This is a genomic window from Pseudovibrio sp. Ad13 (assembly GCF_001623225.1).
Taxonomy (GTDB): Bacteria; Pseudomonadota; Alphaproteobacteria; order Rhizobiales; family Stappiaceae; genus Pseudovibrio.
The window spans coordinates 287,592-345,262 of sequence record NZ_LMCC01000034.1; the positions used below are offsets into that span (position 1 = coordinate 287,592).

At 50.5% G+C, this 57,671-nt stretch carries 47 protein-coding genes (1 of these 47 only partly in view); 25 read left to right on the top strand and 22 right to left on the bottom strand.

Features of this window, described 5'->3' with window-relative positions; translation table 11 throughout:
• The 4 genes from repC to PsAD13_RS26630 all read left to right on the top strand — a co-directional run.
• Nucleotides 1-905 carry the 3' portion of a plasmid replication protein RepC gene (repC, locus tag PsAD13_RS26615; protein ID WP_063320013.1) on the top strand. 463 nt of this gene lie to the left of the window's left edge, so the window shows 905 of its 1,368 coding nt (coding positions 464-1,368); the start codon falls outside the window, past its left edge; the stop codon is at nt 903-905.
• Between the two features lie 50 nt (nt 906-955).
• Nucleotides 956-1,483 carry a GNAT family N-acetyltransferase gene (locus tag PsAD13_RS26620; RefSeq protein ID WP_063320014.1) on the top strand — a complete coding sequence of 176 codons (528 nt, stop codon included), beginning with the start codon at nt 956-958 and terminating at the stop codon, nt 1,481-1,483.
• Nucleotides 1,484-1,645: 162 nt separating this feature from the next.
• Complete coding sequence (locus PsAD13_RS26625) at nt 1,646-2,725, top strand: trifunctional transcriptional activator/DNA repair protein Ada/methylated-DNA--[protein]-cysteine S-methyltransferase (protein WP_063320015.1); 1,080 nt, start codon at nt 1,646-1,648, stop codon at nt 2,723-2,725.
• Complete coding sequence (locus PsAD13_RS26630; RefSeq protein ID WP_063320016.1) at nt 2,712-3,476, top strand: isocitrate lyase/phosphoenolpyruvate mutase family protein; 765 nt, start codon at nt 2,712-2,714, stop codon at nt 3,474-3,476. Before PsAD13_RS26625 ends, PsAD13_RS26630 begins: the two co-directional genes overlap by 14 nt.
• Nucleotides 3,477-3,525: 49 nt before the next feature.
• On the opposite strand, the gene PsAD13_RS26635 is transcribed toward PsAD13_RS26630, so the two are convergent.
• The 7 genes from PsAD13_RS26635 to PsAD13_RS26665 form a co-directional block, all read right to left on the bottom strand.
• On the bottom strand, nt 3,526-3,906 hold the full coding sequence (locus PsAD13_RS26635; protein WP_063320017.1) for a hypothetical protein: 381 nt from the start codon (nt 3,904-3,906) through the stop codon (nt 3,526-3,528).
• A gap of 258 nt (nt 3,907-4,164) precedes the next feature.
• Nucleotides 4,165-4,503, bottom strand: a complete 339-nt coding sequence (locus PsAD13_RS26640; protein ID WP_057462935.1) for a hypothetical protein — start codon at nt 4,501-4,503, stop codon at nt 4,165-4,167.
• A 308-nt stretch (nt 4,504-4,811) separates the two neighbouring features.
• A complete protein-coding gene (locus PsAD13_RS26645) occupies nt 4,812-5,825 on the bottom strand; it encodes a glutathione S-transferase family protein (protein WP_063320018.1) in 1,014 nt (337 codons plus the stop codon).
• Between the two features lie 61 nt (nt 5,826-5,886).
• Nucleotides 5,887-6,801, bottom strand: a complete 915-nt coding sequence (locus PsAD13_RS26650) for an alpha/beta hydrolase (protein WP_063320019.1) — start codon at nt 6,799-6,801, stop codon at nt 5,887-5,889.
• A 130-nt stretch (nt 6,802-6,931) separates the two neighbouring features.
• Nucleotides 6,932-11,680 (bottom strand): Ig-like domain-containing protein, encoded by a 4,749-nt coding sequence (locus PsAD13_RS26655; RefSeq protein WP_063320020.1) that lies wholly within the window; start codon nt 11,678-11,680, stop codon nt 6,932-6,934.
• Nucleotides 11,681-11,716: 36 nt separating this feature from the next.
• Nucleotides 11,717-12,562, bottom strand: a complete 846-nt coding sequence (locus PsAD13_RS26660; protein ID WP_063320021.1) for a hypothetical protein — start codon at nt 12,560-12,562, stop codon at nt 11,717-11,719.
• Nucleotides 12,563-12,924: 362 nt separating this feature from the next.
• Nucleotides 12,925-14,181, bottom strand: a complete 1,257-nt coding sequence (locus tag PsAD13_RS26665; RefSeq protein ID WP_063299840.1) for an Hsp70 family protein — start codon at nt 14,179-14,181, stop codon at nt 12,925-12,927.
• Between the two features lie 322 nt (nt 14,182-14,503).
• Between PsAD13_RS26665 and gmd the strand changes: the two genes are divergently transcribed.
• The 3 genes from gmd to PsAD13_RS26680 all read left to right on the top strand — a co-directional run bounded on the left by gmd (nt 14,504) and on the right by PsAD13_RS26680 (nt 17,017).
• Nucleotides 14,504-15,565 (top strand): GDP-mannose 4,6-dehydratase, encoded by a 1,062-nt coding sequence (gmd, locus tag PsAD13_RS26670; protein WP_208986974.1) that lies wholly within the window; start codon nt 14,504-14,506, stop codon nt 15,563-15,565.
• The gene (locus tag PsAD13_RS26675; RefSeq protein WP_063320022.1) at nt 15,558-16,526 is read left to right on the top strand and encodes a GDP-L-fucose synthase; all 969 of its coding nucleotides are present in this window, start codon (nt 15,558-15,560) and stop codon (nt 16,524-16,526) included. Before gmd ends, PsAD13_RS26675 begins: the two co-directional genes overlap by 8 nt.
• A 146-nt stretch (nt 16,527-16,672) precedes the next feature.
• Nucleotides 16,673-17,017, top strand: a complete 345-nt coding sequence (locus PsAD13_RS26680) for a RidA family protein (protein WP_063302983.1) — start codon at nt 16,673-16,675, stop codon at nt 17,015-17,017.
• Between the two features lie 670 nt (nt 17,018-17,687).
• On the opposite strand, the gene PsAD13_RS26685 is transcribed toward PsAD13_RS26680, so the two are convergent.
• Complete coding sequence (locus PsAD13_RS26685) at nt 17,688-19,211, bottom strand: CoA-transferase (protein WP_063320023.1); 1,524 nt, start codon at nt 19,209-19,211, stop codon at nt 17,688-17,690.
• 210 nt (nt 19,212-19,421) lie between these two features.
• Here PsAD13_RS26685 and PsAD13_RS26690 point away from each other — a divergent pair, with 210 nt between their 5' ends.
• From PsAD13_RS26690 to PsAD13_RS26725, 8 genes are all read left to right on the top strand, one after another.
• Nucleotides 19,422-20,102, top strand: a complete 681-nt coding sequence (locus PsAD13_RS26690) for a YrbL family protein (protein WP_063320085.1) — start codon at nt 19,422-19,424, stop codon at nt 20,100-20,102.
• Nucleotides 20,103-20,335: 233 nt separating this feature from the next.
• Nucleotides 20,336-21,625 (top strand): MFS transporter, encoded by a 1,290-nt coding sequence (locus PsAD13_RS26695; RefSeq protein ID WP_063320024.1) that lies wholly within the window; start codon nt 20,336-20,338, stop codon nt 21,623-21,625.
• 114 nt (nt 21,626-21,739) lie between these two features.
• A complete protein-coding gene (locus tag PsAD13_RS26700; RefSeq protein WP_063320025.1) occupies nt 21,740-22,897 on the top strand; it encodes an iron-containing alcohol dehydrogenase in 1,158 nt (385 codons plus the stop codon).
• Nucleotides 22,898-22,924: 27 nt separating this feature from the next.
• Nucleotides 22,925-23,383 carry a thioesterase family protein gene (locus tag PsAD13_RS26705; RefSeq protein ID WP_063287660.1) on the top strand — a complete coding sequence of 153 codons (459 nt, stop codon included), beginning with the start codon at nt 22,925-22,927 and terminating at the stop codon, nt 23,381-23,383.
• Between the two features lie 228 nt (nt 23,384-23,611).
• Entirely contained in the window at nt 23,612-26,008 is a 2,397-nt protein-coding gene (locus PsAD13_RS26710) for a HAMP domain-containing methyl-accepting chemotaxis protein (RefSeq protein ID WP_208980592.1), read from the top strand.
• Between the two features lie 366 nt (nt 26,009-26,374).
• A complete protein-coding gene (locus PsAD13_RS26715) occupies nt 26,375-26,899 on the top strand; it encodes a PAS domain-containing protein (RefSeq protein ID WP_063320026.1) in 525 nt (174 codons plus the stop codon).
• Nucleotides 26,877-28,202, top strand: coding sequence for a methyl-accepting chemotaxis protein (locus PsAD13_RS26720; RefSeq protein WP_208986960.1), 1,326 nt, complete (start codon nt 26,877-26,879; stop codon nt 28,200-28,202). The genes PsAD13_RS26715 and PsAD13_RS26720 overlap by 23 nt, the downstream gene beginning before the upstream one ends.
• Before the next feature lie 107 nt (nt 28,203-28,309).
• Complete coding sequence (locus PsAD13_RS26725) at nt 28,310-29,329, top strand: hypothetical protein (protein ID WP_063320027.1); 1,020 nt, start codon at nt 28,310-28,312, stop codon at nt 29,327-29,329.
• Nucleotides 29,330-29,363: 34 nt separating this feature from the next.
• Here PsAD13_RS26725 and PsAD13_RS26730 read toward each other — a convergent pair whose 3' ends face one another.
• Nucleotides 29,364-30,983 (bottom strand): alkaline phosphatase family protein, encoded by a 1,620-nt coding sequence (locus PsAD13_RS26730; RefSeq protein ID WP_063320028.1) that lies wholly within the window; start codon nt 30,981-30,983, stop codon nt 29,364-29,366.
• A gap of 180 nt (nt 30,984-31,163) precedes the next feature.
• Here PsAD13_RS26730 and PsAD13_RS26735 point away from each other — a divergent pair, with 180 nt between their 5' ends.
• Together PsAD13_RS26735 and PsAD13_RS28230 are read left to right on the top strand one after the other, a co-directional pair.
• Nucleotides 31,164-31,775, top strand: a complete 612-nt coding sequence (locus PsAD13_RS26735) for an alpha/beta fold hydrolase (RefSeq protein WP_208986961.1) — start codon at nt 31,164-31,166, stop codon at nt 31,773-31,775.
• A gap of 39 nt (nt 31,776-31,814) precedes the next feature.
• Entirely contained in the window at nt 31,815-32,063 is a 249-nt protein-coding gene (locus PsAD13_RS28230; RefSeq protein WP_208986962.1) for a hypothetical protein, read from the top strand.
• A gap of 279 nt (nt 32,064-32,342) precedes the next feature.
• Here the strand turns inward: PsAD13_RS28230 and PsAD13_RS26740 are convergent, their stop codons facing one another.
• The 8 genes from PsAD13_RS26740 to PsAD13_RS26770 form a co-directional block, all read right to left on the bottom strand.
• Nucleotides 32,343-32,948 (bottom strand): glycosyltransferase family 29 protein, encoded by a 606-nt coding sequence (locus PsAD13_RS26740; RefSeq protein ID WP_063320029.1) that lies wholly within the window; start codon nt 32,946-32,948, stop codon nt 32,343-32,345.
• A 37-nt stretch (nt 32,949-32,985) separates the two neighbouring features.
• On the bottom strand, nt 32,986-33,684 hold the full coding sequence (locus PsAD13_RS27505; RefSeq protein WP_084404843.1) for a hypothetical protein: 699 nt from the start codon (nt 33,682-33,684) through the stop codon (nt 32,986-32,988).
• A 58-nt stretch (nt 33,685-33,742) separates the two neighbouring features.
• On the bottom strand, nt 33,743-34,711 hold the full coding sequence (locus tag PsAD13_RS26745) for a polysaccharide pyruvyl transferase family protein (protein ID WP_063320030.1): 969 nt from the start codon (nt 34,709-34,711) through the stop codon (nt 33,743-33,745).
• Complete coding sequence (locus PsAD13_RS26750) at nt 34,711-35,793, bottom strand: ELM1/GtrOC1 family putative glycosyltransferase (protein ID WP_063320031.1); 1,083 nt, start codon at nt 35,791-35,793, stop codon at nt 34,711-34,713. Before PsAD13_RS26750 ends, PsAD13_RS26745 begins: the two co-directional genes overlap by 1 nt.
• Nucleotides 35,768-36,694 (bottom strand): glycosyltransferase family 2 protein, encoded by a 927-nt coding sequence (locus PsAD13_RS26755; RefSeq protein WP_063320032.1) that lies wholly within the window; start codon nt 36,692-36,694, stop codon nt 35,768-35,770. Before PsAD13_RS26755 ends, PsAD13_RS26750 begins: the two co-directional genes overlap by 26 nt.
• A gap of 29 nt (nt 36,695-36,723) precedes the next feature.
• Nucleotides 36,724-37,518 (bottom strand): glycosyltransferase family 2 protein, encoded by a 795-nt coding sequence (locus tag PsAD13_RS26760; protein WP_063320033.1) that lies wholly within the window; start codon nt 37,516-37,518, stop codon nt 36,724-36,726.
• A gap of 329 nt (nt 37,519-37,847) precedes the next feature.
• Nucleotides 37,848-38,309, bottom strand: coding sequence for an SRPBCC domain-containing protein (locus PsAD13_RS26765; RefSeq protein ID WP_208986963.1), 462 nt, complete (start codon nt 38,307-38,309; stop codon nt 37,848-37,850).
• Nucleotides 38,293-38,643: a metalloregulator ArsR/SmtB family transcription factor gene (locus PsAD13_RS26770; protein ID WP_063320034.1), complete on the bottom strand. Its 351-nt coding sequence runs from the start codon at nt 38,641-38,643 to the stop codon at nt 38,293-38,295. The genes PsAD13_RS26765 and PsAD13_RS26770 overlap by 17 nt, the downstream gene beginning before the upstream one ends.
• Before the next feature lie 416 nt (nt 38,644-39,059).
• On the opposite strand from PsAD13_RS26770, the gene PsAD13_RS26775 reads away from it, so the two are divergent.
• Together PsAD13_RS26775 and PsAD13_RS26780 are read left to right on the top strand one after the other, a co-directional pair.
• The gene (locus PsAD13_RS26775) at nt 39,060-39,950 is read left to right on the top strand and encodes a DMT family transporter (protein WP_063320035.1); all 891 of its coding nucleotides are present in this window, start codon (nt 39,060-39,062) and stop codon (nt 39,948-39,950) included.
• Nucleotides 39,951-40,032: 82 nt separating this feature from the next.
• Nucleotides 40,033-40,767 carry an MBL fold metallo-hydrolase gene (locus PsAD13_RS26780; protein ID WP_063320036.1) on the top strand — a complete coding sequence of 245 codons (735 nt, stop codon included), beginning with the start codon at nt 40,033-40,035 and terminating at the stop codon, nt 40,765-40,767.
• Here the strand turns inward: PsAD13_RS26780 and PsAD13_RS26785 are convergent.
• The 5 genes from PsAD13_RS26785 to PsAD13_RS26805 form a co-directional block, all read right to left on the bottom strand.
• Nucleotides 40,764-42,452 carry an EAL domain-containing protein gene (locus PsAD13_RS26785; RefSeq protein ID WP_063320037.1) on the bottom strand — a complete coding sequence of 563 codons (1,689 nt, stop codon included), beginning with the start codon at nt 42,450-42,452 and terminating at the stop codon, nt 40,764-40,766. The genes PsAD13_RS26780 and PsAD13_RS26785 overlap by 4 nt on opposite strands.
• 435 nt (nt 42,453-42,887) lie before the next feature.
• Nucleotides 42,888-43,958: a Gfo/Idh/MocA family oxidoreductase gene (locus PsAD13_RS26790; protein WP_063320038.1), complete on the bottom strand. Its 1,071-nt coding sequence runs from the start codon at nt 43,956-43,958 to the stop codon at nt 42,888-42,890.
• Nucleotides 43,958-44,740, bottom strand: a complete 783-nt coding sequence (locus tag PsAD13_RS26795) for a ThuA domain-containing protein (protein ID WP_057461049.1) — start codon at nt 44,738-44,740, stop codon at nt 43,958-43,960. The genes PsAD13_RS26790 and PsAD13_RS26795 overlap by 1 nt, the downstream gene beginning before the upstream one ends.
• Nucleotides 44,741-45,066: 326 nt before the next feature.
• The gene (locus PsAD13_RS26800; protein ID WP_084404844.1) at nt 45,067-47,574 is read right to left on the bottom strand and encodes a glycoside hydrolase family 95 protein; all 2,508 of its coding nucleotides are present in this window, start codon (nt 47,572-47,574) and stop codon (nt 45,067-45,069) included.
• 11 nt (nt 47,575-47,585) lie between these two features.
• Nucleotides 47,586-48,614 (bottom strand): LacI family DNA-binding transcriptional regulator, encoded by a 1,029-nt coding sequence (locus PsAD13_RS26805; RefSeq protein ID WP_057461051.1) that lies wholly within the window; start codon nt 48,612-48,614, stop codon nt 47,586-47,588.
• A gap of 393 nt (nt 48,615-49,007) precedes the next feature.
• Here PsAD13_RS26805 and PsAD13_RS26810 point away from each other — a divergent pair, with 393 nt between their 5' ends.
• From PsAD13_RS26810 to PsAD13_RS26835, 6 genes are all read left to right on the top strand, one after another.
• Nucleotides 49,008-50,963, top strand: a complete 1,956-nt coding sequence (locus tag PsAD13_RS26810; RefSeq protein WP_063320039.1) for an ABC transporter substrate-binding protein — start codon at nt 49,008-49,010, stop codon at nt 50,961-50,963.
• Between the two features lie 72 nt (nt 50,964-51,035).
• Nucleotides 51,036-52,040 carry an ABC transporter permease gene (locus tag PsAD13_RS26815; protein WP_063293506.1) on the top strand — a complete coding sequence of 335 codons (1,005 nt, stop codon included), beginning with the start codon at nt 51,036-51,038 and terminating at the stop codon, nt 52,038-52,040.
• On the top strand, nt 52,040-53,164 hold the full coding sequence (locus PsAD13_RS26820) for an ABC transporter permease (protein WP_063303029.1): 1,125 nt from the start codon (nt 52,040-52,042) through the stop codon (nt 53,162-53,164). Before PsAD13_RS26815 ends, PsAD13_RS26820 begins: the two co-directional genes overlap by 1 nt.
• Nucleotides 53,165-53,175: 11 nt before the next feature.
• On the top strand, nt 53,176-55,278 hold the full coding sequence (locus PsAD13_RS26825) for an ABC transporter ATP-binding protein (protein ID WP_063303030.1): 2,103 nt from the start codon (nt 53,176-53,178) through the stop codon (nt 55,276-55,278).
• Between the two features lie 5 nt (nt 55,279-55,283).
• The gene (locus PsAD13_RS26830; protein ID WP_063320040.1) at nt 55,284-56,345 is read left to right on the top strand and encodes a LacI family DNA-binding transcriptional regulator; all 1,062 of its coding nucleotides are present in this window, start codon (nt 55,284-55,286) and stop codon (nt 56,343-56,345) included.
• Nucleotides 56,346-56,388: 43 nt separating this feature from the next.
• Nucleotides 56,389-57,618, top strand: a complete 1,230-nt coding sequence (locus tag PsAD13_RS26835; protein ID WP_063320089.1) for an HAD family hydrolase — start codon at nt 56,389-56,391, stop codon at nt 57,616-57,618.
• Nucleotides 57,619-57,671 lie beyond the last annotated feature (53 nt).

The following is a 57,671-nucleotide window of genomic DNA, read 5'->3' on the forward strand; positions in this document are numbered from 1 at the left end:
TTGCAGCCCGTCTTGCCCAGGAAAAGGAAGCCAAGCGTACAATAAGCAGGCTTTCAAGAGCTATGGCAGACCTGTTCCGTCTTGCCAGCCTTGAGGAACTGGAAGTTTCAGAGATCGCATCCGCATTCAATGAGTTGATGGATCAGCCAATGGGTGTTGTTGACCGCGCTGAGGCACTGACCATGCTTCATGAGCTTTTAGTAGCTCGCTTTGATATGAACGAAACACCAGCGGAAAAGGGTGATGCTGGTGTTTCTGAACATGATGTTTTTTTTGATAGAAACTCAGAAATGTCATGCGCAGAAGACAAGGATGTCACCCCATATAATAAAACAACCTCTCAAGACTCTTGGAAAAAAAGTAAGCAACAGCGGAACGCGTCTAACGACGCATCCACAAATACAAGCAAATCAGGTTACACCCGATTTGAAATGGCTCCTGAAAAGGAACCAAAAAGCGAAACTCGTGCCACAAGCCAAAAGCTGAGCAAAGCTGAAAGTCTGAACTGGTCAGAACATGTTGATCCTCATGAAAGCGATCAGTTCTCCCCTCTCCTGTCTGAGGTTTCCCTTGGGTTGATCAGTTCAGCAACTGCAGAAACTCAAGCTGCAATTGGGCTCGATCTTTCCAGCTGGAGCAGTTTGATTGACGCCTCCGACGACATGCGTTTGCTGATTGGCCTCTCTCAAAAAGGCTGGTTTGATGCGAGAAAACGGGTTGGCGATTATACGGCTTCTGCGGTTTTGATCACCACGGTTGAGAAAGCCCTGCGCGATCCGGAAAGCATCGCGCGACCAGCTGGATATTTCCGCGCTTGTGTTGACCGGGCAATTGATGGAAAGCTGGCCTTGCACCGCACGTTGTTTGGTCTGGCCGCCTCCGGGTCCTCTGCTGCAGATAACTAGCGCTGGGTTGGGTGGTTTGCCCTTAGCAATTAGAATTGGATGTGAAACTCATGGCTCATGGATCAGCTACAACGCAAATGCCTCTGATCACGTTGTTTCAGGAGGACGACAAGCAGGAGCTGCGTGATTTTTTGGCGGCAGCCTGGACACAGGCCCATGAGGATGAGTTGGGCACTGAGCTAACCAAACAATTGGTTGCAAGGCTGGAAAGCGAAGATCTTGGCGGCGTTGTTCCTGGAGAATACGGGTATCTGTACCTTGCCAAGAGCGAGCAGAAGATCGTCGGGTCATTGGCCTGTGCCCTTCGCGGCGAAGTGGTCTTTATCTGGGCGTGTTATCTGGCCAGCGACTTTCAGCGCAAAGGGTTGGGCCGGGCACTGATGAAACAAGCTCTCTCCGAGTTCCCTGAGGATAAAGTCGCCGGAATCTATGTGCTTGAAGGGAACGAGGAAGCCAAGCAGTTTTACCAAAAGCTCGGCTTCATTGATTGCGGCGAGGCCGAGTTTGAGGTCATTGCCGACACCTACACCCCTGCCCGCGTTATGCAAGTTCGCATTGCAAACCTGAACTTGGGTTGATCGGGAGCCCGACTGGTACTGCATAATTTCTGCATTCGGCGCTTTGCTCTTTGCTGCTATTGATTAGCTTTGGTCAGGTGCTGAGGTAACATGAAAGCAGATGTCCTTAATAGCCGCCCGAAAACCGTGCGCATTTGGGGGCAACTGGATCTATAAGAAACTATGCTTTTTGAACTTCCAGATAACAAAGTGCTTTATCAGGCGCTGATTGATCGAAATCCGGACTTTGATGGTCGGGCCTATGTTGGCGTGCGCTCAACTGGAGTGTTTTGTCGCCTCACCTGCCCTGCCCGCAAGCCAAAGTTTGAGAATTGTTGTTTCTTCGAGACCATTTCCGAATGCTTTGAAGCTGGGTTCCGCCCTTGCAAACGCTGCCATCCGGTGGGCACGTCTGCCGAGAACGATGAAGTGGTGACCCGGTTGCTGTGTGAGTTTGAAGCCAAACCGCACCATAAATGGTCCGAGTCCGATATCGCGAAACTTGGGTTAGATCCTTCCACCGTTCGCCGCGCCTTCAAACGCCAGTTCGGGATTACGTTTCTGGAAATGGCCCGTCTTTCTCGTTTGCGTGATGGATTTGAGACGCTTTCCGACGGTGGCAAGGTGGTTGATGCGCAGTTGGCCTCGGGCTTCTCGTCTGCAGATGCTTTCCGGCAGGCCTTTGCCCGGTTGCTGGGATGTAAACCGGCAGAGCTGAAAGGCGATGGTCTGCTCAAGGCGGATTGGTTTGATACTCCGCTTGGTACAATGATTGGCGTGAGTGATGATCGCGCACTACATCTGCTGGAGTTTGCGGACCGCAAAGCACTGCCTGCAGAACTTGCCCGTTTGCGTAAGCAAGTTAAGGGTGATCTGGGTCTTGGCCGGACTGCACCAACCGACCAGATCGCCTCAGAACTGCGAGAGTTCTTTGAGGGCAAACGACTGGATTTTGACGTGCCGCTGGTTATGCACGGAACCGAGTTTACAAAGGATGTCTGGCGCGAATTGCGCCGTATTCCGATCGGCGCAACCAAAAGCTACAGCCAGCTGGCCAAACAGATTGGGAAACCCAGTTCTACCCGCGCTGTTGCCCGTGCAAATGGAGCAAACCAGATTGCCATTGTCATTCCATGCCATCGTGTTGTTGGGATGGATGGTGGCCTTACCGGATATGGTGGCGGGCTTTGGCGCAAGCAGAAATTGATTGATGTTGAATTGAAAATAGCAAGATCGAAAGGCCTTATTGATGTCTCAGGCTGATAAAGCAAAACAGTTCGCCGCTCTGCATAAAAAAGGTGAGCCTATCGTCCTCTACAACATATGGGATGCGGGCACTGCTCAGGCCGCCACAGAGGCAGGTGCCAAGGCCGTTGCAACGGGAAGTGCATCTGTCGCTGCGGCGCATGGATATGGTGATGGCGAAGAAATTCCGCTTTCCCTAGTCGAAATTATAGCAAGCCGCATTGCGGAAAGCGTGGATGTCCCCTTCTCTCTCGATTTTGAAGGCGCCTATGCAGATAGCCCTGCGGATGTGAAGGAAAATGCAGCTCGAATCATCAAAACGGGTGCTGTTGGCGTCAATTTTGAGGATCAGAAGGTCCACGGCTCCGGCCTTTACTCGGTCGATGAGCAATGTGCGCGGATTGCAGCCTTTCGGGATGCCGCAGATGAAGCAGGCATTCCGTTTTTCATCAATGCGAGAACTGATCTGTTTTTGCAGGAACCAGATGCAAGCAAACATGCTGCCTTGGTTGAAGAAGTTGTGCTGCGTGGACAACGCTATGCCGAAGCTGGCGCCAGCGGGTTCTTCATTCCGGCCTTAACGGATCCTGATCTGATCGCTCAGATTTGTGAGGCGGTGCCACTGCCTGTGAATGCTTACATGATGAAGGGCATGCCTGAAATCGCTAAGCTTGGAACGCTTGGCGTCTCGCGGGTGAGCTTTGGGCCGGGACCTTATCGGGAAGCAATGGTTGATCTGAAGCGGAAAGTTGAAACCATACTTGGTTGATATGAGAGGGGAGCATATGCTCCCCTTCCCTTTTTGTAGGCGCGCTGTCTTATTTGCCTTCTTTGAATTTCTTTCTCATTTTATCGCGCATTTCCTGCTGCATCGCGCTGAACTTTTCCATCTGCTCTGCGCTGAGAACCTGAGCCATCTGCTCATTCATCTTTTCTCTGGACGCTTGCATTGGACCACGAACTTCGCGCAGTTGTGAAAGGGTTGGCTTCTTGCCACGCTCAATGCCAGCATCTTTCAGGATCGCACGGCGCTCTTCCATGGATTGGTTCATGATTTGGCGGACTTTTTCTTTCTGCTCATCCGTCAGCTGCAGCTTTTCAGCCATCATTTCCAAACGTTGACCCTTGCCAGGATCCGCCTGGGCGATGAGAGGTGTTGCAAAGAGGAGAGACAGGGAGAGAGCGATTGCCTTGAACATGGGGGCTCCTTTTTTTTGTAAGTCGATGGCTCATGAAAACAGTGCGTGGACGCAGCGTTAAGTGCAAACCAAATAGTGTAAGAGAACGTCTTCGTTCCGATCCTTGTGACAGGTCGTTACACTTTCACTAACCCATTAAAATTATTGGGAAATATTCTATTCAGATTATCTCGCATTTTCATAAAGATATGCCCGCCTCGGTTAGGAGGCGGGCACCGTTGCCAGCATTGGGATTTAAGGCAACTTTAAAGGTGAAGCTTAGTCAAAAAGATCCTGACGAGCTTCGGTTCTGCGAATGACACGGCGCGCGGTTGCTCTGTCCTGACGGCGGTCCCATGCTTTGGGGGCGACAGCGACCGGGGCGGGGGTGACAACTGTTGTGGTTGGGGCTGGTACAACAACTGCAGCAGGCGCCGCATTCATTCGGCAGATCTGGAGTGGATTGCGTCCGGAGTCATAAATGGCAACGCATCCGGTTAATGAGTTTGTCTGAATAATCGTCTTGGTGCCGTTGCTGTCGTAAAAAGTCAAAGCATCGGCGAAAGCTGCGCCAGAAAGAGTAACGAGAGCGGCGCTTGCGATAGCAATTCTTTTCATTCTGATCTCCGGTGGTTCGGTCGCCAACATGTCTGTTTGGGGTAAAGACACTGTTTGATTGCGTTGAAGGGACTATCGGGGATCAGTAGAATTTGAGCAATTTGAGTTTTGTAATCGGCTGTCGCCTCTCGTGCACTCTGACAAACTCAGTTACAAATTGGGCAGATAACCGCTGCTGGCGGATACACTTTGATGCACACTATGGCAGTTTTCCGCCAGTTTTGGGGAAAAGTAACAGATATACCAAGCGAGGTTGGCGGAGAGTAGAGGACTTGGCAGCTGCCAACAATTGCTGCCAAGTCGGATTTTCATGAAGCGGTTTGGGCCAGTGAACAGTCGAGGATCTCCGTCCCCCCAATGAGGAACTCACTCAGTGTTTCGCGATGCTCTGGTGTCAGCTTCGCCCACTCATCCCGCAGTCGGTCGAGGCACTTCTTCTGGTATTTGAAGATGTCCTGCGTGAAGAAACCTTCCGGCAGATCTGCAGTGAAGGACGCTTCCCCTTTGTCGATGGCTTTGGAGTTCGCTAACAGGAACGGTAGATAAGTATCGCCTGCCATCTTAAGAAGCTCTTTGACTGCCGGAGTAAGCTCGGTGATCCAGTCACCGTCAAAACCGGAGGCGTCATCTATGTGGTCAAGCCAGCGGAAGACGAAAGGGAACTCCTTTTGCAACATGGCAGACGGGGTTGGGTCGTCTTTAAGTTGGTAGAGCTGCCCGAAGAGAGCCACATCTGCCAATGAGGCCATATCGCCAAACAGGAAATGCTGCTTGGACAAAACCGCTTGTTCTAAAATAGAGAGCATACGCTTGGTTGACGCTTCAATGATCGGCGCTGTTTCCGGTGTGCATCCAACCTTTGGCATGCGACTGATCTGACGCGCGCCAAACTGCTGGCCCATTGCCTTGATGGTTTTTTCATCCAGACCAAGACAAGCGTCGTAAAGCAACCAGTTCGGCACGATCTTTCGGTCTTCCTCATAAAACCACCGATAATGGAACATGGCTTTCACAAGCCACTCGTCTGCCATGTCCTCAATCAGGTAACACGCGAACCGTATCAGTGGATCGTCGGGAACAAGCGACCTCCCCTCCCCTTTTGCCTCCAGGTCCAGAAGCAGCGGAGTGGAATCGTTCACCCAGGTCTCATCCGGATATTTGACGACAGGGATGACCGGGATCTTCACATGCTTGGTTGGGCTGTTCGGTCCCATAGGTGCGCAGAGCTTCCATGCGTGTGGAATGCGTTTCGCTCGGAACGCTGCACGCACCTTCATTGAGTATGGTGAGCCCAACGCGCCGTGTATTTCAAAATTCCCCATATTCCCCTCCCCTGACTTGGCAGATTCTGATTTGTCTCAAGTACGCTGCCAAATTTGGTGTTTACATGTCGTTCAAGATCGCTCCATCACCCTGCCACTGGATTTGCTCTCCCCTCTCCATTTGAACCATCATGTTCAAAATGGCGGCTGGATTTTCCATTGGCAAGAAGTGAGTGTGATCGGGAACGTAAATATCTTTTGCATTGGGCATGTTCTCTGCCAGTAGCTCCCAGGTGGGCGATGGTGAGAAATCATGCAAGGGTTCATCCGGTTGCCGACGACGTGCGCGTACAATTGTTGTTGGCACAGTCACAGCATCCAGAAGCGGATAAATGTGGTCTCCGTAACAAGTGCGATAAACCTCGGCTTCAGCATCTGGTGGACAAGCGAGTTGGTATCCTTCGCCCTGCTCTGAAGGGATTAATCCGTGATCGCAGTAATCCTGCAAAATTTCAGGCAACCAGCTGTTGTATGGTTTGCGGGTTTTGAACCGCTCGTACATTTCACTTACATCGGCCCATTGGTTTCGGCGCCGGGCAACCGGATGGTCCTGATCTGCGATTTGTTTGAAGAACGGAAGCAGCGGTTTTGGAAACACGACTGGATCCAACAGAAGAATGTTTTTGTAGAGTTCAGGAAACTTGGCAGCTGCCAAGATAGACAAATGACCTCCACAGGAATGGCCGACACCGAATGCTTGATTGAGCCCGAGTTGCTCGACCACTGCGAATAAATCATCTCCCAGATCAGTCCAGAGTTTCGGTAAGGCAGCATTGTCGCTTTGGCCATGACTGCGCATGTCCCATGCTATGACATGGCGACCGGGAAAATGCTTGATGATGTAATCCCAGACGCGACCATGAAATCCTGTGGCATGGAGAAGCAAAAATGTAGGACCTTCGCCCGCCCATTCATGAAGACAGATCTTATGATCTCCTGCATGGACGAACTTCTGAATGGGGGTATCTGAACGCATGGAATTTCCTCTGCAGCAATGTCAGAAGAAGTGTAGTCATACCGTATGGGAGAACAAGCTCTACCAAAGCAGAATAGTGATTTTATTTCAAAATTCTCGACTTGGCAGCTGCCAAGTTTGGTAGGATTGCCTAGGTCATTGGGAATGCATTTTCGATTGGGAGCTCGACCTCCGGCATATAGCCTTTTACGTCAACACTTAAGGTGGCACCAACTGCGTCCGCGTTTTGGAAGTCTAATGTGGTGACGGTTTCCCATGTCTGGTCATCATCGCGTGCGTCCAAGTCGACTTGCACTGCGTATTGTCCTGCTTGATTTTCTATTATGCGAATGAACTGGTCGGGAAAGTGATAATGTTGATCCCATGATTTATCACTATAATCTTCGAGCAATTTGGATAGATCTATAACGTCTCGGTCTCCGCCTGAAGAGCTGTTCAGTTGGAAGTCTGTGATGTGATCTGCTGCTCCATCGAGTTGCTCAAAGAAGAAGATGTCAGAGCCTTCACCACCTGTTAGTTCGTCTGATCCGGCTCCGGCAGTCAGGTGGTCGTTGCCTTCAAAACCATTGATCACATCATCTTCATCGGTGCTTTTCAGAGTGTCGTCGCCGGCTGTCCCGTCAATCTGGTTCCTCGCATCAGTGGACCCATCATCTGGATCGGGGTGAACTCGAATACTGGTAATGGACGGGTTGGAGTTCCCATCCTCGGAGTGAACAACGACTGAGAGGCTACGCGCCTGCAAGCTTTCAGATGTGGTTGTGAAGGTGATTGAGTTCAACAAATTCTGATAGGTCGAAGCATCAGCTACTCCAGAGAACGTGAGTGTCATAACTCCGCTGCCGTTGTCTTCCAGCTGGCTGGAGACGCCATTGACATCCAAGAAGTTGAGATGATCACCATCCTGCGCATTGAAGAGTTTGAGAGTCAGACCCGAAATTTCATCCTGAACTCCATCGATCTTGGCAGACTTGGCAATTGCCAAGTCGTCATCTCCAAGCTGAAAGGATGCCTCAAAGTGTTGCTGTTCCAGTGGCTCTGGCTGGACTATTGAAACCGTCAGCTCCTCAATTCTCAATGTGTCTGCGGCAGTGAGATCCGCTGGTGCAACCAAACGGATCGTTGTCGCAGATGAGATGTAATCGCTTAGATCAAGGTTGATCGTCTGAGACTGAGTGTGACTGATCAGACTGGAAATCTCGCCAATCTGGTGGACTGACCCATCAGCCAACAGGGCTTCAATGTAGAATGACTTCGCCGGACCGTTCGTTGCGAACTCTACTGTGTATGTGAGTTGGATCGCGGCACTTTGCGCGCCTGTCAGGTCAAACGTTTTGTTGATGCAGGCAAGATTGTCGTCTCCCTCTGAAGATGAACCGGAGCGATCTGAGAGAACAAGTTCGCCAGTATTGGCGTCTATGTAGATATCTGAGGAACCATCACTGGCGGCTTTGGCTTCACCATCATCTCCACTTTCTGCCCAAGGCGTGGATTGAATTTGCCCCATTAGCTCAGAAGAATACGAGGTTTCGTCGAAAGTCCAGCTGACTTGGTAACTGCCAGGTTCTCGGGTGTGAAGGAAAATGGTGGGCGGTGCAGCGGGCGGACTCGTGCCTTCAGTGACTTCAATGCGGAACTGTTGCGCAGCCTCCGCGCCAGAACTATCTTTCGCGACTACAGTAATCTCATAGATGTTGTCACCGTCCAGATCCATGGGCGCTTCGAAGGATACAGCTTCTTTCCAGCTTACCTGGCCGGTCTGTTCGTCGATGTTGAAACGGGCCTTGTCAGACCCTTCGAGAAAAAAATGGAGAGGGTCTCCATCAGCATCTGAAGCATTCGCCGTGAACACAGTATCGGGACCATCATCCTCGACACTCATGTGAAGCGGCGTATCCTGGCCGACGCCGGAAAAGATCGGTGTGTCGTTTTCCGGTGATAGCTCTATAGAGACGGTGACGGTATCACTGCGCTCTCCATCCGCATCCTCAATGTAGTAACTGAAGCTGTCCGAGCCATTGGCGTTGGGGTGACCCGTGTAACTAAATGTGATGTCCGGGTTTTGCGAGAGGTGGCCCTTGGCAGGTGCCAAGACGATGCGAACAGTGAAGCCTTCACTGCTGAGAGTATCATTGCCTAACAGATCCAACACAAGCGGTGTATCTTCCGTACCAGAAAACTGATCAGGGGACGCCAATGACTTTCCATCCGAGATGCTGAAGGTGACGTCCAGAGGGATCGTGTCTCCGTCACCGTCGGAAGCTACTGCTGAAAACGATAGTGAAACCTCGCTTGCAGATGTGTGGTCAATCGGTGTGAAGAACTCGACTTCGTAGTTTCCTGATCCGGTTGGATCCAGTTTGATCGTGAAAACGAGCGTGCCATCCTGCGTCTTCGCGCTGAGTTGATTGCCCGTACCTGCAATGGAGTAATAGACCTGAGCACCGTTGACAGTGAAGGGAGCAAGACTGCCGCTCATGCTGGAGGAGAAGGTGAGCATCGTTGCAGACTGTGTGTCGGCGCCCCAATGAACGTTCAAATCACCACTTTGAACGATCGAGGCTTCATCGTTCATACGCGCTTCGAAGAGAGCATTTTCTGAAAGGCTAAGTGCTTCAGGCGCGGAACTGAGGACGGGCGTGCTGTCTGCAATCGTGATTTGCAGCTGACCATTAACGGTGTCCCCATCTGCATCACTTGCAACATAATGCAGTTGAAACTGCTCAATGCCTTGAGCGTGGTTCAACGGCGCATGCTGTTCGACAGAATACGCGCCACTGCTGGAGTTCAGCGTCGCGGTGAAAATTGCCGTCGTATTTTGGAAAAGCGTCAGTTTCTCGCCAGTCAAATCCCAACTGAAGCCAGAAGGGAGAGCGGACTGTGTCCATGAAACCTGCCCTCCATCTACACCAGTTGAGATGGGGAGTACACCGGTTAAGGCATGAGTATCCTCAGCAAGTGCATGTCCTGGCGCAGGTGAAGCGATTGCGTCGTCACTTAAACTGAGGTGGACCGGTTCCCCGACTTCCGGATTGTCGTCTTTGATCGACACCTGAAAGTGACCCGCTGCTGTATCGCCATCTCCATCCGTAATCACATAGGGAAGACTGATTGTTTGCTGGTCTACGCCATTTTGGTGTTGCAAGGGATTGTGCTGTTGAACGGCATAAGCGCCTTTGCTCTCTGTAATCTGAGCGGTGAGAATGAGCGTATCGCCTTGCAGAACGCTGAGCTGTTGCCCCTCAATAATGTAGATCAGCCCCTCGGGATCATCGGGTAATTGCCAGCTGATCGTGGCAGTGTCTGCTCCTGCTGAATGAGGCAGGTATTCAGAGGAATAGCTCAGCTCGGTTTGGGTACTCAATTGGCTTTCGTCAAAGCTGATCTGATTGAGCGGAAATGCTTTTGGTGCATCATCCAGTGAAGAGACCAGAAGCTTGCCTTCTGTCGTCTGGCCTTGCGTGTTGGTTGCGCTGAAGCTGAGATTGAAGACGGCTTCCGCATCAGCTTCATGATTGATGGCGCTGTGTTGCGTGACGCTATAGCTACCTGTTGCTGAGTTGAGCGTGACTGACAAAACAACTTTGTTGCCTTGCAAGATCAGGAGTGTTTGCCCCTCCTGATGAAAGCTGAACCCTTCCACCGGAGATACTGTGTTCCAGGATAAGACGACAGGACCTTGCGAAGCATTGATCGGCAGGTCTCCTGAGGCTGTGGCTTCAGCGGGATTGCCTTCTGACCCTCCTGGAAGTCCGACTTCTGAAACTGTAGCCGTCAGTTTCCATTCGGCCGGCATCGGATCATCTTCAACGCGGATGTCCAGATGAGAAACAAGAGTGTCTCCATCTGCATCTTTTGCAATGAAACGGAAGCTCATTAAGAGATCCAGCGCACTGCCCGTGTGATCCAACGGTGCAAACTGCTCATAGCTGTAGGTGCCGTTTGGTGTATTTGGGTCCAGCGTGACCTTTAAAACAAGTGTTCCATCACCTTTCAAACCCTTCAATATGTGTTGGCCTTGCGGTCCAAACTCAGATTGAAAAAGAACCCGCGCACCGCCACAGGTAATATCGAGCGGATCACCTGAGCGGCCGAGTGGGCGTCCGGCTGCATCAAGTGTAAAGAGCAGTGCGCGGGAGTTGGTTCCATCCACGCCGAAATCAAGAGCGAGGCTATCGCTGACTGAAATATTGGTGGATGTGCGAAAGGATGCTTCCTGAACAGAATGGACAGGAAGTTCACTTGCCCGGGTAACTGTGCTGTTTGGTTGAACGTATAGATCAGAGACAGATAACCGTGGAACAACGATGTTCTCTGATTGTGTGTTAAGAGCGCTTACAAGTGGAACAGCCTGAAAGCTATCCTGCGTGTTTTCAGAAAGCTGATCAGGCTGCGTAAGACTGTTCAGCTTTTCAAGCGCTGGTTCGTGGTGAACTGGCTGCAAACTTGTTTTGGATATGGGCTGCCAATTGGTTTCTTCTGAGGACTTGTCAGCATCCTCCGTTTCTTTCTGGGCAGGGGAGGGGAGGTCAACTTGAAAGCTGCCAAGTCTTGGTGCCGTCTCGACTTCAACGGCCTTCAGAAACTGGCTCTGTGTTGTGAGCGGACCAGATGGCATCAAAATGAAGAATTCATTGGCAGGTCCACCAAAGAACTGTTCGATGACAACAATCTGCCCATTCCCATCCAAAATATGAAGCTCGTCTCCATCACGGATGAGTTTTGCTGTACCGATGGTTTTGGAGAGGTCAACAAGCTGGCCCTGCTCCCGCACCATCAGGATTGGTGTTCGGGAGTGCGCGAGCGGCTCGGCAAGCAGGATTGGTGGTGGTGCAGACTGAGAAGGCGCAGTCGCGGGCGTTGCGGTCAGGTTCGTCATGGCTGCGTCTCCTCTTTCTTCCGGTGTACTCTGTGCTTATTTGACGTGCTGGCGTGCCAGATACTTCCTGCGGGCGAGCGTCTTCTTTTCAAGCAGCCGGGGGGAAAGCCCCAGATGCAGCAGTATGTCTGACTGTCTGGTTCTCGCCTGAAAATGCAGGCGTACGAGGTCAGCTTCAGAGACCGCCAGCTTCAGGTCTGCTTTTTGCAGATCATTGAGGGCACTCAGAAACTTCGCAAACAATGCCGGATCAACCAGATTGGCCGCGCGGGCCTGATGATAAGCACGTGCTCTCCGAGCCGCGTGAAATTGCAGCTGTTTGTGCTGGTCAACGGCGCGCTGAAAACGCTTCTCAGTTCTGCGATTATCTCTGGTGAGCGTGGACCCGCTGAAGAGAGACGGACCGAGGGAGGACTGCAGATTTGATGCTCCTTCTCCAGTCAGCTCAACGTACTTTGCATGCGCAGTAATGAGTTGGCTTTTCGCTGAAATGCTCAATTTATTCAGTGTGTTAAGGGAGCGCTCGGATACTTTCTCAACAAGCTCGATAGCCTCAGGAGCATGGACGCCTTCAGTATCTGTTAGCGTTGCGACAAATGCCTTCAACTCACTCTCAGATTTGCTGTAAATCTCAAGAGTTCGGGTGTTCAGCTGAAGCGCCAGATAGGCCTCAAGAACACTCAGGCACAGTTCGTTCTTCTCTTGCTCTGATGCCTTGATCCAACTCCTGCCAGTTTCAGTTGAGGTGAAGAGGAAGCTATCTTCTACTGCGTCGCGAAGCGTGGTTGCGCCGCTGGATGTGACCATGAAGGACGCAACAATCATGCTGGCAAATTGGTAAAACCAACCTTGTTTGAAACACCAATTTTGCCACTGTTTCATGACGCCCCCTCAAGGCGCCCAATCCACCCTCCGGCAGCACCTCTCCTCTTAAGAATTCATTAACATGTGCACCTAGGGAACCTGAATTGGTTGAAAGTGACAATTCCGAAATCAGGGTAGAGAGATGATGTAGATTAAAATATGGGGGTGTTGTTTTTGAGGGGGCACCTTCTACAAGGCAAAGGATCTTGTTCATACGTCGCCGTGGGGGAGGGGGTATTCGTTCATGCTGAGACGAGGCAAGAAAAAAGAGGCCCGGTGGCCTCTTGATGCATTTTGGGAAGCGGTATGCGCGTTGGTCAGCAGCAAAACCATCCTGAGCAAAGCGCAGGCCTACTCAGCATGGTTCTGGTTCGATAACCCTATGCAAACTTGCGGCGGGCATCTGCTGCAAGGCCAAGGCCAACGGCGCCAAAGACGTTGCCCTCAACCACAGACGCGTTTGGCATCAAGGACTTGAAGTGTTCGCGCAGCATCGGGATGCGGGTTGTGCCGCCGGTGAGGAACATGCTGTTGATCTGATCTGCGGTTACGCCAGCCTTGTTCAACGCTTCCTGAATGGTGGCTTCGATTTTGCCAACGGATGGGCCAATGGCGGCATGGAAATCAGCGTTGGTTGCATCAACCAGAACGTCTTCTTCTTCCAGCTCAATCTTCAGGCTCGCAATCTCTGCAGAGGACAGGTCGATCTTGGTCTGCTCCACGCGGGTGGCCAGCATGTGGCCGTCTTTTGCGCGGATCACTTCGCGCAGACGTTCCACCAGATCAGGCTGCGCTGCTTCGCGGCGCACTTCCCCCAATTCCCGCAGGATATTAGGCGAGTAAAGCTGGTTGATGAACTGCCAGGTTGCCAGATCAAAATAGTATTTTGAGGGCAGGGCGCGTTTGCCATCTTTGGTCAGCGTTTTATAGCCCAGATGCGGCATAACCTGCGCAAGTGAGAGCAACCGGTCAAAGTCGGTTCCGCCGATATGAATACCGGTATTGGCGAGGATATCACTGGTGCGATCTGCTGCGTTTTTGCGCTCTGGTGAAACGCGAATGACGGAAAAGTCTGCGGTACCGCCGCCAATATCCAGTACCAGAATAAGCTCTTCGCGCGTTACTGTTTGCTCATAAGCCAGCGCCGCTGCAATCGGCTCATACTGAAAGGCAATGTGCTCAAACCCTTCCTGACGGGCGATCCCTTCCAGCGTTTTTTCCGCAGCACGGTCAGCAGTTTCATTGCCATCGATGAAATGCACCGGACGCCCCAGAACCACGCTGGAAACGTTCTCCTGCATGTGCGTATCCAGCTTGCGTTTCAGCTGGCGCAGGTAAAGCGCGATAATATCTCTGAAAGCCATACGGCCGCCCATGACAGCCGTTTTTTCCTGAATGAGGGAGGTGCCCAAAACGCTTTTAAGCGCCTGCATAAGGCGGCCCTCATCGCCCCTGATGTACTCTTCCTTGGCCTTGCGTCCATAAACGATCTGCTCGTCTTCAAAATTGAAAAAGATGGCAGAAGGCATTTCGCTGTGGCCGTCTTCAAGCATCACAAGCTCAGGGCTTGCGCCGGAAAAGATGCCCACGGTTGAGTTGGAGGTTCCAAAATCAATGCCTGCGAATGCGCTGTTCATTTTTTAGACCTCTCATCATGCCTCAAGTCAGGCAAAGGTGGACGGCTGCCAGGCAATTGGCGGCACCAATGGGTTTTCAGGTTCGGGATACCTCCCTAGGCATTTGGGAGGGCGAGCTTGATACACGCTGCTTTACGGGATTGCCAGTGAATTTTGACGGGACTTGGATATCTTTGTGGGTGAAAATCAAAACCCGTTTAAAAACATCAGATTGTAGAAACACCCAAAGAATACAGGGGCGTGTTTTCAGAATTGCGACAACAACCAATCTGCTTCTAGGTTCATGCTCTGTTTCCCTCAAATTTTTGAGCGTGCCATGGCCTTGCAGAAAACCGCTTTGATAACAGGTGTTACCGGACAGGACGGAGCGTATCTAAGCCGCTTTTTGCTGGATAAGGGGTATGTGGTACACGGTGTTAAGCGCCGCTCCTCCAGCTTCAACACGGGTAGGATTGAGGGGATCTATCAGGATCCTCATGAGGAGGATGCCTGTTTCGTCTTGCATTATGGCGATCTGACGGATGCCACCAACCTCATCCGTATCATGCAGGAGGTGCAGCCCGATGAGGTTTATAACCTCGGTGCGCAATCTCATGTGAAGGTGAGTTTTGAAACGCCGGAGTACACTGCAAACAGTGATGCGCTGGGTGTTTTGCGGTTGCTGGAGGCGATCCGTATCCTCGGATTAGAGCAGAAAACGCGGTTTTATCAGGCCTCGACCTCAGAGCTTTTCGGTTTGGTGCAGGAAGTGCCGCAAAAAGAGACGACGCCGTTTTATCCGCGCTCCCCTTATGCGGCGGCCAAGCTTTACGCCTATTGGATTGCGGTCAACTACCGGGAAGCCTACGGAATTCATGCAAGCAATGGCATCTTGTTTAATCATGAGAGCCCGCTGCGCGGTGAAACCTTTGTAACGCGGAAGATCACTCGCGCCGCAGCAGCGATCAGTCTGGGGCAGCAGGACAAGCTGTATCTGGGCAATATTGAGGCTACCCGGGATTGGGGGCATGCGCGCGACTTTGTTGAAGGCATGTGGGCCATGCTGCAGCAGGATGAGCCGGATGATTATGTGCTGGCAACAGGCATAACGACTTCAGTGCGCAAGTTTGCAGAACTGGCGTTTTCAAAATGCGGCATCACACTGGAATGGCAGGGCAGCGGCATTGATGAGAAGGGGGGTTGTTCTTCAAGTGGTCGTATTCTTGTTGAGATCGACCCACGCTATTTCCGCCCCTCAGAAGTGAATGAGCTGCTTGGTGATGCGAGTAAAGCCAAGGAAAACCTTGGTTGGCAGGCAAAAACTACCCTCGAAACACTGATTGAGGAGATGGTGCAGGCAGACTTGCTGGAAGTGAGAGACAGCAAGGTGCTTGAAGATGCCTGAGCCGCAAGCCACTGACTTTGATCTGACTGGAAAAACGGTTTTCGTAGCCGGGCATAAGGGCATGGTTGGTCGTGCCCTCATGAAGCGGCTGGCACGGGAAAACTGCACTCTTCTGACTGCGGATCGGACACAAGTAGACCTTACCATGCAGGCAGAAACCCTTGCATTTTTGCAGGAGGCGAAGCCAGAGGTCGTGATTGTTGCTGCCGCCAAAGTGGGAGGCATTTGGGCAAACAATGAGTACCCCGCCGAGTTTCTTTATGAAAACTTGGCCATCGAGACCAACCTCATTCGCGGAGCCTTCGCAGCTGGCGTTCAAAAACTGCTGTTTCTGGGGTCATCGTGTATTTATCCCAAACACGCCCCACAGCCGATAGAGGAGGGGGCTTTGCTCTCCGGTCCTCTGGAACCCACCAATGAATGGTATGCCATCGCCAAGATTGCAGGCATCAAATTATGTCAGGCCTTCAGGCGGCAATACGACTGTGATTTCATTTCTGCCATGCCCACCAACTTGTATGGACCCGGCGATAACTTCGATCTGACAAGCAGCCACGTGTTGCCCGCTCTTATGCGCAAGGTGCACGAGGCGAAAGTGAACGGAGCTGAATCCTTTGAGATCTGGGGCACAGGTGCGCCGCGCAGAGAGTTTCTGCACTGTGATGATTGCGCGGATGCCCTGGTGCATCTGCTGAAGACTTACTCCGCAGAAGAGCACATCAATGTTGGCTTTGGTGCAGACATTTCAATTCTAGAACTTGCGCAACGCATCTCCAAAATATTGGGCTATCAAGGCGCCATTACGCAGGACACCTCCAAACCAGATGGAACTGCGAGAAAACTGATGAGCTCGGCTCGCCTGCAACAGTTGGGGTGGGTGCCATCCATCTCGCTGGATAAGGGAGTTCGTCATACCTATCAGTGGTTCCTGGAAAACCGGGTGCAGGAAGAGCTGGTTTAACGCAGCCCTCTTGAAAATACTTGGACACTCGCAAATGTCACAGTGAAATTAAGAGCAGTTTCAGTCATGTTATCCAGCTGAGATTGGGCGTTGGAGCGGATGTTGATCTCTGCATCCTTCAGCCCCGAAACCAAAGGGATAGCACCATGATTGAACGCATGCACACCAAGCAGCGTATGAGCAAGATCGTTAAACACAACGGCACAGTTTATCTTTGTGGCCAAGTTGGCGTGCGCGGTGAAAGCATCAAAGAACAGACTGCAGAATGTCTGCACCGTGTTGATGAACTGCTTGTTGAAGCGGGCTCCAGCCGCGAGCAGATTCTGCAAGCTATCGTCTGGCTTTCTGACATGCGTGACTTTGCTGAAATGAACGAAGTTTGGGATGCATGGATGCCAGAAGGGCATGCGCCTGCACGCGCGTGCGGTGAAGCCCGCCTTGCTTCTCAGGAACTGCTCGTGGAAGTCATCGTAACAGCGGCTTACGACTAAAACGCGCAGGCGGTTGGAGCTGACGACTGGGGGATACATTCAACCAAACGGTGCAGCTCCAAACACCCGACTACACTTCTCATGATTGGAAATGAGCAAGAGGCGCGCCGGATTGCTTAATCGGCGAGTGAACCACTGTTTTTCCTGCATTGAAGTGGGCTGCTGATAGCCAAAACTTATTCCCCTTTCCAATTTCTCCCGTACTCTGAATTTATGCCTACGTAACGGGCAGCTGGCGGACCGTCCGTCAGTTTGTCGTAGGCTGGGTGGGGCTACTGGAAGAAGTAACGTATCTTTCAGTGGTCCGGTGGAACCGATTTTCAAACGTGACCGCATGGTTTGAGAGGAAGGGCCCAAGTCTGAAGGGCATCACGCGGTGGCACGAACCAGTCAGAGTGGTTGCGTGTCAGGGATGAAGGAACTGTTTTAGTAAGGAAACTTGCTGGATTAAGCCATTGTCCTTCCAGGAAACTGGCTATCGTGTCTTTCAGGATAAGAGGCGATGTTGTCCATACCAAAAAGACCGGGCAAGGCGACAGCCAATGCCGAAGAAACTAACTTCAACAAGTAGCGCAGGTGTTGCCTGCTCGCCTTGCTCCTCCCGTCTTTCGGGAATTTAAGCGCCAACACTGCCGGCATAGCCGTGCGGTGCTATTCGTGTTTGTAACGGTCACAACGCGTTGAATATGTGCTCCGGCATCTTGCGCTGCACATCCACTTTGCAGGCAAACCCCATATGCGCCAGCACATCCCGCTTGGGCTTTATGCCAGGCGCAACTTCAGTCAGCACCAGCCCGTTAGGCCCCAGCTGGAAGACGGCGCGCTCGGTCACATAAAGCACTTCCTGCCCATTGGTTTTGGCATTTAAGGCATTGAAGGTGATGTGGTCTGTTTGCTCCACAAACTTTGTGTGGGTGCCATTGCGTGTCACCTTGAGCTTGTCTTTGCGGTACTCAACCTGTGAGTCAACACCCGTCAGTAAACCGCAAAACACGAGCTTTCTGGCGTTTTGTGAAATGTCGATGAAGCTGCCCGGCCCAACGATTTTACCATTCACTTTGGACAGGTTCACATTCCCATGCCGGTCCACTTCGCTCATGCCCAGAAAGGCAATATCCAGCCCGCCGCCGCTATAAAAATCAAACTGATCCAGTGAAGAAAGCAGCGCTTCGGATCCCAAAGCAGCGCCATAAAGAGAATCTCCCAGGAACTGGCCGTTGTGATGCCCGTGTTCGCAAGAAAGCCAGATCCTTTCCGCCAGCTGCTTGCGCTGTTCAGCAAAGCGAATGCCAGCAGGAACGCCAAAGCCGATATTCACGGCTGCGTTTTCAATCAACTCCTCCGCAGCCCGGCGAGCAATCACCTTGCGGGCAATCTCGCTGGGTTCGTTTTGAACTCTTGTATGAGAGGGTTTGATATCCCCGCTGAGAGCAGGGCTGTACGGTGTGTCATAAGCAATGGTCTGGCCGGGGGCCTCGACAATTGCATCCAGAAAAACACCGGGAACGGTAACAGAACGGGCTGGCAGACTTCCGGTCTGCACCACGTTTCTAACCTGCGCAAAACAATGGCCACCACTGTTATGCGCAGCGGTCGCCAAACTGAGACAATCAAGTGTGACGGCTTCTTCATCAAGGCTGAGATTGCCTTTCATGTCCGCCGCAGACCCGCAAATCAAAGCAAGATCGATCTTGAACGGGCGGTATCGGAGGTATTCCTGACCATGCAGGTGAAGCAGTTCCACAAGCTCATGCTTGGAAGACTTGCTGCATTTACCGCCGCCATGTCTGGGATCAACAAATGTCCCCAGTCCGGTGCGGGTGAAGAGACCGGGACGACCCGCACCAATTTCGCGGATCAACTGCTGAATAACACCAGCCGGAAGGCAATAAGCTTCCAGCTTGTCTTGAGAGATCAGTTTTTGGAGGGAAGGAGTGAGAACGAAGTGAGAGGTGATAATGCCGCGCAGCATTCCCTTATGAGCAAACCGGTTCAGCCCCCGTTTGTCACCATCTCCGATGGAGAGCGAGTTGATGATGAATAGGTTTTTGGGTTGCCCTGTTGAAAGAAACCGCTGCTCAATGGCCTCCAGCAAAGCTTCCGGCGTTGCAAGGCCCCGCCCACAACCGCCAATGACGATGGTGTCGCCATCTTCCACAAAGGCCGCAATTTCACGTGCACTGCAGATCTGCATCCTGCTGGTTCCCGGAGTTCGTGTCCGTTTTGTCTTTGAGCCAATTATCCCTCAAACCCTGAAAAGTCCGGTTAAGGCGCATGCAGATGAAATAAAGATCTTTAGAAGCAATGCTTTAAGCATATGTGGCAAGAAAGATGCTTTTCAAACCATTATAATTTGTTATGTAAGTGGCTCAAATTTACAAAAAAGACTGGCTTAAAGTTGACTGTGTTTCAGGAAGATCAAGTGTTTCAGGTGGGAGAATTCATTCGTGGGGGCGGATTCCGCGACACCTATGAATGTGCGTCTGATCCAACGAAGCTCCTGAAGTTTGACCGGTACGAGGCTGGTGAGCGCAAAGTCAAAAGCCGCGGATTTTTGAAAGATCTGTTTCGGTCAGTGCGTGCGAAACTAGGTTACAAGAAGCAACGTTTAAGCGGCAATCAGGATGAGTTGCTTGGGTGGCAGCACATTCAAGACGTTGGGCTTGCTGGGCACCCCTCCTTTACGCATGTATTTGGAATGGTCGATACCAACCAAGGCCCAGCCTTGATGATCGAGAAGATTGATAACTTTGTTGACCATGAGATTCGCAGCGTTCGTGATTATTTGAAACATCATGATCGTATCCAGGACAGCGAGCTTATTCGCGCGTTGATTGACTACTTTAAGATCTTACGTTCACACCACGTATCCTGTTTTGCTGATAGGCCTGAGAATATGGGTATTGTTGTCGATCAGGATGGCAAGAAATACATCAAGTGTTTCGACGTAAAAACCTACTTAGACCATCAATTTTTGCCGATTAACCAGATCGAATATTTTAAGAAAAGAAGAATAGAAAGACGTTTAGATCGCCACTTCGATAATCTGAGCGGAAAACAAGCAAATGGCGGACGTAAAATATAGGCCAAGCTGAGTGGCTTGTTTTGCTAAACTGGCCTCTGATTGAGAAAAGCCCGCCTCATTTCTCACCTACGGTTCGTTTGCTTTCTGCATTTTGGCCAATTTTCTTCACCTATGCGCGCCTTGTATCTGGGTTGGCTTCGGTTAAGCTGACAAGATTGCAAATTTGGTGAGCGCGATATTTTGTGCGCTGATTATTCTGGTGTTATCAATCAATTGAAATTGAGGCGGGCTTCGTGGCGCAGAGTGAGGCAGTAAATACTTCCGTGTTGGCATTGTTTAAGCTGAGCGCGTTTCGTCGATTTTTTGGTGTTCTTGTTCCGGCAGCATTTGCAGACTGGATCGACTTTATCGCGATCATGGTGCTTGTCAGCTACAGTTGGGACATGGGAGCAACTGAAGTTGCCAGTGTCATTATGGCTGCGACCTTGCCCCGTGTGATCTTCGGCCTGCCTGCTGGTGTTCTGGTTGACCGGATTGGGGCTGGGCCTGTGCTGATAGCCGGTTTGATCATCCGAGCCGGGTTGATGGTTGGTATGTTCTTTTTTGCCACCAGTCTTTCGCTTCTTATTGCTTTTGTGTTTTTGAAAGCGACAGTATCCGCCGCTTTTATGCCTGCACAGCAACTGGCGTTGAAGAAGATCGTGCCGTCAAACATGCTGACTCAGGCGGTCAGCGTGGACCATTTCGTCATTCAATCTACCAAGATTTTTGCACCGGTTTTGGGGGGCGCTTTGCTCGCCGTGTGGAGCCCACATAATGTCTTTCTACTTGGTGGCGCCAGCTTTGCCGTAGCCTCTCTGATTTGCCTAAGCTTGTTAGGAGTGCTGAAAAAAGACGCTAAAGATGCCTCTGAGGAAAGCACCGAGAAAAGCAGTGTGGTGAATGATGCCAAGGTCGGACTGGCTTATCTTTGGAGAACACCGCGTCTCCTCTTAGGCATGGCGCTCATTTGCCTCTTTATATTCAGCGTGTTTCTTTACGAGGCTGTGCTGCTGTTGCTCATTAAAGAAACCGGACAACCAGAAGCCGCCGCGGGGCCAATTCTGGGTGCTATTGGCGTTGGTGGGCTTGTTGGAACTTATCTGACGGCCAAGATCGGTGATCGTATCAACTTGCACCTGCTGATGGTGATTGGTTCATTCTTCGGGGGCGCTCTTACCATAGTCGTGGGCTGGGTTCCGTTTAGTTCAGTGCCGTTTGGGATGCAGGAACAGATGGTACTCTGGTTCGTTGCCGGCGCCTTCACCAGCTTTATCACAGTTCCGTTTGGGGCAATCGTTGTTAAACAGACGCCTGAACATCTGTTGGGTCGTATCACTTCAGTTGGGGAGATGCTGCAATCGAGTCTCATGCTGATTGCGATCCCGATTGGGGCCTTTCTGGCCGAGCAATGGTTTGTCTCCATGCCCTTCTTTGCGGGCGGTGCTATTATGTGTGGTGGAGCGGTGATTGGACTATTTGCCGTGCTTAACCTTGGCAAAGTGCCTGATGCGGAACCGGTGATTTCAGAGGAAGTTGTCTAAGCGTTCCATCAAACCGTTACGACTTTAATTGCGCTCGACCTTGCTTGTTGGCTGAGGCATTCTCGCTGCATTGCTCAAATTAGCCACCTGCGCTGAGCAATGAGGGGGAATGAAATGACAGGCTTTGTATTTAACACGGCAGCGAGCGTTGTATGTGAGCCGGGCGCGGTTCAAAAGCTGGATGAGCTTACACTGAAGACCATTGGTAAGCGCGTTTATCTGGTGAGCGATAAAGGACTGATGACAGCAGGTCTTGTTGATCCTGTGATCGCTCAACTGGTGGCTGCTGGAATAGACGTTACCCTGTTTGATGATGTTGTTGCCGACCCGCCAGAAGCCATCGTCTTGCAAGCTGCAGATTTAGCCAAAGCGGCTGATGTGGATGGTGTCATCGGGCTGGGCGGTGGGTCCTCACTGGATGTCGCTAAACTTGTTGCGTTGCTTGTTGGGGGAGGCGAGCAGCTTACTGACATCTACGGTGTTGGAATGGTGAAGGGGAAAAGGTTGCCGCTGATCCTTATCCCGACAACCGCTGGCACAGGGTCAGAAGTAACGCCAATCTCCATCATCACGACGGGTGAGGCTGAGAAGAAGGGCGTTGTGTCTCCGTCCTTGTTGCCGGACGTGGCGCTGCTGGATGCGGATCTCACGGTTGGCCTGCCTCCGCATGTCACGGCTGCAACTGGCATTGATGCGATGGTGCATGCAATTGAGGCCTACACGTCGACATCTGCAAACAATAACCCGGTGTCTAAAGTGTTGGCGCAGGAAGCCTTGCGTTTGCTGGGTGCGAACATCGAAAAAGCCGTGAACACGCCGCAGGATAAAGAGGCACGTTCCAATATGTTGCTCGGCTCCATGTTGGCAGGGCAGGCGTTTGCCAACTCTCCGGTGGCGGCTGTGCATGCGCTGGCTTATCCGATTGGCGGCATCTTCCATGTGCCTCATGGAGTTTCCAATGCGCTAGTTCTGCCGCATGTGATGCGGTTCAACCTGCCAACCTGTGCGCAGGCCTATGCTGAGCTTGCTCCTCTGGTGTTTCCGGAACTTTCAGAAATTCCGGCGGATAATCGAGGCGGCGTATTTGCAGACCGGTTGGCGGAGCTTTCCAAAGTTCTGGGCGTTGAAGCAACGCTTCGCGAAGTGGGTATTGGTGAGCAGGACGTCGTGAAGCTGGCCAGTGAGGCGATGAAGCAAACGCGGTTGCTGGTGAATAATCCACGTGAGGTGGATGAAGACAGCGCCTTGAAGATTTACCAGCAGGCTCTTTGAGAACGGATTGAAGCGGAGACATAGACTATGAGCAAACCCAAAAAGCCGGCTGCGCATACCCGTGCACATTACGCGTTCTTCAGTGATGTCCAAACCCGTTGGGAAGACAACGATGTATATGGGCACATCAATAATGCGGTCTACTACAGTTATTTTGATAGTGCTGTGAACGCCTACCTCATCGAAAACGATGCCCTCAACATACATGAGGGGGATGAGATCGGGTTGGTTGTGGAATCTGGTTGCCAATACTTCTCTGAGATCGCCTACCCGGAAAAGATCGATATTGGGCTGCGTGTCGGGCACCTGGGCAACAGCTCCGTGCGATACGAACTGGCCTTGTTTGCGCAAGATGCTGAGAGAGCAGCCGCACAAGGTTTTTTTACGCATGTGTACGTAGATCGTGCGACACGCAGGCCGCAAACGCTCTCCGGCAATCTGCGTACTGCACTTGAGGGGCTTCTACTACAGGTTGCTGATTCTTGATTGTTAAAAATGTAATGATTAATTGCACTTATAATAAATAGATGACGAACGCATAAAACGATAAAACTTTCAGAAATTACTCAATTAATGCCTTAAATACCCACGGGTTAACCACTGGTTGAGATTTACAAGCTTAGGATGCCGCCAAGTCATGGGCAATGACTTCTATTCGGGAGAAATCGGGTCATGAGGCGGGTCCTCCAGCTATTTACGAATTTGCAGCTGTCGATGAAAATCGGTGGTGGCTTCATTATTGTACTCTTGCTTTCCGCTGCAGCTGGTGGGATCGGAATCTTTTCTATCTCTCAGCTCACCAAGCAAACAGAGATGACAAATGCAACCATGCGTTTAATGCAGGGCCTGCATGATACGACATCAGCGCGCGAAACTTATTTGCGCAGCTTGAGCAAGTATGATGCAACCGCTGCGGCTGATGAGCTGAATCTGTTGGGCGCAGATCTGGAAGCTCTTCATGAGCAGGTTGTTGCAGATGGCAAAGATGGTACCGCCTTTGAAGAGACCCACGAAAATGTGCGGGCTCTGAAAGGTTTGTTCAGTCGTGTTCGTATGTCGACTGATATTCAGGAATCTCAGGTTGCCAAGATGATGTCTGCTGTTGCCAATCTTCAGATGATTGGCAAAAAGGTTCAGGCTGACATCTCAAAGATTGCGGCCTCGGCAACAGAGCAGGACAAGTTGGCCAAAGAGCAGCTGAAAGAAGCTGACAAAGCAGGCCGTCTTGTTGCGACTATTCAGAGCCAGGCCCTGAACATGCGCTACTTCTTCGTGAAGGCGACAACAAGCTCTGAAGAAGGCGCTCTGCGCAAAACATTGCTCAGCGCTGCAAAAGCGCGCCGTGAGATCAAGAAACTGCAAAAAATCCAGCTGTCACATCTGGATGCCAAGGTTCTTCAAAGTCTGGCAGGTGTCTCAGATACGCTGGTTGATAAACTGAAAGCCCTGCGCGATTCTACGGATTTCTCCGAGATGTATTCGCTGCGTCAGGACATCACTGCAAGTATTGATGTGCTCGGCGAAACGGCTCAGCTGGTCATCGGCTTTACCTATCGCTCTATTGATGATGCGAACAGGAAGCAGGCTGAAGCGGTTGATCGTAAGCAGCAGGTTGATGCCGCTCTGGCCTCTGTCTCCAACATCACACGCCAGACACTGGCCGTGAGTTCGTCTTCTCTTTCCTTCCTGCGTGCAGGTTCTGGTGTGAAGTCTGAGGAAGTCTCCAAGGAGATTGATCAGCTTGGCGCAGCAGGCCGCGAGTTTAAAGCGGGTGTGAAAGACATTGAAGGGGGCGTGAAGGCGTCTAAAGATGCCATCAAAGAAATCGCTGCGATCCGCTCTGGTTTCGGCTCAATGGCAAATGGCAAGAAAGAACTTGCCAGTCTTGTTACAAAGCTCACTGAGCAATCTGAAACTGTTCAGGGTCAGATCATCGACATTGCAGCCTCTGAGGCTGAAAATGCGAGCGCGGCTGGTGACCTTGCAACCAATCTGATTGCGACAACTGTTGCTGTTGGTCTTGTACTTGGTGCGTTGATTGCACTGGGCCTGTCTCTTGCCATCACTCGTCCGACCAAGCGTCTGACCGGCATCATGGAGCGTCTGGCAAATGGCGATACTGATGTTGAGATCGCCGGCGCAAAGCGTAAAGACGAAATTGGTGACATGAGCCGCACGGTTCAGGTCTTCCGTGATAACGCTTTGGAACGTGCACGTTTGCGCGAAGAGCAGGCACATGTTGCTGAAAAGGACGCTGAAAAGCAGCGCGAAATTGAGCAGCTGATCACTGACTTCAGAAATACAGCCGCAAACTTGCTGACCTCTGTGAATGACAGCATGGGTGAGATGGGTGAGACAGCCAGCGTGATGGCAGATCTTGCTCGCGGTACCTCTGATCAGACAGAGCGGGCAGCGGCCTCTTCCACTGATGCTGCGAACAACGTGCAGATGGTTTCTGCTGCCGCAGAAGAGCTGAGCAGCTCCATTGAGGAAATTGCACGTCAGGTGAGCGCGACAACCTCCGTTGTTGCCAAAGCAACTGAGAGTGCGCACGTTTCCAACGACCGCATCAATGAGCTGGCCGATGCCACAGTCAAGATTGGTGAGGTTGTCGGGCTGATTCAGGCAATTGCCGAGCAGACCAACTTGCTGGCTTTGAATGCGACCATCGAAGCGGCGCGGGCTGGAGAAGCTGGTAAGGGATTTGCAGTCGTCGCGGCTGAGGTGAAAGAACTTGCCAACCAGACGTCCAAGGCCACAGAGGAAATTAGTTCCCAGATCTCCGCGATTCAGAACTCCACGACAGATGCTGTATCCTCCATCGAGGGCATCTCGCATACAATGGATGAGGTTACCGCATTTACCTCTGCAATTGCGACGGCTGTTGAGCAGCAGGGGGCTGCGACAACTGAGATTAGCCGCAACGTGCAGGAAGCTGCTGTGGGAACATCCAGCGTAAACGAGAATATGACGTTGGTCTCTGATGCAGTGAGTGAAACCAATACCGCGTCCTCACGTGTGCTGACAGCCTCTACAGAGGTGACTGAAAGTACGCGTGCGCTCGGCAGAGAAGTTGATGACTTCCTGACTGCGGTTGCGAAAGTCGGCTAACACACTCAAAATTCTGAAAATTGGAAGGCAGCTTAGATATTCTAAGCTGCCTTTTATTTTGTCCTGATTAAACAAAATGATTTCATTTATATATTTCCGGGAGGAATAGCATTTTAGAGTTGTAATAGTTCGAATTTATAGAATTACACGTAAGTATTTTGTCTTTGTCGTGCCGCAAAGATAAATACAAAACGCTGATATATATGTATAGAATAACATATGCATGCTGAATATACTAGGGAATGACTTGGTGAATTAATAATAATCGTTTTTTATATTAACTGCTCGTCAATTTATGAAATACATATTCTGTCTGCTTGAATTTTATTCACTTAAGTAACGAAATAGAAAAACATAGAGGCAGCTATGTCGCCGGGTGCACATCTGTCCGATACTGAAAAAACATTCAGTGAGGCAGACATCATTGTTAGCAAGACTGACCTAAAGGGCCGCATTACGTACTGTAATGAGATCTTTTGCGAGATTGCGGGATACTCCTACAAGGAACTCATAGGTCAGCCACACAGCATTATTCGTCATCCAGACATGCCTCGGTGCGTCTTCGAGCTTCTTTGGAAGCGGATTGCGGATGGGCATGAGGTCTTCGCGTATGTGAAGAACCTTTGCCGGGGCGGTGAGTTCTACTGGGTGTTCGCCCACGTCACTCCCACCTTCGACAATGCAGGAAAGATCATCGGATATCATTCAACACGCAGAGTGCCAGAGCGAAAGATCCTCAATGACGCGATCATTCCGTTCTACCAGCAGCTCATTGAGATGGAGCAGGCTCCAAAGAGCCGGAAAAACGGGCAACACAACAGCTCTGAATTTTTGGCGAACTACCTCTCCGATAATCGGGTGACCTATGATGAATTTATCCTCACTCTCTAAGAGTGTCTTCCTGAGTTGCCTGACGGCTGCAATCTGCGTTGGTATTGCGCTTCTGGGAATGGGAGGGGAGAGCAACCTGCTTTCATTCCTTTCTGGTCTGGCAGGTGTAGCAGCGGTGCTCTCACTGTTTTTCGTGCTTAAGGTACGGCGCGTGCTGACGCATGTGACTGAAATCGCGACCTTGCAGGCAAGTGGTGATCTGGAAGCACGCACGCTTGTGGGAATGGATCATGGTGAACTGAAGGACCTGCTTGCGAGTGTGAATTACTCTACTGACAAGACAGATTCCTTTATTCGCGAAATGGTGGCATCCACGCACGCTTTGTCAGCGAACAAGTATTATCGGCGTGTCGTCACGCGCGGGCTGCAAGGCTCGTTTCTGGTTTATGCAACTCAGGTGAATGAGGCGATCGCGAAGGTACAAAACCGGATCTGCGATTTTTCTGGTCAAACCGATGCCTTTGAACAGCTGACCCGCAATGCGACAGACCTGCTTTCCAGCTCGGGCCAGAACATGAGCGACAACGCGCAGCAGATGGAACAATCCGCCGACCTGACCCTTCAGCGCGCATCTGCCGTGACCGTGGCTTCTGAAGAAACATCCGCAAATGTGCAGACAGTATCTGCTGCTGTTGAGGAGCTTTCTGCCTCTGCCGCAGAGATCGGCAATCAAGTGAAATTTACTGCTGATGTTACAAGAACCGCTGTTCAGGAAGTTGAGGCTGGCGAAACCAAGATCAGCAGCTTGAGCGCCGCTGCCGAGACCATCGGCGATGTTGTGGAACTCATCAGCTCCATTGCCGAGCAGACTCACTTGCTGGCGCTCAATGCGACGATTGAAGCAGCGCGGGCAGGGGAAACGGGCAAAGGCTTTGCCGTTGTGGCGGGTGAGGGAAAGGATCTTGCAGGCCAGACCTCTGATGCAATCGGTCAGATCTCCGGTCAGATCGAGGCCATCCAGTCAGCGACTGCGGAAACAGTTGTCTCGTTTAAGCAGGTCGCAGAATCCATCTCCAAGATCGAAAGCGTCACAGATTCCATTTCGCTCTCTGCAAGACAGCAAGCTGAAGCGACCACCGAGATCGCCCAGAACATTGCCGAGGCTTATTCTGGTACACGGCTTGTGGCCAGCAATGTAGCGGATGTTTCGACTTATGCGAATGAAACGGAAAATGCTGCTGAGCATGTGATCGGGTCTGCGGTTGAGATGAACCAGCAGATTGCATCGCTGTCTTCCGCTGTGACCGAGTACATCACCGAGCTGCGCAACGGCCCGCTGAGCAACAGCGAGATGCGCACCTGATACTTCCTTTGTCCTGAAACACGATATGGGAGACCTAATTCGCGTTTCAGGACGCTCTAAAAGACTGAGCCACCTACCACGTTGCTATCACAACAAAGGATAGCAACATGAAAACTCTGGTTCTTGGCACACTCTTAGCAATGACCTGCACGTCTGCTTTGGCGGAGCAGCAGATTGCGGGCTATGACCGCTTTACCGTATCGGCCCCTCATCGCACGTCTGCTGTTGCAGCGTCTATGTGGTATCCGATCAAAACACCAACCTACCGCAATGTGATTGGCGACAATGCGGTGTTTAAGGGCACCTCCGCCTATGTTGGCGCCGCAATCAAAGAGGGCAAGCATCCACTTATTGTGCTCTCGCATGGTTCTGGCGGTAACATGGATGGGCTTTCATGGCTGTCATCCGGACTGGCGCTGAAAGGCGCAATGGTCCTCGCAGTCAACCACCCGGGCAGCACCTCCGGCGATTCATCTCCCCGCCGGTCGCTGCGCCTTGATGAGCGTGCTAAAGATTTGACGGCAGCACTGGATGAGCTTTTGAGTGATCCGGCTTTTGCAGACTATATCGATGAAAGTCGCATCAGCTCACTTGGGTTCTCGTTGGGAGGGGCGACCGCACTGAACCTGGCAGGTCTGCGGTTTGATGGTGATCAGTACAACGAGTACTGCAACGGGATTGGTAAAGGACAAGCAGACTGCGTCTTTCTCTCCAAGGGCGGCGTTGATTTTTCCAGACTGCCTGCAGGCTTTTCAAAAGAGGCACAAGATAGTCGGGTTACCGCCGCGATTGCCGTCGACCCCGGCTTTACTTATGTCATTGATGAACAAAGCCTGATGGAGGTTAAGCAACCTGTGCTCTTACTAAACATTGGTGAAGAGAACCTTTGGAAGGCGGCTGATGTGGGACCAGAAGGCAGTAACCTGATTGCTAAGCTGGAAAATGCGAGCCTTGCTGTCGTCAAACCCGGACACCACTTCACATTTCTGGCGGAGTGTAAGCCAGAAGGGGCTGCCGTTCTGGCAGCTGAAAATGATGATCCGGTATGTGATGATCCTGAAGGAACTGATCGGGCACAGATCCATGAGGACATTCTTGAAGAAATCGCACGCTTCTTGAAGCTGTAGACGGAGAGAGCTGCGAAGCTCCCTCTCCATGCAATCAGAGGAGGCCTTGCTCGCGTTTGGCCTCTTGCAACTCTTCTTCATCGGTATATCCGATGAGAATACCGGCCTGAAGTTCTTTGCCTGCGTTGGCTTCGATTTGCTCGTCGGTCATCGTAATGCGAGTGTGATGCTTGCGGTACCAGGCAAACAAAGCCTCGCTCATACGTTCCCGTTCTGCAGCAAAGGCAGGATCAGCGCCAAGGTCATTCAGCTCCTGAGGATCTTCTTCAAGATCAAAGAGCATAGGGCGGAAACCTTCCGCATGGATAAACTTCCACCGCTTGTCCATGATCATCGCAAGGCGGCAATCTGCCACCGGCAACCCAAGATCCATCCGCGCATTGCGCATCGAATAATCGTACTCACTAATGGCAAACTCACGCCACTGAACAGGTTCAACAGTTTCGAGCAACGGCAAGAGAGAGTGGCCTTCAAGCACGTTTGATTTGGGCGTGCCGCCACAGAACTCGACAAAGGTCGGTGCCAGATCGATTGCTTCGACCAACTCTTCGCTGATGGCGCCCCGCGTCTCGTCAGCCTCCGCTCTTGGATCAACAACGATCAGCGGAATTTTGACAGATGGTTCGTGGAAGAGTTCCTTCTCGCCCATCCAATGATCGCCCAAGTAATCCCCATGGTCGGAGGTGAACACTATCATGGTGGTGTCTGTCAGCCCCTTTTCGTCGAGAAACGTCATGAGTTTGCCGATTTCATCGTCGATCTGTTTGATCAGGCCCATGTAGGCAGGAATGACTTTGGCTCGGGTCTCATCATTGGAGAACGCCATGGAAACGCGCTCACCCATAAAGGCCTGAAACACAGGATGCGGATCTTGCTTCTCAACATCTGAGCGAATGACAGGCAGAACATCATCTGCTCCATACATGTCATGGTAGGGGGCTGGAACGATATAGGGCCAGTGAGGTTTGATGAGTGAAAGATGCACGCACCAAGGCTCATCACCGGCAACGGCAACAAAGTCTTTGAACCGCTGGATCATGTAAGGCGTTTCGGCATGTTCAGCCTGAACCCGCGCCGGTTTGTCAGCGTGACCAAGCAACCAGCCGGAGAGGATCTCACCGTCCTCGCTCTCAGCGGAGTTCGCCCATTGCTCCCATTGGTTTGGGCCATGGTATCCTATGGCTTGGAGGTAACTGTCGTATTGCGGATTTGGAGAGTATGACCCATCGGGGTGAAGTCCGTCATCTCGCTCAAACACTTCAAACCCGCATTCAGCAACGCGGGCACCAATGAAGCTTTCCGGAGAGATGCCGAGGCGGGCCATGCCGTCAGAATCTGCACGCATATGGGTTTTACCAACCAACACGTTGCGCACGCCAATCTCTTGCAAATGATCCCCGAGCGTTGGCTCCCCGACACGAAGCGGTATGCCGTTCCACGTGCTGCCGTGAGAGCGCACATAACGCCCTGTATAGAAACTCATGCGAGATGGGCCGCAAATGGGAGATTGAACATAAGCGCGGTTAAACCGAACACCTCGTTCCGCAAGTTTGTCAATATGTGGAGTGTGCAGATGCGGGTGACCGTAACAGCTCAGATAATCAAACCGTAATTGATCACACATGATCCAGAGTACATTGCGCCCGTTAGCCATATCAAACACCTCCCCTGATTGATGTGGCTATATTCCCTTATTTGTCGCGGGATTAGCAAGAGGAACTCCGTGTTTTACTTGACCTAAATGGCGTTGAGTTTTTCAATCATTGCTGAGTAAATTTTGCTGGTTATACTCTTGCGTGTTTCTGAATAAAGAATTTTGAGGGAGATAGTTGAAATGTATTTGTCGAATAAGTTTATTGCATCGAGCGTTGGGGTATTGGGCTTAATCAACTTGTTTATGATGCAAACCGCAGGTGCTGAAGAACGTGTTGTTTCCATTCCTGTCGATAACCAGAGTGTGGTCGGTACTTTGGAGACCGCAGCACAAGAAAACGCCCCAATCGCAATTCTGTTGCATGGTTTTACCGGAACGCGTGACGAGTTACCGGTAAAGGAAACTGAAGAAGGTGTCTTCTCTCGCATGGCACGTTTGCTGGCCGAGCGCGGCGTTTCATCGCTGCGGATAGATTTTCGAGGCTCAGGCGAAAGTGATGGAAAGTGGGAGGACACAACGTTCTCCGGGCAGATTAAGGATGCCGTCACAACCATTGACTGGGTGCGTGCTCAAGAGCAATTCAAAGGCACTAAGATTGCTTTGATTGGATGGAGCCAGGGTGGGCTTGTTGCCAGCCATGCAGCTGCTGCACGATCAGATGTTGACACCGTTGTTTTAATGGCACCTGCAACCAACCCACTAGTAACGTTTACAGGTCTCTTTGGGATGGAGCTGGTGAACAAAGCGATGACTGCTGATCCTGAAACGCCGATCACAGGAAGCTTGCCATGAGGTGTTGAAACAACACTGAAAGCCCAGTTCTATCAGGAAATGCCAGTCACCAGTCCATTGGCAGCGATGGCGCACTATGACGGGCCATTGCTTGTAATGATGGGTCTTAAGGATGCTCTGATCACACCACAGCCAGCAATTGGTGAGGCCTGGATGGCTTATCATGATGGGGAAGAGAAACTCGTCGTGCTCGATACCGATCATGTTTGGAGTGCGTTTGAAGGCCCTCAGATGATTGATGAGCAAGTCGTTCCGGCTATCTTAAGATGGTTTGACACGCAGCTTTAAAGCAGAGCTTGGTCAGCTGCTTACACCAAGCAGCTGACCGCAGCTGAATAACTTTCAGTATAGTTTTGCCGATGTTCCACTAAGCTTTGTGCCGCAATGTTTCCTTACGTATCGATTCTCGTGAGACAGGTGACAGCGATGGGGGCTGGAAAGATTTTTCATTCGACAGCCGGAGCGATGGAGGGCCCGGAAGAATTCGATCACCAGCTCATGCCCGTATTGTTGAATTGGTTGGTGCCGTCAGTTTTAAATGTCGAGTTTGGGTTCAATTACGAATACTTAAGTACTAAAATATTTTTTCATAAAAGCTGAGAGTTTCCATTCAGTTGCTTCGATGTTGTATTCCAAAGAACAGTCTTTAAAGGACCAGCCTTTATCTATTATTATTTGTTGCAGTAATTTTTGTTCTCTCTGAAAATTGTGGGATCCAGTGTTATTTGATTTTTCGTAAAAACTCTTTGAGGTTTTGAAATCAAATCCATAGATGTCGACGCTGGCAGGATCACATTGGGCTAACAGGTAGGTCACCATTGCACCAACCGAAGGACGTGCTTCTAATTCGTTGTTTAGTCTTTTCCATAGTGTTATTGGAAAAAAAAGATCTGTTGAGCATCTATTTGTAAGCACGCGACTCTTTGGAGACATGCAAACCCTGTAGTCGCAGTTGTTCTTTCTATAGATGTCTTTGACTAGCTTGAGTGTGCTGTAGCACCATACATTCGTATTTTCCCCAAAGCAGTTCTTCTGAGGAATGGTCACACCACGGTTCATTCGGACTACAACATCATGCGCATCAATTTCACTACCGTACTGATAATTTAAAAGATTTTTTGAGTTACCAATGACCGCAACTGATTTCTGAGCAAAGTATCTTTTGAGCTGCATGACGGACTTTTACCAAAACAGAGGCATCGATTAATAATTAACTTAGAACTCCAGAATTGATGACGTTCTGAAATTCCAAGTTAATCGCATTGACTTGGCTATCGGCGTCTTTAGGCATAACTCCTAAGACAGAGTTTAAATCACTCACATAACCGTGGATTTGCTGACGTATACAGCTATTAATATAGTCTGGAAACACACCTGCATCGTGCAGTTGGTTCTCAGTTGTAGGTGTTTTTCTTGGATATTGGTAGAGGTTCTCAACAACCAAACCACAAGTCCAAGTGGGACGAGGATTATAGTATGCAACAAAATTTTTTACATAAACTATGTCGATAACTTTTGGACCAATTCCTGCTTTATAAAGACGATCTGCGCTAACATAGTTTTCTGCGGTACGTAGTGATACTTCTTTTTTGTAAACTTGACGCCAATCTCGAAGTGTGTATCGTTCACTTCTTAATGGATAATCTTCTTCTAAAATTCGGCTCCTGGACGGTGCACCTTTAGAAATGCAATGGCAAAATCCATCAAACGAATGCAACAGTTTTATTTGTAGAGAGGGCAAATAAAAAGACCAAGAAGCAACGTTTGATTGGTGGGGAGTGCCATCTACTTTTATTCGTTTCCTTAGTATACGATTTGGCTTCGGAATTTTAATTGTATTGAGAATAATGATAACCCAATCTCCAGAATCAATTTTAACCTTAATCCTCTGAAGTTGGATCAGGCACATTTTTATTAGTCATTATGCGTCAAGATTTGTGGCAACGAAATAAGTCGACTTGAGTAAATTAGCAAGTGCAAATCTCATCAAACATTTTTTGAGATTGCCTTGATATATTTTCTAAACCTTCTTCTAGGTTCTGTTGCTCTTGCTTGCTCCAACCCCAGTTTTCTGCGGAGGCAGCTACAAGTTGGGTAGTATCAGGGAATACCCGCTCTGTGTTTAGACCTAAATCTTGCAGCAAATACGTGATCTTCTGTGTGTTGGATGCAACTGAAATAAATGGAGTTCGAGCGCAAAGTGACAGGCAAGCACCATGGAAACGGCCTGTAATGTATAATTCTCGTGAACTGAGAAACTCAGAAAGCTCAACTTCGTCATTAAAGCAAGTGTAGCGTTTAATGCTACAAATCATTTGATAGCGAAAATCCTTAATCGGGCGAGGTGTTATTGGAGATCTAAAGCGAGGACGAACGCTGGCAAAGTATTTCTCTCCGTTAGCGCTCTTGAACCCATCATAGAGCGCTCGAGTTGTTTGTCTCCGTAAAGCATCTCCCCATGCTATTCCACTACGCTTTGCGATTGACGTCGTTGGACGGGAGCTGACGAGACTTAAATCGGGACAGAACTGCGCGTCAATACCCTGAGATGACAGATTGCTTTGGCTGATTGTATCTCTTAACGACACATAGGACGCGTCTTTAAGAAATTTTGTCCATTCACTCGGGTTATCTTGCCAAATACTATTAATAAGTGCGATGGGTTTAATATGAGCGAAATCATGAAAGACTCTTATGCAACGTTGTGCGTCTTCACCTCCGCTATGAAACGAACCTTCACCGTTTATGAGGATTAGATCCGCTTTTTGAATTTGCTCAACAAAAGAAACATCTTCCCACCATCGGGCTCCTACGCGAGAGGTTGCAATTAAGTTGAAACCTCTTTTTGTCATTTCACGCCGGATCACTCGCGAAACGGCGCGACACCCATGATGCCAAGTGTCGTAGGTATCATTCATTAAAACGTAATTTGCCATTATGCCGCTGCTCGGATATTTTTCTTATTTAGCTTGCGATGAACCGCAGAGAGGAAAGGAGTTTTCCAGGATACACTTGGAAACTGGAGTGATGCCAGTTCGATATCGTCTGAACTAATCGCATCAATAAGCATGATTTGATTGTTGCATAATTGCTCCTCAAGAAATCTGGAAATTCTTTCTTCCTTTGGAAGTGCGTGCTCATAAATTGCGACCGTCTTAGCTGAGGCTGCTAATGCTTCTGAGATCATTGAAACACTCTCGGCACTTATCAACGCTATTGCCGCATTGCTGAGTAAAAATCCCATACTCGGTACATCACTTTGATTGTAGAGGGCTAATTGGTCTACTTTTAAGCTATTGTCTTGGATGTATTCTTGAATGATTTCTTCATTTCTCAATCCAGTTCTATGGGAAGTTGTAATCTTTAAAGTTAATCGATTTCTTTCTGCTGCAATAGCAGCAAGCGATAAAGTCTTTTCGTAGAAATATCTAGAATATGTTAGTGAACCAGTGTTGCCCCCGAAGGCGACAAGTAAGTCATTGCGTTTTGCCTTGGGGAGCAGTTTTTCCTCATCAATTGATGATGGTGCACACGGAAGTTTAAACTCATCAACCTTTGTCACGTGACCTGGATGAGCAATTGTCATGTCTATTAAATTGTATGGAATCCGTTTGAGTTCACCGAGATGAATCGAAAAAGCTCCTAATTTGGAAAGATATACAGCTGGAAGTTCTCCTGCTCCCAATGTTGAAACAACAAATGCTCCATCGACTTCTTCTTTCGCTGGAATGTCGCCAACACAAAAGAAAGATGTAACGTGGTCCCAAATTTTGCTTTCGTGTTTTTGCTGAATAAGATGAAGAAAAAGTGTTTCCAAGACTCTGCTACGGAACCTGATATCTACTAACTTGATTTCACCACCAAACTCGTTTTTTAACGCCTCAGCCAGCCCAAGAAGATTGTTTTGATCTCCCAAGATACCGCAGCGAACTACAAATATATCTTTTGATTTAGCTGGCATCTCGTTTCTTTCTTCCGATATCTTTTGATTTTTATGAGAAGCTGATCCGTCTGACATCTTTTTGAGAGAGCATCTCTTTTATGTAATGTTGAAGCTTTTGATTGGAGATTTGGGCTCTGGGAGACAATCGGTTGAAAATGTAGCTTAAAAATGGCTCGGAGAGATAAGCATCCAGCTTGCCGTTGTCTCGTAGCAGCTTCCAACGCGAGGAAAAAATTTGCTTTGTTAAGTTTCGTTTGGCTGTGTATGAAATGCCTGATCTTTCCAACTGGAATAGGGCCGAAAAGAAGCGGTCATGGTGTTGTTGGGTTGTATTTGCACTTAAGTTATTACTTGTTTTGGGACGCAACCAATACACAACATCATGGATGTAGGCGAGCCGGTTAGCAGCTGCACTCAAGCTTAGCGGCAAAGATTGATCCTGTATAAATATTCGTTCATCGGCCCCACCAGCTGTTCTCCATAGTTGAGAGTCAACAAGAAAGCCCATGTGTACGATCTGTTTTCGAGCGCAATAGGCCAATGGATCTTTTGCAACAGTGACAAGTGAGCTGACATCGACGAGGGCCTGCGTCTGAAAACCACGTTTTGATTTTCCGAAAACAAGGGCTGCTCCAGTGTCTCCTGCAATGTTGAGTAAGGTGCGGGTACCATTGGAAGTGAGGAAGTCATCTGCGTCGAGTGGAATTAAGTAACTGCCGCTAGCATGCTTAGCAGCTTGATTAATTCGAACTGATGGACCACGATTTTGCTTGTTCTCAATTATCTTAATACGAGAATCTTTTGCCGCTTCAATCTTGAGAAATTCGATTGAACGATCAGATGAACAGTCATCTACAAAGATAAACTCCACCTGTGCGCCGTCTAAACCACTTTGGTTTTGTAAACACTGGATTGTTTGTGGAAGTTCTTGTTCCTTATTATATACGGTTAATAAATAACTGATGAGCGGCTTCACGATGGTACCTGTACAAACCTACATATGTTTCATCGCTCCTTATTAGCCTTTTTTGCCCTTTCGATCAATTGATACTGGTAATATTTAGCTAGTCTAACGAACCTGGAATAGGCATAGTTGTGAGCATCTACGATGCCCCATAGCCCATAAAACACACCTCTACGTATAAAATAGCTTTTCAAAAACGCGAGAGGGAATTCTGTCAGTAATCTCAGCGGTGATATTCGTCGTCCTCTGGAAATCATATCCTGAACTTGCATATCAGAATAGCGGTTGAATTTTTCTACTGTAAACTGAATTGATCGTTGCGAGCGATGATCAACTTTGCCTTTTAATCTTGCTATCTTAGCTCCCTCATGTGGTCTCACTGTGTCGTGAACACTCGAGGATGAAAAACGACCTTTTTCTTTGTTGTAAAGACGATATTGCCAGTAACCATATGCCCACTTTTTTGCTGTCTTTTCATGCGGGAAAACGTCGACGATATGTACTTTGTAGATATCTGCACGCGGAGTTGATGTGAAAATTTCTGTGATCTCATTAGCTAGTTTTAAAGTGATTTCTTCATCGGCATCTATGTTGAGTAACCAAGTGTTTCTGCATTGATCTTCAGCAAAGCGCTTTTGCTTACCGTACCCGTCCCATTTATTGTAGATGACCTTAGCTCCAGCTTTTTCTGCAAGAGCGACTGTGTTGTCTGTTGATCCTGAGTCTACAACAATTACTTCATCAACCAACGTTTTCACACTATTGATTGCCATCAAGATACGATCTTCTTCATCTTGGCTAATGATGAAGGCAGAGATTGGCAGGTTGTTGCTCAAGGGACTGTTCTCTAAGGTTCAAGTCGGATTTTATTTTTGCGATACATCTTGTACGACAGTTTTGCAACAAACTATAAAGTTACTACAGTTTTGTAATGCACTTATAAATTTAGGCTGTTCGTACTTTGCAAAGAAAAGTTGGTGATGGGTCGTCTTATTCGATGTGTTGATTAACTCTGAGCTGGGTTTTCTAACAGGCATATCAACATGAAAGCTACCTTGTCTAAGCTGTAATTTAGTTTTAGTGGGATGAATTGTGAAAGTTAGCTAGCTGCACCCTCCCACGATATCGGAACGTGAATGGGCGCATTTGAGGCGAGGAGAGCGTCTTAGCTTTCGACGAAGCGTTGCAGGTCGTTGAAGCTGCTGCTCCAACCGTGGTTGTGGTTTTTGGTCTGCTCTGGATCGGCGAATACTTTTTGTAACATGATCATCCGGGTGCCATCCTTGATCGGCTCGAAGGTGACCTCAACGTCTGTCTCGTGGCCGCGAACGCCATCATTTATCCAGCCCCATGTGAAGCAAAGGCGGTTAGGACGATCCAGAACTTTGTAGATGCCCGAAACCGTATAAGCTCCACCTTCCTTGGTGGACGTCATGGTGGTTTTCCATTTGCCACCTGTGCGTACATCCATTTCGCATTCTGGTGTGGTCATACCTTCAGGGCCCCACCACTGCACGAGCATCTCTGGATTTGTCCAGGCATCAAAGACTTTTTCGGGAGAAGCTTTGAAGTCCCGTGTGATGCGCAGTGTGGTTTCTTCCTGTGTCATGCTATTGGCTGCCGTCATTGTCTTCCCCTTGCTGTTTATCGAGTAACGCTTCCAATCGGTCGAAACTGGTGTTCCAGAAGGCTTGGTAACGCTCGATCCATTGATGCAGGTCTGCAAAACGTTCTTTCTTCAATGCGCACACCCTCCATTGCTTTTCGACGCGTCGTTCGATGAGGCCAGCGCTTTCAAGCAGTTTAAGATGTCGGGATATGGCTGGAGCAGACATCTTGAAGGGTTCGGCCAGTTGTCCGACTGGCAAGTCTCCTTCATTGAGAAGTCGTTCGACAATGGCAAACCTCGTCGGGTCGGCCAAAGCTCCAAAAACTTCCCGCAAGTTGGTTTGTGTATTCATTTCACCATCTCTTTAATTAACGTAATTGTTAAATGAAAATTCGAGCTTCGTCAACCCGCACGGCTGATTCACGTATTGTCGGATTTGCTTTTGGTTGGGAGAGATAAGTGCTTTTGGAAAGAGAGACGAAGAAAGTTGCTCACAGGCTGAGTAATTTACAAATATATCTGCGCGTCATTTTGGTAATAAACAATAACAATTGGCACCCAAAAAATAGATCTGCCAAACGCTGCAATTTATTCAACATTCAGCGGCAGAAAGTCATAGAAAACCAAGAAAAACTGCGATAGGTGGCAATCTATTCTTTGGTGTCTGGACATAAGTTTCAGCACCTTCCCTCAAAATCTAATGATGTGTCGCTCGCTGGCGAATTTCTGCGGGAACAACGGCACAATCCCGGAATTCGCAGGCCAGTTATGAGTGAGATGGTTTCGCATGCCCCAGCTCAGGGGAACGTTAAATTTGGTATCCTCTGGATGGTGGCAGCCATGTTTATGTTCGTCATTGTCGATAGTGTCGGCAAGTATCTGTCTTTGTCCTATCCGGTGCTGCAGGTGGTCTGGGGCCGGATGTTTTTCCATCTGCTGCTCATGCTGATCTTCTTGGCGCCCCGCGTGAAAACCATGATCACACCCAACAACGGGTCAGTCGTGTATCTGCGTGCAATTCTTGTTTTGGTTATGACAATTGGCTCGGTCGCTGCTGCGCAGCTAATCCCCGTCGCAACGCTTCACGCCATAGCCTTGCTTTCTCCTATGATGGTGACGGCCATGTCTGTTCCAATTCTTGGCGAAAAGGTAGGTTTGCGGCGTTGGGCTTCAATTCTCGTGGCGTTCATTGGAGCGCTGTTGATTGTAAAACCAGGTGCAGGTGTACTTGATCTTGGCGCGTTGATCGCTGTGGCGACCATTGTGGTGTATTCCGCAGGTCATATCGTGGCGCGGTACGCCAGCAAGTTTGATAGTCCGTCGACAGTGCTGTTTCATACAGCTCTGCTGGGAGCTGTCGTTACCTCTCTGTTTACGCCGATTTTCTGGCAGGCGCCTGATTTGGAGGGTTGGGCTCTGCTGACATTGATCGGCGCAGTGTCTGGTTTTGGGCACTACGCCATTGTGAAAGCATTTTCTTTTGGTGAGGCTTCAACCATCGCACCCTTCAGCTACAGCAGCCTTATTTGGGCGATGCTGATCGGGTTGATGTTCTTTGGTGAGTTTCCTGACGGACTGACTCTTGTTGGCGCTGCCATCATCTTTGGGTCCGCCATTTATATGTGGCATCGGGAAAAAGTCTTGGGGGGAGCGGCGTAGATCAGCCACCAGTTCGGCATAATGCTTTGATTGTTAAAACTCTCTGCTTTAAAACTGGGGGATCACTGCGAGGGGGAACAGTATGCATGTGAAAATGCTTGGTTGTGGCGACGCGTATGATTCGCAAAAAACGAACTCATCTTTGTTGATCTCAGAAGGTGAGTTCAAGCTTCTTATTGATTGCGGCCCAACCGTGCCTCAGGCGTTGTTTGCAAATGGCATGACAGCTGAAGATATCAGCTGCATCTACATCTCGCATTGCCATCCGGATCATTGTCTTGGTTTAACAACGCTGCTCAATTACATGAAATCGTTCAAGCGCTCGAAGCCGTTGACTATCTTTCGTCAGGCTTCTCAGCATCAGGCTTTGTATCGGCTTATGGAGTTTGCGTACTGGCCGGAAAAAGACCTGGGGTTTGACCTCCACTGGCAAGATTCTGAGGGCTTGGCAGTCGTTGGGCCTTGGAATGCGGCGACCACCGCCAGTAATCATTCAGTTCCAAACCGCAGCCTGCAGCTCAAAAGCGAAACTGTAACCCTGTTTTATTCAGGCGATGGCCTTTTGTCTCCAGAAGGGGAGCAGCTTACTGCGCAGGCGGACCTTGCCTTCATAGAGTGCGAGTACATGACTGCCGCAAACGGGCATGGCTCCTGGGCAGATGTAAAAGACTTGCCGCGAAAAGCAGGCAGTCGCTGGGTGCTGTACCACATTGATGATGCGTCCAGACCTGCCGTGGCTGAAGCCATCAAGGATTATGCGGAGTTTTCTCTGGGTGAAGATGGTCGTGAGTTTGAACTCGCGGAACTGAAGGCTTAGGCGACTGCCTGAGCCTTTCCAAGCCAGTCAGTGGCAAAGATTTTTGCCGTTAGAGGCTTGGCGAAATGATATCCTTGCGCATAGCAACATTTGATATCTTTGAGCAGGTCAACTTGCGTCAGGTTTTCAACGCCTTCTGCAATAACCTTCAGGTCGAGCAGACTGGCCATCGCGGTGATTGCTTCAACAATATCGCGTGTGGCCTGATCTGTTTCCATCCTCTGCACAAAGCTATGATCAATCTTAAGCTTGTCCAGCTTTTGGGTGCGTAGTTGCCAAAGCGCAGAATGGCCGGTGCCAAAGTCATCAATGGCGATGATCATGCCAGCATTGGCAAGGGCATCCAGATTGGTTTGAGTATGGCCTGTTTCGTTGATGAATGCAGACTCACTCAATTCAATCTCGTAGATTTCGGGTGGAACTTCCAGGCTCTGCAGCAGAGCGAGAATCTCGACCACACGATTTGGCTTTGCCAGCTCTCGTTCCGAAAGGTTGATTGCGATGCGGCCTGCGAACTCGAACCCTTCAGCAACCCATTGACGATATTGGCAGGCTGTCTCGCGGAAGAGCCAGTCTGAAATGTCGTCGATCATATTCTGACATTCGGCAATCGGAATGAACTCGGAGGGGGAGATCGCACCAAGGTCCGGGTCTTCCCAACGCATCAACGCTTCAACGCCATAAAGCTTGTCGTTCTTCAGCTCTACAATTGGCTGATACTTGAGGCGCAAGTTGCCTTCCTCGATCGCAGTTGTGAGCTTTTCGGAAATCAGAACTTTGCGAACGACGGCCTCTTCCATCTGACAGGTGTAGAAGCTGAAGCCGAGATTGTTGTACTTGGAATGGTACATGGCAATGTCGGCTTGCTTGAGCATGGTGCTGCTGGACGCACTTGCCAGCTGGCTCACAGCAACGCCGATGCTTGCAGAAAGAATTGGAGATTGCTCGCCCAGATCAATCGGGGCGACCATTGCTGTCTCCAGACGGTGAACCGTCATTTCGGCTTCGGCGTTGGAAGTATCTCGCAGCAAAATGACAAACTCGTCACCACCAAGGCGAGAGAGCAGGGCATTCTCGGTCAAGACGCTCTCAAAGCGCTTAGCGGCCTGCACCAGGAACTGATCGCCAGCGTCATGCCCCAATGTATCATTGATCTCTTTAAAGCGATCCAGATCCATATAAATGACAGCGCACTGGTTTGAACCATCTTTAGTCGTCGCAACAGCGCTTTCCAACTCTTGCAGAAAGTGCACGCGGTTTGGCAAGCCAGTCAGAGCATCCGTGTAAGCGAGTTTGGAAAGCTCCTCTTCGCTCTCTTTTTTAGCCGTGATGTCTTTCTTGATCGCCAGATAGTACTTCTTGTTCGCGCTACCACCTTGCCATTCAACCGGAGAGATCTTGGAGTGCTCGACGTACTCGGAGCCATCTTTGCGCCGGTTGATGAATTCACCTTCCCATGGCTTGCCATGGTTCAAGGTTGTCCAGAGATCATCAAAGGTTTCGCGTGGTGTCTTACCGGAGCGCAGGAAGTCCAGATTTCGACCAACAGCGTATTCTGCGGAGTATCCGGTCGCTTTCTCAAACTGCGAATTCACATAGACAATTGTACCTTCATGATCTGCAACCATGATGGTTTCAGAACATTGCTCTACTGCAACTGAAAGAAGCTCAGGAGGTACTGGCACAAGATCCTCGGCTCGACTCGAAATAAAATTGCATGCACTGAATAATTAAACTCAAAGATAATCGCAATGCTTCACTGCAGATAATTAAGGGAAAGATTTAGTTATAATTGTCTTTAATGTTTCGTTTAGGAATAATGAAATCTAAACACCGAAGTATGCGTAAGTATTGGTGTGTATTTATATTATAAATTTTGTTGATGTATTAGTACTGCTTGGCGCATTTTTGCGCAACATTAAGTCTTATAGGGCATTTGAGTTGAAATAGAATTTGCATTCAACATCGTGCCGATGTTTCTTTGGGTGTTTGGAAAAGAATATTTACCACTACATTTATAACTAGAGCTTTAGTTCTAATTATTGTCCATAGTTTTCACGGAGTATACAAGGGTAGATTGCAGATTAAAAAAGGAGAGCAATTACTCTCCTTTTTGTTGATTATGCGTTCTGCAGCTGTGCGGTTATCGGGATATCCCGGCGCCCGCCGGCCGTGCTGCTTTCAACGGCAAGGTCAAGGACTTGCTGAAGATTCGCCGCATGGCGGAAGGTTGGGTGGCCATTCACACCAGATTGCACGGCCTCTGCAAATTTACGGTAGTTGTTTGGTGTTGGAGCAAGCTCAATCTGCTCCCATTCCGCCTTCTCAAGGTTTGGGCCTGAACAGACGAACAACTCACCCAGACCACCCGTGTTGGTGACTTTTATGCCGCCCTTGGTACCATGAACCTGAAGGTGCAGGTCGTTCATATGCCCGGAAGCAAAACGGCTGGCATGAACAACACCAACAGCGCCAGATGTGGTTTCTGCCATCATGGTGAAGCTGTCATTGGCATCCAGTTTGTACTCTCCAATCTGATTGCCCGGTGCTTTGTCAAAGGTCTTCAGGTGGCAGGAGATAGACTGGTACGGCGCGCCGATCGCAAACCCGGCAAAGTCGAGAATGTGAATGCCGACGTCCCCCAAAACGCCCAGTGACCCGTGCGCCTCAGAAAGGCGCCAGAGCCATTTCTCTTCTTTGTCCCAATGACCCCATGCAGGTTGGGTCAGCCAGCTTTGCAGATAAGAGGCCTCGAAATGGCGAACTTCACCAATTTCACCCGCTGCAATAAGCTCATGAGCTTTTTGAAGGGCTGACACGTCACGATAAGACAGGTTGACCATGTTGATCAGACCGGCTTTTTCGGCTGAAGTCGCCATTTCGTCAGCATCGGCAAAATTGCTTGCCAGTGGCTTTTCGCAGAAGACGTGTTTGCCACCTGCCAGAAGCGGCATTGTGGTTGGGTGGTGGACAGCATCAGGCGTGACATTTGCCACCGCATCAAATTCGCCCCATGCAAGAGCGTCTTCCAGTGAGATGAAGCGTTTGGCGATGTTGTGTTCATCGCAGAAGGCCGTCAGGCGTTCTTCATTACGGTCAACGCCGCCAACGATTTCAACACCGTCGATTTCACCGAACTTGTTGGCATGGCTGTTTGCCATGCCGCCGGTTCCTACAATAACGAGACGCATCAACGATACCCTTCCTCGCCTGCTTCGTGCAGACGTGGTCCGCGTTCTTCAATTTTCTCTGGTGCTTCATCTACTGGCACATTTGGAGCCGCATTCGGATCAGCAATGCGCGGTTGCGGGTTGTAGGCCCACTTCACGCCGTTGGCGATGACGCGCTGTACGGTCTCGTTGTGGTATGTTGGATAGGTCTCATGGCCTGGGCGGAAATAGAAAATATTGCCTGCACCGCGCTTGTAAGTCAGGCCGGAACGGAAGACTTCACCGCCCTGGAACCAGCTGATGAAGACGGTTTCTAGCGGTTCTGGCACACCAAATGGCTCGCCATACATTTCTTCGTTTTCCAGCTCAAAGCTATCTGGAATGCCAGCAGTGATTGGGTGGTTGCGGGATGTAACCCAAAGCCGCTCACGCTCGCCAGCTTCGCGCCATGTCAGGTTACAAGGTGCGCCCATCAAACGCTTGAAAGGTTTTGCAAAGTGCGCAGAGTGGAGGAAGATCATGCCCATGCCAGACCAGACACGTTCACATACACGTTCAACGATTTCGTCAGAAACGTCTCCGTGTGCTGCGTGGCCCCACCAGATCAGAACATCTGTGTCTGCAAGACGTTCTTCGGTCAGGCCGTGCTCTGGATCTTGCAAAGTTGCGGAGGTTGCAGAAATTTCTGGATCATTGTTCAAAGCAGCAGCAATGTGATTGTGCATCCCATCAGGATAGATGTCGGCAACAACTTTGTTCTTTTGCTCGTGGACGTTTTCGCCCCAGACAATGGTCTTAATCATTGGCGTATTCCGATAGATGTGGAGTGTCTTGCCTGATGGCCAGACAAAACGGAGATATGGAAAGGGCCTTCCCCATTGCGAGAAAGACTGTGGACTTGTTCATTTTTGTAGGTGCGATGCTATCGCGTCTTGGGACCGCAGAACGCGGTTGACTTCAACTCTGCTTCAACCTTGGTATGAAATGCCAATGAAATATCAAGAAATTCACCGAAACATTTGTTGCAGTGCAACCGATTTACTGAGAACTGTAGAATCCGTCTAAGTAACGCGAAGTTCTCAGTCGAATTCTACAATTAGTCACTTTATTTTCTAGCAGGTTTTACGGACTAGGAGACCAGCAGGGCTTCGTTAAAGGCCAGTGCTAACGTTTCTCCCGCGACAGTTTTATGTGTCGCTACATAAAGTTGTAGGGTCTGATCAAAGGTTGATCCCCCAAATGGCGTCTTACAAAGCACAGTCAGATCACCTCCATGATGGCTGGTGATTTCGGCCTGAGTGGGTTTGTTATCTTCCCAGATAAGATCGACCTCAAAACCGCCACGGGCACGCAGACCGCGAACTTCTCCTTTCGGCCACGCGCTTGGCAAAGCAGGCAAGAGCTGAATGCCGTTGTGGGTCGTGTTCATCAGCATCTCGGAAACGCCGCGTGTGTAACCAAAGTTGCCGTCGATCTGAAATGGCGGATGCGCGATCATGAGGTTGCCATAAAGGCCACCGTCTTCACTCTTCGGCGCTTCATTCTCCACGCGGTTGAACATGTTATGGATGATCTTGTAAGCATGATCACCGTCACCAACACGGGCCCAGAGGCAAATCTTCCACCCCATGCTCCACCCGGTTGCCAGATCTCCGCGGATCTCAAGAGAGCGCACGGAAGCTTTTAGCAATTCTGGTGTGTCTTTGCCGATCTGATCACAAGGGAACAAGCCATAGAGGTGAGACAAGTGGCGATGCGTTGGCATGAACTCTTTAAAGTCCTGAGACCATTCCTGCACCTGACCTTGTGCTCCGATCTGGTAAGGCAACAACCGTGCAGCCTTTGTCTCTAATGTCTCTGCAAGAACGTCATCAAGTCCCAGTAGTCGGGCCGCAGCGGCGGTGTTGGTGAAGGTCTCCCGAATAATGGCGCAGTCCATGGTGCTGCCCTGATCGACTGTAATGACGTGCCCATCCTCGTCCAGATACCGGTTTTCCGGACTGGTGCTGACCTTCGGCACCAGATAACCCTCCTTGTTCTCACAGAGCCACCATTCGTAGAATGCCGCTGCAGATTTCATCAAAGGGTAAGCGCGGTTCTTGAGGAATTCTTTGTCGCCAGTGTAAAGAAAGTGCTCCCACATATGAGAGAGTAACCAGCCCGCCGCCATGGGCCAGAATGCTGAGGCTGGGTCACACGGAGAGGGCACACTGTCACGCCAGATGGTGGTGTTGTGGAATGCACACCATCCAGGAGCATTGAACATTTTCCTGGCCGTGCGTGCACCTGAGACTGCCAGTTCTTCAATTAGCATGAAGATCGGCTCATGTAATTCGGAAAGACCTGTGATCTCGGCGGGCCAGTAGTTCATCTCCAGATTGATGTTCATCGTATAATTGGAGGACCACTGCGGCCGGCGCAGGTTGTTCCAGTTGCCTTGCAGGTTTGGTGGCTGACTGCCTGAACGAGAAGACGCAATCAATAAATAGCGGCCATACTGGAACTGCAACACGGCAAGGGCTGGATCGCCTTTGTCCTGAAACTGCTCCAACCGCGTGCTGGTTGGCAGGTCGGGAATGGGATCATTGCCCAGTTTGAGCGATACACGGTCAAACAGCTTCAACACATCATCCATGTGTTTTTGCAGCATGCCCTCATAAGGAATAGAGCCTGCAGCTTCCAGTGCCTCTCTTACGATAAGAGCCGGATCTTTCCCTTCACGGCTAGGGCTTTTGTCCGGTCCGTTGAAGCTGGTTGCCATCGCAATGCGAAGGGTAACGGTTGTTGCGCCTTCCACATGCAGTTCACCGCGTTCTGGCCGAATACTCCCGCTTTCCAACTCAACAGAAAGGCCGGCCTCAAAATACGTGCCTTCCCCCAGGCCATCTTCGCTGTAAACAATACCTCCGCGATGTCCGTCCTGCTCATTCTCAGCAAAGGGGCGGAGTTTGCCGTCTGTACCAAAAATCTCGGGATTCCGGGCCTGTTCCTGATCATTCTCGATGCGCTCAATCACACGGCTGCTGGTAAAGGCCGGAGCTTGGCCGCGAAGATGCAAGCGCGTGTTGTCAGCTTCCTGCGTTGTACGGCATGTCGGGTGCGGGCTGTCATAACGCAGACTGAGGGAGAGTGTGCCCGGCTTATCTGTTGTCAGGCGAACGACAATGACATTATCCGGATAGCTGGCAAAGGTGGTGCGCTCGTACTTCACGCCGCCTTGCTCATAGCTCTCATGATGCAAAGAATGACGAATATCCAGTGCGCGGCGGTAGTTTGATGTTTCGCCTTGGTCTGCCATTGTGATGAACAGATTGCCGACTGGTTGGTAGGCTTGCCCTTGCCGTCCCGTCCAGTTTTTGCGCACAAACTCTTGTGCTTCAAAGAGCTTTCTGTCTCTCAAAAGCTTTTCTGCATGCGCAATTTGATTTGCTATTTCCGGCACCGGATAAATACGAGTTGGTTCACCCGAATAGAGCGTATCTTCGTTGAGGTGAATACGGGCGTTTAGTGGGCTGCCATAGACCATCGCGCCAAGGCGGCCATTTCCGAGTGGCAAGGCCTCATTCCAGTGAGCAGCAGGTGTATCGTACCAGAGCGTATGAGCGGGATCAGCGTTTGGAAAAAAATCTGTAATCACGATGAAATGTCCTAGGAAGTACGGGCAGGCCCGGTGCTGTCGCGAACCTTCAAAATGTTGGAAATGGAAACGGAGCGGGGTGGGATTGTGGGGTCTTCAATGATGGAAAGGAGCAGTTTCCCCGTCGCTTCTCCGAGTGCATCGATGGGTTGGGAAACCGTCGTCAGGCGGGGGTGCATGGATGAGGCGACATAACTGTCGTCATAGCCAATGATCGAAAGATCCGAGGGGATAGATAGGTTCATCTCCTGAGCTGCATGAAGAGCTCCGGCTGCGAGTAGGTCAGTTGTCCCGAAAATTGCAGTGATGTCAGGCGAAGTCTTTAGCAGTGCACGCGTTGCTTCAAATCCAAAGGCGACCTGATCTTTCGCATTGTCTCGTCTGATGTGAAGCTCAACGGGCGCTGGGAACTGAGCTATTGCGCGCTGAACAGCTGCCAGGCGTAAATCATGGGGGCCTTCTGTGTGCCATGGCTCAAACGGCAGCAACATGCCTATGGACCGGTGGCCCAGTTTGAGCAAGTGCTGGATAGCGATGTGTCCGCCTTGCACATTGTTGAGATTGGCATGAAACTGCAGCGGATCGACAGGATAGCTTTCCACCAGCACGCAGGCCACATTCGCCTGTTCAAGACGATGGATAAGAGAAGGGATGTGCGAGGTATCTTTAAATGGTCGCAGCAGAATACCGCCAACGCGCATGTCAAGCAGAAATTCAATCTGCTCCTTTTCCATTGCCCGCTCACCATAGGTGTTGCTCATAATCGTAGTAAAGCCATGATTGAAGAGCGTATCTTCCGTAGCATCTGCGAATATTGAGCTGAAATGTGTGCTGTGGTCGGTCTGTAAAATACCGACGATGCGGGTCTCTTTTTGCCGCAAACTGCTTGCCATCTTGTTGGGCCGATAATCCAACTCAAGAATGGCTTGCTGAACTTTTTCGCGGGTTTTGGCATTCACTGGGCCAGTGTTGTTGATGACCCGCGACACCGTGGCCGTGGATACGCCTGCTACCTCAGCTACACGACGAATATCTGTCATGCCAAAAAAGTCCTCGTGAAAATATATTATTATGTAACACTCATAAGAGCGTGGGAGCGGGTCTCTATGAATCAGAGTTTCATAAAACAGCCATGTAAAAATACGACCAAAAACATGTAAACGTTACACTTTGATGTTTCATGGCTGTGATTTATGGGTTTATACTAATTTTCGGGGCGTAACAAGTGAAATTGAAACTCACAACTGTTGCAATTCTGCGAATAATATAGATCACCTAGGGGTGTCGGTATGGGAGGAGACCTGCTGGCAAGCTTCAATATAAGACGCCGATTCGTCATATGAGTGTCATGTGTAGAAGCAAAAAAGTGAAAAGGATTACAGTGATTCCGATTGCTGGTAGTCTTTACACAAAGCTTGCGGAGGAATTTTGCAATGAGTTTGAAACGTAGTCGGCAGATGGTTTTTGGCGGAGCAGTCAGCGCGCTGGCCTTTGTGGCAGCCACAGCAGCAGCTTCTGCCAATCAATGTTCAGTGTATCATCAAGCACCACTTCTGGATCAGATGTCCGGCCTGCCAGCCGTCGCGGATCGCCTGCCGGTTAATCCACTCGTTGTTGAAGGGATTGAGGGTATCGGCACCTATGGCGGTGAGATGACCGATGTATATGCCGGGTCCCGTATCGGTGACTATCGTCGTTATGGATATGACCCGCTAGTGCGCTGGAGTCCGGATGGTTCCGAGGTTCTGCCTAACATCGCTGAGAGCTGGGACATCTCGGCGGATGCGACCACCTACACCTTCAAACTGCGCGAAGGCCTGAAATGGTCTGATGGCAAGCCGTTTTCTGCAAAGGACATCCAGTTCTGGTGGGATCACATTGAAACCAACCGCGAGATCAACCCCAAGGGTCCTCGCAAGATGTTCATCGTCAATGGTGAAGAAGCGAAAGTCGAAGCGCTGGACGACACGACAGTGCGCTTCTCTTGGAGCCAGCCAAACGGTGTCTTTATGCTGGACATGGCTTCACCCTACGGTCAGCGTGTCGTCCAGTTTGCTGAGCATTACGTCAAAGACTTCATGAAAGACCTGAACCCGGACGGCGTTGCCAAGATGGTGGCAGATGCAGGTGAAGCTGACTTCGGAAAATGGTGGCTTGGCCGCATTGGAACCTACGGTAAAAATGCTGAGCACAACGATCCCAACCGCCCAACCATGCTGGCATGGCGTCCGACTGAAGCGGTTCTTGGCAAAGAGCGTTTCACCTTTGAGCGCAACCCGTATTACTGGAAAGTCGATAGCTCCTGTAACCAGCTGCCTTACATCGACAAACGCACATGGGTACTGGCGAAAGATCCGGAAGTTGCGCTGCTGAAGACTGTTCAGGGTGAGATCGACATCTCTCCGCGCAACATCTCAACGCCGCCAAACCGCTCTGTCTTCTTCGATAATAAAGAGCGGGGTGACTACCGTCTCGTGACGGCAAACAGCTGTAACTACAACAATGCGCAGTTCATGTTCGCCATGAACCATCCTGATCCGGTCAAGGCGCAGGTGTTCCAAAGCAAAGACTTCCGTATCGGTCTCTCTCTTGCAATGGACCGGGACCTGATCATTGATGCCGTGTATCTGGGGCAAGGGGAGCCATATCAGGTCAGCCCGCGTCCTGAATCGCCGTATTACAACGATCAGCTGGCGCGTCAGTACACTGAGTTCGATCCTGATCTGGCAGCAGAGCATCTCGATAAGATCCTGCCAATGGGCCCGGACGGTAAACGTGTTGGTCCTGATGGCAAGCCATTCAAGTTCATTATTCATGTGAACGAAGGCTTCCGCCCGGACTGGGTGGATATGATGCAGATCATCGCGAAAGATTGGCAAGAGCTGGGTCTTGAGGTTGTGGTGAGCGTGGCCAGTGATGAGATCCACATGGCAACATTGGGTCGTGCAGACAAAGAGATCACCATCTGGGTGGGTGAGAATGGCTGCGGCCAGTTCCCGCTGGTGAACCTTGAGCGCCTGACCAACTTCAAAGAGCACGGCAACTGGGAAGGCTGGGATGCATGGCATGACCTGAAAAAGGATGCCAATGCAACCGTTCGTGAAGGCGTTGTACCAACCGAACCGCCAGCCGGCGTGAAGCGCATGTACGAAATTACTGACCTGGTACCAACCAAGGTGGGTGATGAGCAAACAGCGCTGATGGAAGAGTTTATGCAGCTTTCTGCAGACAACTTCCTGTCCATGGGTATTGCGTTGCCGGGCGGCGGTTTCCGCTCCATCAGCAACAAGCTGCGCAATGTGCCTGACACGCTGTTGGAAGGCTGGCTGTATCCGGGTCCAGCACCCGTGAACTTCTCCAGCTTCTACATCGATCCTTCCAAGAAGTAATCGATCGCCCGAACCAATCTGCCTCTCCCTGTGTGGAGGGGCAGAGCCTTGCAACTAGGATATCTGCTTTAAATGGGAATGTTTGTTGTCAAACGGGTCCTGCTGATGATCCCAACCTTGCTCGCGATTTCACTCGTCGCGTTTTTGGTGATCACGCTGCCACCTGGAGACTATATTGACCGACTGGTTTTGGAAGCATCGTTGGATGGAGATTACATCACCGCTGCTGAAGCCGAAGGTCTGCGGAAGATATACGGATTGGATAAATCCGTTCTGGCCCAGTACTTTGACTGGGTCTGGAAAATGGTAGTGCATGGAGACCTCGGGCGCTCTTTCAGTTATGAACTGCCGGTTGAAGAGCTGATCTGGGACCGTCTGGGCATGACGACGCTGCTTTCGATTTGCTCCATGGTCTTCATCTGGACTGTCGCCATTCCCGTTGGCATTTTCTCCGCTGTTCGCAAATATTCCCTTGGTGACTATGTCGCCACCTTCCTCGGTTTTATCGGCCTTGCTGTGCCAAATTTTCTGCTGGCGCTTGTGCTGATGTATGTTTCGTTTCGCTATTTTGGCCAAAATGTCGGTGGGCTGTTCTCACCGGATTACGTCAATGCGCCGTGGTCCTTCGCCCGTGTTGGTGACTTGATGGCCCATATCTGGATTCCCATGATCGTTTTAGGGACTGCTGGAACTGCAAGCGTGATCCGCACCATCAGGGCAAACTTGCTGGACGAGTTGCACCGCCCTTATGTGGTCACCGCCCGCGCCAAAGGCATGCCGGAGCACTGGGTACTCACCAAGTATCCGGTTCGTCATGCGTTAAACCCGTTCGTATCCAGTCTCAACGAACTATTTGTGCAGATCGTGTCTGGTTCCACCATTGTTTCCATTGTGCTTGGTTTGCAAACCACAGGTCCGTTGCTGTTTGATGCGTTGCGTCAGGAGGATATGTACCTGGCTGCTGCCCTTATCATGTTCCTCAGTTTTCTGACTGTGATTGGAACGTTGTTCTCCGACATACTACTTGCCTGGCTTGATCCGCGTATCCGTCGTCAGTTCAACAATGGGGGGCTGTAATGAGCGCTACTGATTTCGCTGGTGCACCAACAAGTTCACGCGCTTATGAGGGCCAATGGCGCCTGATGTGGCGCCGTTTCCGCAAACATAAACTCGGCATGTTGGGTGGCATCATCACACTCCTGATCTATTTGATCGCTGTGTTCGTGGAGTTTCTTGCGCCTCATGACCCCAATGATTTCAGCGTGCGCAACACCTATGCACCGCCGCAGAGCATTCATTGGTTGCTGGAAACAAAGGACGGTACAGTGTTTCAGCCGCATGTGTTGGGATACCGCTCCAAGATTGACTACAACTCAGGGCGCCGTACCTTTGTTGAAGACCCGCGCCGTGTTGTGAAGCTGGGCTTTTTCGTCAAAGGTAAGCCTTACAATCTGTTTGGTTTGATTCCTGCTGAGCGCCGCCTGTTTGGGCCGGTCAAAAAACGTGATCGCATGTTTTTGCTGGGAGCGGACCGTCTTGGCCGCGATGTGTTGAGCCGCACCATCCACGGCACGCGCGTATCCATGACGATCGGTCTTGTAGGCGTAGCCTTGAGCCTCGTGCTGGGTGTGCTGATCGGCGGTCTTTCCGGCTACTTCGGGGGCTGGGTGGATACGGTCACGCAGCGTGTTGTTGAGTTCCTCCAATCTTTACCAAGTATCCCGCTCTGGATCGGCCTCGCCGCTGCAATTCCGCCAGATACTCCGCCTTTGCAGACCTACTTGCTGATCACGGTAATCCTGTCGATCATCGGTTGGACAGGGTTGGCCCGTGTGGTGCGCGGCAAGTTTATCTCTCTTAAATCGGAGGACTTCGTAAAAGCCGCTCGTTTGGACGGATGTTCTGTTCCACGTGTTCTGGTAGGCCATATGGTACCAAGTTTCATCAGTCATATCATTGCGGTGGTGACGCTTGCCATTCCGGGCATGATTGTTGCTGAAACGTCTTTGTCCTTCCTGGGGATTGGCCTGCGCCAGCCCGTGGTCAGCTGGGGTGTCCTGCTGCAGGAAGCGCAGAACATCCGCTCTATCGCCAATGCTCCATGGCTGTTCTGGCCGGGCGTGATGGTCGTGATCGCTGTGCTTGCACTCAACTTCTTTGGTGACGGCTTGCGTGATGCTGCCGACCCGTATTCCAAGTGAGGATTGAAACCATGAAACCCATGATTAACGTCACGGATCTCAGTGTTTCCTTCTCAGGAGATGATGGGAAAGTAACCGCGCTGGACAACATCAGTTTTTCCATTCCCGAGGGAAAAACGGTGTGTCTGGTGGGGGAGTCCGGCTGCGGAAAGTCTGTCACCGCAAAGGCGCTACTGCGTATTCTGGACAACCACGCTGCCATTGAAAGCGGCAGCATAGAATACCAGCGTGCGAGTGGTAATCTGCTTGATCTTGCCCAAGGTCCTGCAAAAGCCAAGCATATTCGCGCCATTCAAGGCAATGAGATCTCCATGATTTATCAGGAGCCGATGACCTCGCTGTCTCCGCTCTACACCATTGGTAATCAGATTGTAGAAGTGCTGCGCTGGCATACGAACCTGAGCAAGGAAGAAGCCAAGTTTCAGGCGATTGAGATGTTGCGGCTGGTGGGCATTCCCTCTGCTGCTGACCGGTTCGACAGCTACACCTTTGAACTGTCTGGTGGTATGCGCCAACGTGCCATGATTGCAATGGCCCTGATCTGTAACCCACGCCTTCTCATTGCCGATGAGCCAACCACCGCGCTGGATGTGACCACGCAGGCTATTATTCTGGACCTGATGCGTGATCTGCAGAAGACCCGCAATATGTCCATGCTGTTCATCACTCATGATCTGGGGGTGGTGGCAGATATCGCCGATGAGGTGGTGATCATGTATCTGGGCAATGTGGTGGAGCAGGGGCCTGTTGAGCAGATCCTCACTAACCCGCAACACCCTTATACAAAGGGTCTTTTGGCCTCTCTGCCTCACACAGATGGAAAACGCCGTGCACGCCTCAATGCCATTCCGGGCGTTGTACCAAGCCTTCAGAACCGGCCCAGGGGCTGTCCATTTCAAGAGCGTTGTGACCACTTTGTCACCGGTCTTTGTAACGAAAAACTACCAGAGCTTACCGCGATCAGTGGGGTGCAAAGCGTCCGCTGTCACGGGTTTGGGGCACAGGCAGAACTTGTCCCACTACATGCGTCGACCTCCCAAGTTGATGACTGCCTGCATGTCCCAAACCCGGTAGACCGCACAGCTGCGCCAATCCTTGAGCTACAGAACGTGAGCAAACACTTCCCGATCCGCTCAGGCTTCTTCAACCGTCAAACGGGAACAGTGCGCTCGCTGAATGATGTTTCGCTCAACATCTGGCGTGGTGAAACCCTTGGTCTTGTTGGGGAATCTGGCTGCGGCAAGTCCACATTGGGTCAGACGATTATCGGCCTGCACAAGGCGACCACGGGCAAGGTGTTGTTCCGTCCAAACGAGGAAGACGTTGAGCTGACTGGCAAAACGGACAGTCAGTTGCGTCCATACTGGGCGGATATTCGGATGGTGTTTCAGGACCCGAACTCCTCACTCAACCCTCGCATGGCGGTTTATGATATCATCGCCGAAGTGCTGCGAGTTGGGCAGGAGCTGAAGAGCTCAAAGGACATTGAAGGGCGTGTTCTTGAGGTGCTGGATAAAATTGGCTTCTCAAAAGAGTTCCTCAAACGCTACCCGCATGCTTTCAGTGGTGGTCAGCGTCAACGTATTGGAATTGCACGTGCTTTGGCTCCTTATCCGAAGGTGATTATTGCGGATGAAGCGGTTTCTGCTCTGGATGTTTCCGTACAGGCGCAGATCCTCAACCTGCTGAAAGACCTTCAGGAAGAGCTGAACCTCACCTACCTGTTCATCAGCCATGATCTCAGCGTGGTCGCCCATATCAGTGACCGTGTTGCTGTGATGTATGCAGGGCGGATTGTGGAGCTGGCAGATACGGAGACGATCTTCAACACGTCAAGGCATCCTTATACCGAAGCGTTGATGAGTGCGATTCTGGAACCGGTGCCGAATGCCCACGCGGATGACACGCGCATCCGTCTGGAAGGCAATGTACCGGACCCGGCCAACTTGCCAAAGGGATGCCCATTCGCGCCGAGATGTCGTTATGCCACAAGTATTTGCGAGAGTTCTGATCCTTCGCTTGGTGAGGTCAGTACGGACCATCTGCTTGCTTGCCATCATCCCGATGTGGTGCAAAATACACCAGTAGACCAGCTTGAAGCGATGGCGGGGTAGCACTGATGGCAAGTATCCGGGATGTAGCAGAAAAAGCAGGTGTTTCAACGGCAACCGTCTCTCGTGTGTTGAACAAGGATGAGCGGGTAAAGGATGAAACCCGTGCAAAGATTCAGGCTGTCATTGATGAGTTGGGGTATCGCCCCAACCGTCTGGCAACCTCTTTGCGCCGGCAAGATTCCAATCTGGTCGCGTTGTTCCTGGAGAACCAGAAATCCCCGTTCGCAACCATGCTTTATGCCTCCATTGAGAAGACGCTGCATGACGAAGGCTTCAAGGTCCTCTCCTGCTGCACACGGGGAGAAGCGGAGCGGGAGCGCAAGTACACCCAGACCATGATCGAGATGCAGGTGGCTGGTGCAATCGTTCGTCCGTCCAACTCGGCAGCTGAGACACTGAAGAACGTTAAGCGCTTGCAAGCCAATGATATTCCGACGGTCTACGTGGATATTCTTCCGGGGCGTCGCTCTGAATCCTTTGTGGTTTGCGACAACACTGAGGGGGGCCGGATTGGTATGCGCTATCTCGTTGCTCTGGGGCATAAACATATCGGCGTGCTCGCGACCAAAGCCGATCATGATCCACGTCGTGAGAGCGTTGGTAACTTACGTATGCGCGGCATACTGGAAGTTGCCCGCGAATATCAGATTGAGAAGTCTGTCCACCTGCCAGAGCCTAATGAGCGTAAGCGTTATGATCTGGGGTATGCAACCGCCAATGAATTGCTGGATCAGAACCCTGAAATCACGGCGCTTTTTGCGATTACGGATACAGCGGCCATTGGTGCGATGCATGCGTGCTTTGACCGTGGTTTACGTGTGCCAGAGGACATTTCCATTCTCGGGTACGATGGCATCCCGATTAGCAGTATCACCTCACCGCAGCTTTCCACTATCCAGCAACCAATTGCAGAGATGGGAGCGTCTGCTGCCCGCTATATCATTGAAAAGATACGCAATCCTTCCAGCAAGCGTCTGCATGAGACCAAGCCGGTTGAGCTGAAACAGCGGCGTTCCGTTTCCCATCCCCGTAAGGGATCTCTTCCTCTTTCTAAAGGTGCTGCGTAAGGCGCCAACTTTCTTGCAGGACAAGAAGAACAAGGAGTTTCAATTGAATATTTCCGCAGCCCCTCTGTCTTTTTCTGAGGCAACATCGGCAGATATTGCAGAGCTGGTGAAGCAGCATGCGCCTGTTATTCGGTTTGACGACAAAGAACCTTTCCTCCCGTCAGCACTGGGGTATACGCTCTATGATCAGGACGGCATATCCGTCTCAAGTGCTCATAAAATAAAGCTAAACGGCGCTGCGCTTGCAATCGAGTATGCCATCTGGTGGGACTGGGATATCCAACACCTGTATGAGCTGGAGCACATTTGGGTTTACCTTAGTGAAGCTGGTGAGGTGATGCGTGTTGAAGGCAGTGCGCATGGCTGTGCGGGAGAATTGAGCACCTGGGACCATCAGGTGCCGCTGCAAGAAGGGCGAGTAACTCTTTATTCTGAACCGGGAAAACACGCTTTTGCAGCGAGTTCTGAAGCGTTACGGGCGAACTTTGCGGTGACTTGCATCTGCTGTGGTGAGCGGGCGGGATCAGGCACCATTCTTGTGCAGGACATGTTTGCTACAGGGCTGGCTGACCTGAAGCCTTATGATCATCATGTCGCTCGTAAGTATATGGAATCTAAGGCGTTCAAACCGTCTTATCATTTCGACCAGATCTTCGATCTGCGCTCTGTTGAGATGATGCCTTGGGAAGAGTTGAAGGCTTCTGTTCCGTCTCGGGTTCGCTCTGTTCTGGCTCAGCTGCGAAAAGAGGCGAAAGGCGTGAAGGCTGTGTTCCTCGACAGCGGGGATACTTTGATCGATGAGGGCTCCCAGATTTTCGTTGAGGGGGAATTAGTGCTCTCTGCGGAGCCGATCCCGGGTGGGGATAAGCTGGTGGACTGGCTCAAGGAACGCGGCTACATGGTTGCGCTGGTTGCGGACGGTCTGGTGGAGAGCTTTGAGAATGTCCATAAGGCTATGGATTTCTGGCATAAATTCGATGCGCGGTCGATCTCAGAAGCCGTTGGTTGCCACAAGCCGGATCCGCGGATGTTCCTTGAAGCGGTCAAGCTTTTGGGGCTGGAAGAAGCAGACCACGCAGGCTGTGTCATGGTGGGGAATAACCTTGAGCGTGATGTGGCCGGCGCCAACCGCCTGGGGATGACATCTGTCTGGATCAACTGGACACCGCGCTATCCGACAGAGCCAGCAAATGCGGATGAAGAGCCGGATTACACAATTGGCCTTCCGCACCAGCTTCTGGATGTACTCGAAGAGATCGACGCTAAGGCATAAGCTATTGAGATAGCAGATGAAAATTTGAAAAAGATTAAGCCGTGGGATTGCTC

Bases quoted from the DNA above. Each gene is read 5' to 3' on its own strand.
- PsAD13_RS26620 (WP_063320014.1), top strand. From the start codon at position 956: ATGGCTCATGGATCAGCTACAACGCAAATGCCTCTGATCACGTTGTTT.
- PsAD13_RS26625 (WP_063320015.1), top strand. From the start codon at position 1,646: ATGCTTTTTGAACTTCCAGATAACAAAGTGCTTTATCAGGCGCTGATT.
- PsAD13_RS26630 (WP_063320016.1), top strand. From the start codon at position 2,712: ATGTCTCAGGCTGATAAAGCAAAACAGTTCGCCGCTCTGCATAAAAAA.
- PsAD13_RS26635 (WP_063320017.1), bottom strand. From the start codon at position 3,906: ATGTTCAAGGCAATCGCTCTCTCCCTGTCTCTCCTCTTTGCAACACCT.
- PsAD13_RS26640 (WP_057462935.1), bottom strand. From the start codon at position 4,503: ATGAAAAGAATTGCTATCGCAAGCGCCGCTCTCGTTACTCTTTCTGGC.
- PsAD13_RS26645 (WP_063320018.1), bottom strand. From the start codon at position 5,825: ATGGGGAATTTTGAAATACACGGCGCGTTGGGCTCACCATACTCAATG.
- PsAD13_RS26650 (WP_063320019.1), bottom strand. From the start codon at position 6,801: ATGCGTTCAGATACCCCCATTCAGAAGTTCGTCCATGCAGGAGATCAT.
- PsAD13_RS26655 (WP_063320020.1), bottom strand. From the start codon at position 11,680: ATGACGAACCTGACCGCAACGCCCGCGACTGCGCCTTCTCAGTCTGCA.
- PsAD13_RS26660 (WP_063320021.1), bottom strand. From the start codon at position 12,562: ATGAAACAGTGGCAAAATTGGTGTTTCAAACAAGGTTGGTTTTACCAA.
- PsAD13_RS26665 (WP_063299840.1), bottom strand. From the start codon at position 14,181: ATGAACAGCGCATTCGCAGGCATTGATTTTGGAACCTCCAACTCAACC.
- PsAD13_RS26675 (WP_063320022.1), top strand. From the start codon at position 15,558: ATGCCTGAGCCGCAAGCCACTGACTTTGATCTGACTGGAAAAACGGTT.
- PsAD13_RS26680 (WP_063302983.1), top strand. From the start codon at position 16,673: ATGATTGAACGCATGCACACCAAGCAGCGTATGAGCAAGATCGTTAAA.
- PsAD13_RS26685 (WP_063320023.1), bottom strand. From the start codon at position 19,211: ATGCAGATCTGCAGTGCACGTGAAATTGCGGCCTTTGTGGAAGATGGC.
- PsAD13_RS26700 (WP_063320025.1), top strand. From the start codon at position 21,740: ATGACAGGCTTTGTATTTAACACGGCAGCGAGCGTTGTATGTGAGCCG.
- PsAD13_RS26705 (WP_063287660.1), top strand. From the start codon at position 22,925: ATGAGCAAACCCAAAAAGCCGGCTGCGCATACCCGTGCACATTACGCG.
- PsAD13_RS26710 (WP_208980592.1), top strand. From the start codon at position 23,612: ATGAAAATCGGTGGTGGCTTCATTATTGTACTCTTGCTTTCCGCTGCA.
- PsAD13_RS26715 (WP_063320026.1), top strand. From the start codon at position 26,375: ATGTCGCCGGGTGCACATCTGTCCGATACTGAAAAAACATTCAGTGAG.
- PsAD13_RS26720 (WP_208986960.1), top strand. From the start codon at position 26,877: ATGAATTTATCCTCACTCTCTAAGAGTGTCTTCCTGAGTTGCCTGACG.
- PsAD13_RS26725 (WP_063320027.1), top strand. From the start codon at position 28,310: ATGAAAACTCTGGTTCTTGGCACACTCTTAGCAATGACCTGCACGTCT.
- PsAD13_RS26730 (WP_063320028.1), bottom strand. From the start codon at position 30,983: ATGGCTAACGGGCGCAATGTACTCTGGATCATGTGTGATCAATTACGG.
- PsAD13_RS26735 (WP_208986961.1), top strand. From the start codon at position 31,164: ATGTATTTGTCGAATAAGTTTATTGCATCGAGCGTTGGGGTATTGGGC.
- PsAD13_RS28230 (WP_208986962.1), top strand. From the start codon at position 31,815: ATGCCAGTCACCAGTCCATTGGCAGCGATGGCGCACTATGACGGGCCA.
- PsAD13_RS26740 (WP_063320029.1), bottom strand. From the start codon at position 32,948: ATGCAGCTCAAAAGATACTTTGCTCAGAAATCAGTTGCGGTCATTGGT.
- PsAD13_RS27505 (WP_084404843.1), bottom strand. From the start codon at position 33,684: ATGTGCCTGATCCAACTTCAGAGGATTAAGGTTAAAATTGATTCTGGA.
- PsAD13_RS26745 (WP_063320030.1), bottom strand. From the start codon at position 34,711: ATGGCAAATTACGTTTTAATGAATGATACCTACGACACTTGGCATCAT.
- PsAD13_RS26750 (WP_063320031.1), bottom strand. From the start codon at position 35,793: ATGTCAGACGGATCAGCTTCTCATAAAAATCAAAAGATATCGGAAGAA.
- PsAD13_RS26765 (WP_208986963.1), bottom strand. From the start codon at position 38,309: ATGACGGCAGCCAATAGCATGACACAGGAAGAAACCACACTGCGCATC.
- PsAD13_RS26770 (WP_063320034.1), bottom strand. From the start codon at position 38,643: ATGAATACACAAACCAACTTGCGGGAAGTTTTTGGAGCTTTGGCCGAC.
- PsAD13_RS26775 (WP_063320035.1), top strand. From the start codon at position 39,060: ATGAGTGAGATGGTTTCGCATGCCCCAGCTCAGGGGAACGTTAAATTT.
- PsAD13_RS26780 (WP_063320036.1), top strand. From the start codon at position 40,033: ATGCATGTGAAAATGCTTGGTTGTGGCGACGCGTATGATTCGCAAAAA.
- PsAD13_RS26790 (WP_063320038.1), bottom strand. From the start codon at position 43,958: ATGCGTCTCGTTATTGTAGGAACCGGCGGCATGGCAAACAGCCATGCC.
- PsAD13_RS26795 (WP_057461049.1), bottom strand. From the start codon at position 44,740: ATGATTAAGACCATTGTCTGGGGCGAAAACGTCCACGAGCAAAAGAAC.
- PsAD13_RS26805 (WP_057461051.1), bottom strand. From the start codon at position 48,614: ATGACAGATATTCGTCGTGTAGCTGAGGTAGCAGGCGTATCCACGGCC.
- PsAD13_RS26810 (WP_063320039.1), top strand. From the start codon at position 49,008: ATGAGTTTGAAACGTAGTCGGCAGATGGTTTTTGGCGGAGCAGTCAGC.
- PsAD13_RS26815 (WP_063293506.1), top strand. From the start codon at position 51,036: ATGGGAATGTTTGTTGTCAAACGGGTCCTGCTGATGATCCCAACCTTG.
- PsAD13_RS26820 (WP_063303029.1), top strand. From the start codon at position 52,040: ATGAGCGCTACTGATTTCGCTGGTGCACCAACAAGTTCACGCGCTTAT.
- PsAD13_RS26825 (WP_063303030.1), top strand. From the start codon at position 53,176: ATGAAACCCATGATTAACGTCACGGATCTCAGTGTTTCCTTCTCAGGA.
- PsAD13_RS26830 (WP_063320040.1), top strand. From the start codon at position 55,284: ATGGCAAGTATCCGGGATGTAGCAGAAAAAGCAGGTGTTTCAACGGCA.